The sequence below is a fragment of the Bradyrhizobium sp. USDA 3240 genome, from assembly GCF_054063295.1.
Window position 1 is genome coordinate 3,153,128 of record NZ_JBSSGD010000002.1, and the last position, 57,671, is coordinate 3,210,798.

Below are 57,671 nucleotides of genomic sequence, written 5' to 3' on the forward strand. Positions count from 1 at the left end.
GCGGCAAGCAGCCGATCCAGATCATCTCCGCCTATCGCGCCCCTGCCACCAACGCCATGCTCCGCCGCCGCTCCTCGGGCGTTGCGCGCCACAGCCAGCACATGCTGGGGCATGCGATGGACTTCTTCATTCCGGGCGTGCCGCTGGAGCAGATCCGCTACGCCGGCCTGCGGCTGCAGCGCGGCGGCGTCGGCTTCTATCCGACCTCGGGCTCGCCCTTCGTGCATCTCGACACCGGCGGCATTCGCCACTGGCCGCGGATGACCCGCGAGCAGTTGGTCCGGGTGTTCCCGGACGGCCGCACTGTCCATGTCCCGACCGACGGCACGCCGCTGAAGGGCTATGAACTCGCCAAGGCCGACATCGAGCGCCGCGGCAATGGCGACGATGCAGCGACCATCAGCAAGCCGACCTTGTTCGCGAAGCTGTTCGGTGGCGGCAAGTCGGGCGACGATGAAGACGAAGGCGCGGCCGCCGTGAACGACAAGCCCGCCGCCCCGACCGTGGTTGCGGCCGCAGCGCCCGCCAAATCCGCCGACCCCGTTCCGCTGCCGCGCGCCAAGCCGCAGCAATTCGCCGCCGCCATCCAGCTCGCCGCCGCCGACGCGCAGCTCGTCCCGATGCCGAAGGCGAAGCCGGCGGTGCAGGTGGTGCAGACCGCCGAGAACACAGCACCGCAATCGCCCGCCGACATCATCAATGCCCGCGGTTTCTGGGGTGACGACTCCGCGGCGCCGAAGCAGGCATCGGCGGCGCAGATCGCCGCGCTGAAGGCGCGTGAGGCGGTCGGCGGTTCCGATCCGCAGACCACCGCCAGCACGACGGACAACTTCAACAAAGCGCTCGCTTATGCGCCGGCTGCATCCTCACCGGTCGATCGCGCCAATATCGTCGCGGCGACCGCGCCGATCCCGCGCAATGTGCGCCCGCCACGCAATACGGCAGCGCCGGCCACCGAAATCAACACCGTCGTTGCGAAGGGCACCCCTGGCCAGGGCGTGATCACGACGTCGGCGCGGATCTCGGCCGCCAAGGGCAACGACATCTGGATGCGCGTCGTGATGCTGGCGCCGAGCGCGAGCAGCGGCATGCTGACCACGGTGCTTGGCGACACCGACATGAACATGATGCGGCAGCATTTCGTGAAACCGCAGGCCTCCGTCGCCATGACCTTCTCGGAAGATCCGATGATGGGCATGACCTGCGATCACTTCTCGGGCTCGGCCACCGCCCTCCTGACCACCCAGTCCTTCGTGCTGCGCACCGCCTCGCTGCGCTAGGCTTTCTGCCGACAACATCACTTCATCAGCGGTTCAAGCCGGCAGCCCCGCCTTGAGCAGGCCGGCCTCGTAGCGCGCCCGGTCGGGCTCGCGCTTGTAGTGCTGGGTTGCCAAATGCCCGGCGACCGAGAAGGCCGGCTCGCGCTTCAGCACCTCGGTTGCATGGGCTGAGGCCGCCACCGAATTGCCCATCTGCGCCAATGTCGCGGCAAGGAAGGCGTGATGGGTATGATCGGGCCGCGTGATCCGCGAGAACGCCTCGGCGGCGTCGGCGTATTTCTCGGCGCAATAGCAGGCGCGGCCGAGATGACTCCAGAACCGCTCCGGATGGAACGGATTGAGGCGCATCGCCCGCTTGATCCAGTCGATGCCCTCCTCCGGCCGCCCGAGCCAAGTCAGGAGCTCGCCCTGCTGCACGACGACGAGATCGTAGTTGGGGTTGAGCGCGAGCGCGCGCTCCTGGTGGAAGGCCGCCTTGTCGTGGTCGTCGCGGTTGAGGTTCAGCGCCGCGAGGATCCGGTGTACGTCGCTGTCATTGTCGTCGAGCTTGAGCGCGATCTCGAGCTCGGCCGCCACCTGCGCGAAGGTCGCATCGCGGTCGTCGCACCAACTGTAGACCCAGGTCTGGCCCAGCACGCAGGCCCGCCAGGCGTGCGCATGAGCGTAGTTGGGATCGAGCACGATGGCCCGCTCGAGCAAACGCTGCGCTTCCGCATTGTCGTCGCGCGCCGAGCGATGATGCAGCACCTTGGCGGCGAGCACGCACTCATAGGCCGCCATGTTGTCGGTCGGCTTGCGCTTGACGCGGTCATGGGCGGCCGCCTCGACGCGACCCGGCAAGGTCGACACGATCGCGCGCGTCATCTCGTCCTGGATCGCGAAGATGTCGGCAAGCTCGCGGTCGTAGCGTTCCGCCCAGACATGCCGGCCTCGGCATCGATCAGCTGCACGGTGACGCGGATCCGGCCACCTGCCTTGCGCACGCTGCCTTCCAGCACATAGTCGACCGCGAATTCCTTCGCGACGTCCTGCACCTTCACGGCCTTGCCCTTGTACACGAAGGTCGAGTTGCGTGAGATCACGAGCAGATCGTGGAACCGCGACAGCTCGGTGATGATGTCCTCGGTGAGCCCGTCGGCGAAGAATTCCTGCTCGGGATCGCCGCTCATATTGACGAGCGGCAACACGGCGATCGAGGGCTTTTTGGCGACGACAGGGGCGGCCGTCGCGCTCGGATGATCGGTAGCGGGCTTGGCGCCCGATTCGAGATGGATGCGGAAAACCCGGATCGGGCGCGCGATGTTCTTGACGGTCTGGTCGCCGAGATCCTCGAAGCTCAGATCCTCCAGACGATCGCCGACCTGATCGCGGACCGCGCCCGAAATGCAGATGCCGCCGGGCTCGGCCAGCACCTCCAGCCGGGACGCGACATTGACGCCGTCGCCGAAGATGTCGGCGCCGTCGACGATCACATCGCCGAGATTGATGCCGATGCGAAACTGCATCCACCGCGCCGGCGCGACGTCGGTGTTGCGCTTGGCCATCCGGCGCTGCACCTCGGCCGCGCACAGCACCGCATCGACGACGCTGTGGAATTCGACCAGCAGGCCATCGCCGGTGGTCTTGATGATGCGGCCGCGATTCTTGGTGATGGCCGGATCGATCAGTTCGATCCGATGGGTCTTGAGGCGCGCAAGGGTGCCCGTCTCGTCAGCCTCCATCAGGCGGCTAAAGCCGACCATGTCGGCGGCGAGGACCGCAGCGAGCCGACGCTCTGGTCCTGGCACGTCCATCTGAACGCTCTGCCCGGTTACCTCACCGGCAGTCTAGCAAATCCCGGGATATCACCCAAGCCTCGCCGAGAGGATTGGGCGAGTTACCTCGGGCGGGCCCTTGACGACGCCAGAGAGGCCCGCCTGCCGCCTCAGAGCATCCCGAGCGCCTGCATATAGGTCTCCAGGATGGTTTCCTGCTCCTGGCGCTCGTTGGCATCCTGCTTGCGCAGGCGCACTATGGTGCGCAGCGCCTTGACGTCGAAGCCGTTGCCCTTGGCCTCGGCATAGACGTCGCGGATATCGTCCGAGATGGTCTTCTTTTCCTCTTCCAGCCGCTCGATGCGCTCGATGATGGATTTGAGCTGGTCCTTGGCAAATCGCGTTGCGGGTTCATCCTGAACGGCGGCAGACGTGGTGGCCATCGCGTACTCCTGAAATGGCAATGAAATGTCGCGCGAATACGCGCCACGCGCACCGCTTGTTGCGGGCGACCCTCGATTTTGGAGCACGTCCCGTCAAGGAAACATCGCGCTCATCCACAGCGCGCCCACAGGAGATGCAAACGAGGATGGAACAACGTCATTCCGGGGCGTCCGAAGGACGAACCTCAGGTGCGCAATTGCGCACCGGGGAATCCCGAGATTCCGGGTTCGATGCTGTCGCATCGCCCCGGAATGACGTTTGCTTAGTGCCCGCTTTGGGCCTTCTTCATCGCCGCGAGCTGCTCCGGCGTCGCGCCGCCTTGATACTTCGCCTTCCACTCCTCATAGGGCATGCCGTAGACCGCCTCGCGGCTCTCGTCCTTGCTCACCGCAAGGCCCTTGGCGTCGGCCTCTTCCTTCATCCAGTTGGACAGGCAATTGCGGCAGAAGCCGGCAAGGTTCATCAGGTCGATGTTCTGCACATCGGTCCGGTTGCGCAGATGATCGACGAGGCGCCGGAACACCGCGGCCTCAAGTTCTGTTCTGGTTTTGTCGTCAATGCTCATGATCGTGATCCCGGTGTGATGCGCTCACCATATTGATATCAGGTGGGAATTGTCACAGATTTTGCCATATCGACGCGCAATACGGACCTAGCCGGCCACACTGGCCACGGTCCCACAGCGTGGGGACGGGCGCCCGCCCGTTGACAGTGCCAGCCGGGCACGCGAAATCGACAATGATTTGATATAGCTTCGCCGCATGAGCCCAACAGATTCTCTCGCCTCAGCTCCCCGCACCATCCGCCTGATCCTGGCCGGCATCCTGCCGGTGCTGGCGCTTGTCGCGGCATGCCTGTGGACGAGCCCGGCGGCCGCCGATTTCCGGCTCTGCAACAACACCTCGAGCCGGGTCGGGATCGCGCTCGGCTACAAGGATGCCGAGGGCTGGACCACGGAGGGCTGGTGGAATGTGTCGTCGCGGACCTGCGAGACCCTGCTGCGCGGCAATCTTGTGGCGCGCTACTACTACATCTACGCTCTCGACTACGATCGCGGCGGCGAATGGTCCGGTCAGGCCTTCATGTGCTCGCGCGACAAGGAATTCACCATCAAGGGCACCGAGAATTGCCTGGCGCGGGGCTTCGACCGCACCGGCTTCTTCGAGGTCGACACCGGCGAGCAGCGTGCATGGACCGTCCAGCTGACCGAAGCCAACGAACAACAGCCGCAGAAAGTACCGGGAATGCCGGGCGGCGTGGCCCCGGGAAGCCCCGGGGCGATGCCGGGCCTGCCCAACCCGCCGCCGGGCGCAGCGCCTCCGGGCGCGTCGGGTCTGCCGCCAGCCGCACCACCCGGAAACAAACAATGAGACGACTGCGCCGAATCAAGATCCTCGCAACGCTTGGCCCGGCCTCCTCAGACAGCGCGATGATCCGCAAGCTGTTCGAGGCGGGTGCCGACGTATTCCGCATCAACATGAGCCATACCCCGCATGACAAGATGCGGGAGCTGGTCAAGACCATCCGCAATGTCGAATCGGGCTACGGTCGGCCGATCGGCATCCTGGTCGACCTGCAAGGGCCGAAGCTGCGGGTCGGCGCCTTCGCGGAAGGGTCGACCCAGCTCAAGAACGGCCAGAGCTTCATTCTGGATTCCGACAAGACGCCGGGCGACAACAGCCGCGTCCAGCTTCCGCATCCGGAAATCCTCGCCGCGCTCCGGCCCGGCCACGCGCTGCTGCTCGACGACGGCAAGGTGCGGCTGATCGCCGAGGAAACCTCGACCGACCGCGCGGTCACGCGCGTCGTGATCGGCGGCAAGATGTCGGACCGCAAGGGCGTCAGCCTGCCCGACACCGATCTGCCGGTCTCCGCGATGACCCCAAAGGACCGCGCCGATCTCGAAGCCGCGCTGCCGGAGGGTATAGACTGGGTCGCGCTGTCTTTCGTGCAGCGTGCCGAGGACGTGATCGAGGCCAAGAAGATGATCCGCGGCCGCGCCGCCGTGATGGCCAAGATCGAGAAACCGCAGGCGATCGACCGCCTCGCCGACATCATCGAGGTGGCGGACGCGCTGATGGTGGCGCGCGGCGATCTCGGCGTCGAGCTGCCGCTGGAGCGGGTGCCGAGCCTGCAGAAGCAGATGATCCGGATGGCGCGGCGCGCCGGCCGGCCGGTGGTGGTCGCGACCCAGATGCTGGAATCGATGATCCAGTCACCGGTGCCGACGCGCGCCGAGGTCTCCGACGTCGCCACCGCCGTCTACGAGGGCGCCGACGCCATCATGCTGTCGGCGGAATCCGCCGCCGGCAAATTCCCCATCGAAGCGGTCTCGACCATGAACCGGATCGGCGAGGAGGTGGAGCGCGATCCGACCTATCGCAGCGTGATCAACGCACAGCGCGTCGATCCCGAGGCGACGGTGGGCGACGCCATTGCCGATGCCGCGCGGCAGATCGCCGAGACGCTCGATCTGTCGGCGATCATCTGCTGGACGTCGTCAGGCTCGACCGCAATCCGGGTGGCGCGCGAGCGCCCCAAGGTGCCGGTGGTCGCGATTACGCCGAACCTCGTGACCGGGCGCAAGCTGTCGGTGGTGTGGGGCGTGCATTGCGTGGTTGCCGAGGACGCCCACGATCTCGACGACATGGTTGAACGCGCCGGCTCGATCGCATTCAGGGACGGTTTTGCCAAGGCCGGCCAGCGCGTCATCATCGTTGCCGGCGTGCCGCTCCGCGCGCCCGGCACCACCAATATGCTGCGCATCGCCTCGGTCGGACCGAACGGCGACGCGCAGCTGTAGATTTTCGTCTCGCCAACCGCTCTAACCCCGCCGCGCCGGGCCACGCATCAGCGTGGCCCCAGTGCTGCGCTCCAGACCGTCAGCCCTGCAACGACGCCTCGAGCGTGATCTTGGTGTTGAGCAGCTTCGACACCGGGCATCCGGCCTTGGCCTTGCCCGCCAATTCCTGGAACGTTGCGTTATCTGCGCCGGGGATCTTTGCCGACAGCGTCAGGTGCACGGCGGTGATGGCAAAGCCGTCGGCGACCTTTTCCAGGGTCACGTCGGCCTTGGTCTCCATGTGCTCGGCCGTCAGCTTGGCTTCGCCCAGGATCAACGACAGGGCCATCGTGAAGCAGGCGGCATGCGCCGCGCCGATCAGCTCTTCGGGATTCGAGCCGGGCTTGCCCTCGAAGCGGCTGGCGAAGCCATAGGGGTAATCCGAGAGCGCGCCGCTCTTGGTCGAGATCGCGCCCTTGCCGTCCTTGATGCCGCCCTGCCATTTGGCCGAACCATGGGTCGTCGTCATGCGTTGCTCCGTGAGGTTGGTTGAACCCAGCCTCAACCTACAACGCCAATGCGACGGAAGTGTTCGCCGCGCAGCCGCGATCTCAGGCCCCGACCAGGGCCTTCGCCGGGGTCGTCGCCTGCACCACAAGACCACGGGCACGCGCGTCCATCACGCCGACCGCGCGCAGCGCGAGCAACGTCACGGTCTGCACCGCATCGCGCAGCTTGATCGGATCGTCGTGATTGGCCGGCGCGAGCGGCCCGACCAGCGCTTCATGCAGCGCACCGAGCAGGGCGGTGGCGGCCAGCGCCGTATCCTGCGCCGGCAGATGTCCGGCGCGCACGGCGGCGTCGATGCGCATGGCAAGCTCGCCGGAGATATCGCGGCGGCTGGCAAGGCGCGAGGCGGTGACGTCGACATCGACCGGCTCGGCCAGGATGCCCCAGGCCAGCTTGCGCTGCGACAGCACGTGGACCGCAATGGTCGTCACCGCGGCGGCCAGCGCCGATGAGGGTCCGGGCGCGGCCTCTGCGGCGCGCCGGATCGCGGACAGTTCGTCGCGCGAGACTTCCGTGATCAATTCAGAGATCAGCTCGGCCTTCGACGGGAAATAGCGATAGACGGTGCCTGCCGCGACGTTGGCCCGCACCGCGACGGGTGCGATCTGGACCGCGGCCATGCCGCCCGCCGCCGCCGCGTCCCGCGCAGCCGACAGGATGGCGCTGCGCCGGGCAGCCAGCCGTTTCACGACCTGATGAGTTCGCCGGTAGACCATGGCGTTCCGCCCCCACCGCATGCCCTGGCCGGCGCCCACCGGCAGAACACGCGTGTCTTCAATGTTTTGAACGGTTGATCCCGCAACCGTCTGAAGAAGTGAACAACTATTCAGACTGAATGACAAGCTGGAATTGTAAGGATTTTGCCACGGCCGCAGGTGCCACCTCTGATTGAATCGGCAGCGTTACGGGTGCCGGCAAGCGCCGACCACAGGGTTCGGTGGCCCACTGCTCGCGCGCGGCAGCTTGCGATCGGATCCGAGCATGATCGAGATGGTAAATCGCGCCTTAAGATGATTGCTCGGAATCGAGACATCCGATCTCGCGCAGACCCCCGACATCGCGGTCGCATTTACCCGAATTTATCGGAAGCCGTGGTCGAGTGCGCCGGACGTCACGCGTGGCGTTGCCTCGATATCCCGGGCCGAGCCAAGAAAGCGCATGTCACTCTCCATCACCAGCAGCGTGAGCAGCCGTAGCGCGGTGCGAGGACTGCTGCCGCTGTGCGCCGCCGTGGGCGCCTATCTGTTCTATCTCTCCGCCGGTGAGATCCTGCTGCGCGATTCCGACACGGAGTGGCAGATCAAGGTCGGACAATGGATCCTCGAACACGGCGCGATGCCGACATCAGACGTGTTCTCGTTCACCCGTTTCGGCGAGCCCTGGATTTCGAGCTCGTGGCTGTCGCAGGTGGCGTACGCCCTGGTGTACGGCGGCGATTGGGCCGGGCCGGTGATCCTGACGTCGGTCGCGATCGGCGCGACGGTCGCGATCTTCCTGCATCTGTTGAGCCCGTATTTCGATCCGGCGCGTGCACTCCTGATCGCGGCGCTGGCGCTGCTGCTGTCGACGATCCACTTTTTCGCACGACCGCATGTGCTGGCGTTGCCGGTGCTGCTGGCGTTCATCGGCGGCCTGATGGCGGCCGCGGATCGCCGCACTTATCCATCATGGTGGCTGCTGCCGCTGATGGCGCTGTGGGCCAACCTGCATGGCGGCTTCGTGCTCGGCCTGGCGCTGATCGGGCCGATCGGACTGGAGGCGGTGTGGAGCGCGGAGCCCGGCCGCCGCCGTCAGCTCATCGTGCGATGGGGATTGTTCGGCGTCGCTGCGCTGGCCGCAAGCTGCGTGACGCCCTATGGCTGGAATAGCCTGCTGGGCGCGACCAAGATCCTGAGCCTCGGCAAGCTGCTGTCAATGATCGGCGAATGGCTGCCCGCGGATTTCAGCAAGCCTAGCTTCTTCGAAGCCACGCTGCTCGGCCTGATCGGCGTTATCTGCTATCGCGGGCTGACGCTATCGGTGCCGCGCATCCTGCTGCTGCTCGGGCTGATCTGGATGGCGCTGAGTCATATCCGCAACATCGAGGTGTTCGCGTTCATCGCGCCGCTGGTGCTCGCCAAGCCGATCGCCGAACAATGGGGAATGGCAGGCGTCCGCGCCGCCCGCTTCGAGCAAGGACGCTCCCTCCCCGTCGTCACGATCGCGGCGACTATCGCGATGGTGATCGGAGCGTGGGTGACGACGACGACCTTCGTCGCGCGGCACGAGTTCAAATTCCTGCCGGCGTTCTCGCCCGTTGCCGCGGTCGACGTCCTCCAGCAACACAAGGCGCAGCGCGTGTTCAGCACCGCACCGTTCGGTGGCTACATGGTCATCCGCGACATGAAGGTGTTCATCGACGGCCGCGCCGAGCTCTATGGCGAGCAATTCGTGCTCGACTATTACGCTGCGCTCGATGCCCGCGACGTCGGCCAGTTGCTGGACCTGCTCGACAAATACCGGATCGACGCCACGCTGCTCAGTTCGGACTCCCCCGCCGGAAACGCACTGGACCACCTCAAGGGCTGGAAGCGGCTCTACAAGGACGACATCGCCGTCATCCATGTGCGGTCGGACGAGAGAGCCGGCGCGGTGCCGGCCGCCCCAAGTTCGAACTAGCCTGCTGCGCTGCTTCGTTGTCCAGAGCGGCAACGCCGCCTATCCCGTCATCCTGAGGTGCGAGCGGAGCGAGCCTCGAAGGATGCACGGCCCTGATCTCGCAGCCGGGCCGTCGATCCTTCGCGACGGCGCTGCGCGCCTCCTCAGGATGACGGGTCTAGTGCGGAGCGCGAGTACAGACGTGTATTCGATCTCAACCTAATTCCCCGTCTGGAGCTCGCCGAAGCGATCCCAGGTCTTGCCGTTGAAGCGCATCAGCTGCATCTGGTCGACCGGCACATGGTCGGCCGGCGAGGTGTTGACCTTGATGCCGGGCAGCAGCATCGGCAATTCCAGCTCCTTGATCGCGAACGCCTGCCGCAGGATGTTCTCGGTCGAGAGATCGTCGCCGCAGGCCTTCAGCACTGCCTCGAGCGCCATCGCGCTGTTGTAGGCGTTGACGTAGTTGGTGTCGTGCTGATCGCCTTCAGGCACGTATCTCGTCATGAAGTCGCGCCAGCCCTTCATGCCGGGATCGTCCTTCCAGGCCGGATCGTCCGGATCCTTCACATAGGCCGTGGAGATGATGCCGGTGCCGGCTTCGACGCCGGCCGGCTGCATCACGGTCGAAATCCACACCGCGGTGTTGGACAGGAACGTCATCGGCCGCCAACCGATCTCGAAGGCCTTGCGGATCGACTGCGCCGCGAATTTCGGCGTTGCAGCGATCACGAAGACGTCGGCATTGGTCGCCTTCAGCTTGACGATCTGGGAGTCGATGGTCGGGTCCGATATCTCGTAGGTAGCAACGGTGACGAGCGAATCGTATTTCTCGCCGAGCACGTCCTTGAGGCCCGCGAGATAGTCGCGGCCGTAATCGTCGTTCTGCGAGATGACGGCGAAACTCGCGTTCGGATTCTTCGCCAGCGCATAGCGCGCATAGAGCCGGGCCTCGTAGCGGAACGGCGCCTGCACGCCCATCGTCGCCTGCGGGAATTGCGCGATGTCGCCGAACTTCGAGGCGCCGGAGGCCAGGAACAGCTGCGGGACGTTCTTGCCCTGCAGGTACTTTGCGATCGCCGTGTTGTGCGCGGTGCCGATCGAGGAGAAGATCAGCGCGACCTCGTCGCTCTCGACGAGACGGCGCGTCTGCTCCACGGTCTTGGGCGGCGCGTAGGAATCGTCCAGCGAGATGAAGTTGATCTTGCGGCCGTTGATGCCGCCGCGCTCGTTCAGCATCCTGAAATAGCCGGCCTCGCCCTTGCCCAGTGCACCGAACGCCGACACCGGCCCGCTATAGGGCATGGTCTGGCCGATCCTGATTTCGGTTGCCGTGACGCCGCGCATCTCGGCGGCAAATGAAGCGGTGGGCAGCAGCAGGAATGAAATGGCGCCAAGCGCGCCGAATGCCTTGCGCATCGGCCTCCCCTCCCCTTTTTCTCGCCGCGGCGTCAGATGACGCGGCCGCGCCGTTTGTCGGCTTGGCCTTAAGGATGCCACGGCGCCCCGACGGAGGCCAAGCCCATTCGCCGCGGCGATCTCAGCGCTTGCCGCGCTCCTTGACCGGGATCACGAATTTCAGCCCCGACCACACCGCATCGACGGCGCAGACCTTGATGTCGACCAGGCCGAACGCGAGCCCCGCCGCGCGCACGACCTTGTCGTCAAGATCGGTCGCGACGCCTGAGCTCTTCTTCGGCCACGACACCCAGATCATGCCGTCGGGCGCGATCGCCCCGCGATAACGCTGCAGCTTGGCGGCGAGCCCTTTGGCCTCGGCGGCGAACAGATGCACGGCATCGAGCGGCGCCCGCGCGGTCTTCGCGATCCGCAGATCGGCAGGCAGTTCGCCGACGATGTCGCCATAGGGAACGGACAACCCGTCGACAAAAATACAAAAGCCCGGCTTGAGGCCGAGCTTTTGCACAATCGGTTTGCCGGAAGTGCCGGCCATGGCGGGCGAGGCTTACGCCTGCGGCTGCGGCTCCATGCCGGTGTCCGGATCGGGACGCGGGCGCGGCTTGCCGGCCGGCGGCACGGCGGAGGCGCGCGGCGTCGACGGCTCCAGCACCGACTCCCGGTTGGGCTTCTTGCCCTTCAGCAGATCGATGATCTCGTCGCCGGTCAGCGTCTCGAACTCGAGCAGGCCCTTGGCGAGCGCCTCGAGGTCTTGGCGCTTTTCGGTGAGGATCTTGGTCGCCTCGTTGTAGCCTTCCTCGACCAGACGCCGGATCTCGGAGTCGATCTTCTGGACCGTCGCCTCGGACGCATTCTGGGTGCGCGAGACCGACATGCCCAGGAACACCTCGTCCTGGTTCTCGCCATAGGACACGGTGCCGAGCTCTTCCGAGAGGCCCCAGCGCGTCACCATCATGCGTGCGAGGCGGGTCGCCTGCTCGATGTCGGAGGCGGCACCCGAGGTGACCTTCTCGCGGCCGAAGATCAGCTCTTCCGCGACACGGCCACCCATCATGATGGCCAGGCGCGAGGTCATCTGCTCGAGCGACATCGACAGCTTGTCGCGCTCCGGCAGCTGCATCACCATGCCCAGCGCACGGCCGCGCGGAATGATGGTCGCCTTGTGGATCGGATCGGTCGCGACGACGTTGAGGCCGACGATGGCGTGGCCGCCCTCGTGATAGGCCGTCAGCAACTTCTCTTCCTCGGTCATGACGAGCGACTTGCGCTCGGCGCCCATCATCACCTTGTCCTTGGCCTCTTCGAACTCGGCCTGCGTCACCATCCGCTTGTTGCGGCGGGCGGCGGTCAGCGCGGCTTCGTTGACGAGGTTCATCAGGTCGGCGCCGGAGAAGCCCGGGGTGCCGCGCGCGATAGTCTTGAGGTTGATATCCGGCGCCAGCGGGACCTTGCGGACGTGGACCTTGAGGATCTGCTCGCGGCCGACGACGTCCGGATTCGGCACCACGACCTGACGGTCGAAGCGGCCCGGACGCAGCAGCGCGGGATCGAGCACGTCGGGACGGTTGGTCGCCGCGATTAGGATCACGCCTTCATTGGCCTCGAAGCCATCCATCTCGACCAGCAACTGGTTCAGCGTCTGCTCGCGCTCGTCATTGCCGCCGCCGAGGCCGGCGCCGCGATGACGGCCGACAGCGTCGATTTCGTCGATGAAGATGATGCAGGGCGCGTTCTTCTTGGCCTGCTCGAACATGTCGCGGACACGGCTCGCGCCGACGCCGACGAACATTTCGACGAAGTCAGAACCGGAGATCGTGAAGAACGGCACGTTGGCCTCGCCCGCCACCGCGCGCGCAATCAGCGTCTTACCGGTGCCGGGAGGGCCGACCAGCAGCACGCCGCGCGGAATGCGTCCGCCGAGCCGCTGGAACTTGCCGGGGTCGCGGAGGAATTCGACGATCTCCTGCAGATCCTGCTTGGCCTCGTCGACGCCAGCGACGTCCTCGAAGGTGACGCGGCCATGCGCCTCGGTCAGCATCTTGGCGCGCGACTTGCCAAAGCCCATCGCCTTGCCGGCGCCGCCCTGCATCTGCCGCGACAAGAAGATCCAGACGCCGATCAGCGCGATGAACGGCAACCAGGAGACGAGCAGCGAGACGAACCACGGCACGTTGTCGCCGGGCGCCTTCGCGGTGATCTGCACCTTGGCGTCATAGAGGCGCTTCACGAGCGACGGGTCGCTCGGCGCGTAGGTCTGGAAGCTGGTGCCGTTGTTGAAGGTGCCGTGAATCTCGGGCCCCTGAATCACGACGTCGCGGACATGGCCCTGATCGACCTCAGTGAGAAGCTGCGAGAACGAGATGTCCGAGGACGACGAGCGCTGGCCAGGATTCTGGAAAAGCGTGAACAACGCCAGCAACAGCAGGACAATGATGACCCAGAGGGCGAAATTCCGCAGATTGGCGTTCATGGTCTTCCTTCGTGGTCGCGCGGATCGCGGCCTCTCTCTAATCCTTGGGCAGGCTCTGTGGGAATCCCCAGGGAATCCATCCCGTCGATGCCCTACAATCTAGGTGCCGCTGGGGTCGATGCCAAGGGAACCACGCACGACTATTTACCGCATCCTAGCCCGATTCCCGGTCAAAAAATGACGCAGAATCCGGTGTTTTTCCGGGGTGGTTAAGCCAGCTTGGCGGATTATGACAGCGCTTGAAACAATCGAACCCGGCTCAGCGGGAACGGGCCCGGCGAGGCGGCGCCGGGCTGATCCTGATGCGGCCGGAGGCGACGCTGATGACTGCTCCGGCAAGCGTCTGTTTCAGCTTGGATTCGCGCTTTCCCAAGGGCCGATTGACGACCTCGTCGACCGCGGCGAGCAGGGTTTCGACCTTGCCGAGTTCGGCCGGCCCCTCATGTCCGGTGCGGTCGATGGTGCGCTTGAGCAGACGGAGGCGGATCTCCTCCGGCATCATCGCGAACAGCGCCGCGTCGAAGCCCGCATCGAGGTTATCCTCGCTTTTCAACGCAAGATCGCGCTCGGCGCCGTCGACCAGCACCTCCAGCGCGGCGTTGGCGCGCGCGATCCGCGCGGCGAGCCGTGCCAGATTCCGCGCATCGCCGCCCTCCTCGGCGAGCAGCGGCATCAGCGCGCGCAGCCGCGGCCGCGTGAAGGACGGATCGCGGTTGGTCGGATCGTCGGCAAAGCTGATGCGCGCCTTCTTCAGCGTCGCGATCAGCTGCGCCTTCGAGATATCGAGCAACGGTCGCGTCAACATGACGCCGTCGCGCTCGGTCTCGCGCGCCATCGCCGAGAGCCCCGCAACGCCGCTGCCGCGCAGCATCCGCATCAACAGCGTCTCGGCCTGGTCGTCACGGGTGTGCGCGGTCAGGATATGCGTCGCGCCGTGCTTGCGCGCGGCTTGCGCGAGCAGGCCATAGCGCGCCGTACGCGCGGCTGCCGGCAGGCCGGCTTTGGGCTTGGTCCCGCTCCAGCGCAGCGTGTGATGTGGCAGCTCGAGGCTGCGCGCCAGCCGCTTGACGTCGCGCGCCTCGCGGGCCGCTTCAGGACGCAGGCCATGATCGACCGTGACCGCCACCAGCCGCGGTCCCTGCGCGAGCGCGCGGCGCCAGCGCGCGACCAGCCACATCAGCGCGACTGAATCGGGACCGCCGGACACCGCGAGCACGATCGCCGGCGCGCGCGCCAGGCCTGCGAACAGGCGCTTGGCGTCGCTTGCCGGGATGGCGGATTGGTCGTCGGGCATCACAGAACCAGCAGGTCGCGGCAAGGCCGGAAGCGGCCTCCCCTTGCTGGTTTAGCACTTCACGCGCTTCTGCTCGCGGTCAACCGCCGCTTTGACCCCGCCGGACGCGCGCGGGTACTTGCGCGAGATCTCGCCAAACGCGGCGCAGGCGGCTTCCTTTTCCTTCAGCGCCGCCAGCGACTGGCCGAGCCGCAGCAGCGCGTCGGGCGCCTTCACGGACTTGTCGAACTTGGTGGTCACACCGAGGAAGGTTTCCGCAGCATCGCGGTATTGCTGGCGCTGGAAATAGCTTTCGCCGAGCCAGTACTGCGAATCCGCCACCAAAGGATCGCTCGGATACTTGGTGGCGAAGTTCTTCATGGTCTCTTCGGCGAGCGCATAGTCCTTGCGCTGCATGTAGCCGATGCCGAGGTCGAACTCGTCCTTCGGCGTCGCCGACGGCGGCAATGTGGTCAGGGCCGCGCTCGCGCCGGGCGGGCGCTGCGGGCTGGTGTTGCCGAGCTCGAGCGGCTCGCCCGCTCCGCGGCCGCCGGGCGCGCCGACCGCCGCATCGCTCTGCATCGGCGTCTGGCCGCCGCCACCGAGCACACGCGGAGCGCCGGGGGCATTCGGATTCTGGGTCGGATCGAAGGCGTCGCCGCGGCCGCGGCGGCCTGGAGCTGCAGCCGGCGCCGGCTCCTGCACGATCGGCGCGGGCGCGGCGATCTGCTGCTGGTCATAGCCGCCCTGCGGCTGCCGGCCATATCCTTGCTGCGGCTGGGCGTAGCCGGGCTGAGCTTGCGGGTATCCCTGCTGCGCCGGCGGCACTGCCGCGGCACCGGGCTGGGCCACCGCAGGCTGGCCATTGGGGCCGGGCGGCTGGCCGCCGAGCTGGCGCAGGCGCTCCTCGAGCTGGCGGTTGCGGTACTGCAGCTCCTCGTTCTGCCCGGTCAGCTGCCGCAGCTGGTTCTCCAGCCGCTCGATCCGCATCTCGGCATCGGAATCGTCGGATTGGGCAAACGCTGGTGCGGAAACGGCGAACAGCGCCGCGATCGCCGCGGCGGAGGAAAGAAAATGAAGCCTGGATGACATTTTGCCCTGACGACGAGATCGACGTTAAAAGCGAGCGACATTGAAAGACGGAGTACGCCGGAATTGTGACTTGCAGTTCAAATCCGGGACAGCGTCGCTGATACCGGTTTAGTACGGACGGTGGAACAAGCAAGCGGCCAATTGCACGCAGCTTCGTTCATCTTGATGAAGCCGGGGTCAGGCTCTCACACGGCCAAAACAAAAACCGGCGCCCGAAGGCGCCGGTTTGGAAAACGAATCCAGGATCGCGTCAGGAGCTGGCGTTCAGCACGGTGACGGCACGGCGGTTCTGCGACCAGCAGGAGATGTCGTTACAGACCGCGACCGGGCGCTCCTTGCCGTAGGAGATGGTGCGCATGCGGCTCGGGTCGATGCCGCGCGAAGCGAGATAGGAGCGAACCGACTGGGCACGGCGCGCACCGAGCGCGATGTTGTATTCGCGCGTGCCGCGCTCGTCGGCATGACCTTCGATGGTGAAGGAATAACGGTTGTAGGTCTGCAGCCACTGCGCTTGCTTGTCGAGGGTCGCCGTCGCCTGCGGACTGAGATCGGTCTGATCGCTCTCAAAGAACACGCGGTCGCCGACATTGACCACGAAATCCTGCTGGCTGCCCGGGGTCGCGGCGCCTCCGATGGCGCCATTGGCGTCCAGCGGGTTCTTGTTGGCGCAGGCACCCATCGACAGCGCCACTGCCAGAACCGCAGCCAGCTTCATACCCTGGAGGATACGCATCTGATGTTTCATTCCCGGAGCCTCCACGCTCACGCTCTTCGTACTGTCCATTGGGTCTACAGGGCGATGGTTAAGCGAACGTTCCGTCAACCTTGACGAGACCTTGCTCGACCCGATCAAATGCCAGGCAATGGCGAAAAGCGCCCCCGATGGTTAATGGGTGGCAAATGTGGCGCGATGGTGAAGGGAAGGCAAGGTTCGCGGGAACCGGCCGCTTTTGCAGGACAATTTGGCCCGCACGCAACAGTCGATCGATGTCGGATTGATCAGAACGCCGGCTTGCTCAGGGATTCGGCACGATCGAGGCGCGCTCGAACGGCCGGACGATACCGTCGGGCTGCAACAGGCCTTCTCGCTCAAACAGCATCCGCCGTTCGAAGGCGCTCGAGCGCAGGAACGGATAGCGGGCGAGCACGCGTTCCCGCACGGTCGGCAGATGCGACGCCATTAACCCGACCGGCTTCACGAGCCCCGGGTAGAGCCGCGGCTCCGACCAGGTCTCATGCAGGAACACACGCCGGTAGAACGCCATGTGCTCGGGCCGGACCGGTGCCAGGCCGTAATCGGCGTTGAAATGCACGCCCGCGGTCGAGCCGAGGCGCACCGTGACATAGGGCAGTTCCGGATTGTTCCGCGCCTTGTCGGGGTCCGCAACGAAGCGTGTCGAATCGATGAAGACCAGACCCTGATCGAGTTTCGGCAGCAGCACATCGCCGAATACGTCGAGCGTCGGCGAGGAGCGCCACTCCGGTGTCGCCACGGTGATGCGGATCGAGCTGCAGAGCTCGCCTTGCAGATAGACGCCGAACACCCAGGCGTTCGGCGCATCGTCGAACTGATCGACGACGCGCTCGTCCGCCGAGGGCCGGATCGCGCCTTCGCGCAGATAGGCACGGTAACGCAACCGGTAGATTTCGTCTTTTTGTTCGGGGGTCTGAGCGAGACGGTAGTCGACTTGATCGAGAGGGTCCGCAAGCCTTCCTGTCGCGGGCTTGATGGCTTCGGCCGCGGACCTCATGTGGTAATCCCCTCAACAACCCAACAACTTCAACGCGCGTGCCAAAAGATTAACAGCTTCTTAATTTTCGTCAAAGCAATCGCGGCAATACAGTTAACTTCTGACCGCAAGGGGTGCAATTCGAATCGTGCAATCGAAAGGTTCCACAACTATCGATTGAGGATATTGCGCTGGATCAAGCGATTGAGCGCGAGGGAACCACGTGCAGTTGCTCGTCCGTGCGCCGGCCATGCGAGGCATTGAGCAGCTGGCGGATGCGGACGGCGGGAACCGGCCGGCTGAACAGGTATCCCTGCGCCTCGGTCACAGCGCCGTCGGCGCTGATAAGTTCGAGCTGCTCGTTGGTCTCGATGCCCTCGACCACGACCGACATGCCAAGGTCCGCGGACAGCCGCGCCACGCCGCGCAGCAAGGTCAGCGGCCGATCGCTGTCGATGCCTTCGAGGAAGGAGCGGTCGATCTTGACCTTCTGCAGCGGGAAATTGTGCAAATAGCTAAGCGACGAGTAGCCGGTGCCGAAATCATCCAGTGAGATGCGCACGCCGAGCGAGCGCAGTTGCGACAGCACGTCGTGGGTCAGCTCGGTGTTGTGCAGCAGCGAGGATTCGGTGATCTCGATCTCGAGGCGTTGGGCCGGCAGACCGGAGACCTCGAGCGCGTAGCGGACCTCGCTCAGCACGTCGCGCTGATGGAACTGCTGCGGCGAGAAATTGACCGCGACGCTCACAGCCTCCGGCCACTTCATGCATTCCATGCAGGCCTTGCGGAGGATCCAGCGGCCGAGATCGACGATAAGGCCCATGTCCTCGGCGACCGGAATGATGTCGACCGGGGAGACGGTGCCGCGCGCCGGATGGTTCCAGCGCAGCAGCGCCTCGCAGGTGCTCACCTTGCCGGACTTCAGGTTGATCAGCGGCTGGTAGAACAGCTCGAATTCCTCGTTGGCGAGCGCCTTGCGCAGATCGAGCTCGAGGATGCGGCGCGCCTCGACGGTCTGGGCCATCTCGTCGCGGAAGAAGCAGAAGGTGCCGCGGCCATCGGCCTTGGCACGGTAGAGCGCCATGTCGGCGTTCTTCAGCAGCGTGTCGGCGCCGACGCCGGGCGCGGTCATCGCGATGCCGACACTGGCGCCGATCTCGACCAGATGGTTGTCGATCTTGTAGCGCTCGCTGAGGCGGTCGACGATGCGCCGCGCCAGCGCGGCGGCGTCCTCGTGCGAGTGGATGTTCTGCTGGAACACGACGAACTCGTCGCCGCCGAACCGCGCCACGAAATCCTCCGGACGCAGCATCTCGCGCAGCCGTTCGGCGACCGCGCAGAGCAGCTGGTCGCCGCAGGGATGGCCGAGTGTATCGTTGACCTGCTTGAACTGGTCGAGGTCGACGAACAGCAATGCGGAGCGATGGTCGCCGTGCTGCATGGCGAGCAGCCGGCCGATCTCGTCGCGGAAATTGACGCGGTTGGGCAGCGCGGTCAGTTCGTCGTAGCGCGCGAGATGGCTGATCCTGGCCTCGGCGTCCTTGCGCTCGGTGATGTCCTCGACCAGCAAGACCGTGCCGCCGCCTGCCATCGGCTGGAACGTCCAGTCCAGCGAACGGTTCTGGGCCGGATCGGGGTCGCTGGTGACGATGTCGCCGCGCTGCGAGCTCTCGATCTCGTAGAGAATCTGTTGTGCGGCCGCGGCCGAGATCGCGCCGGACAGCACGCAGGCATTGCAGATGTCGGTCGCGCTGGCGCCGCGCTGCACGAAATCGTCGGACAGCTGCATCATCTCGATGAAGCGGTGGTTCATCACCGCAAGGCGTCCGTCGCTGCGGAACATGCACAGGCCGTGCGGCATGTTGTTCAGGGCGGTATCGAACTGGCCCGCCAGCGCCGCCTCGCGCTCCTTGGCGATCCAGGCGTTGACGTAGATGCGCTGCAGGCTGGAGGTGAGGTGCCGGATGGCGCTGAAGAACACCAGGCTGAGCAGCGCAAGGGCGATGTGATAGGGACCGCCGACATACATCAGCGCCGCGATCAGGGGGCCGATCGACATCAACAGATGCTGGTGGAAGATTTGCGGCCGGCCGAAGGTCCGCCCTACCCCCGCCGAGGTGTAGGCAACCACCGTGGTCACGCAAAGCATATGCGCGGCGGCATCGCTGGTCGTGAGCAGCACGGCTGCGCCCCATAGGCCGAGCGTGATGCCGTAGGCGAGACTGCCGATCCGGTAGCGCTTTTCCCACGTCACGGACTCTTCGACGGTGAGACCGGAACTGCGCTGCTGATAGCGGTACATCTGCAGCGCGCGCGCCAGACCCACCACGATGAACAGCGGCACACACAGCCAGGACAGCAGATTGCCAGTGACGAACGCAATCACGGCGCCCGCAATGGCGGGGCCGAAGGCGCCGAAGATCATGGGCGCGGGGTTCATGAACAGGGAATCGACCAGCGCCGCGGAGATCGTCGGCGACATCGACTGGTCCGGTTCTCCCGTCTGACTTGCAAACTGCATTGTGAGAGCGCGCGTCCTTTTCAGCTCGCACTCTTACTGATCGCAGGTGAAGTCTTTCTGAGGGAACATCGTTAGCGAGTCGTTGCCGCGATCCATTGATAGCCGAAATTCGGCATAAGTTTCAGTGCGCTAGGTAAGAAGCGCCGACCGCCCCAGGGTTCCCTGGAGCAGCTTTGCGCGAGCCTCACGACAACAGCGGGGACCAGGCGGGGTCGGAGGCAAAACCGGGGGTCGGCACCCGCAGTTCGTTGCGCCCGGAAACGTCGATGGTGAACAGCGACGGACCGCTGTTGCCGCCGGGATCGCGGAAGAACATCACGACGCGCCCGTTCGGCGCAAAGGTCGGGCCTTCATTGTGGAAGCCCGAGGTCAGGATGCGCTCGCCGGAGCCGTCCGGCTTCATGATGCCGATCGCGAACTGCCCGCCGCCCTGCTTGGTGAAGGCGATGTAGTCGCCGCGCGGCGACCACACCGGCGTTGAATAGGTGCCGTCGCCGAACGAGATGCGCTGGGCCGCGCCGCCGGTTGCCGGCATCACATAGATCTGCGGCTTGCCGCCGCGATCGGATTCGAAACAGAGCCGCGTGCCGTCCGGCGCGTAGGACGGCGAGGTGTCGATCGCCGGCGTGTCGGTCAGCCGCGTCATCGACTTCGAGCGCAGATCCATCACGAACAGGTTGGAGTTGCCGCCCTGCTGCAGACTCATGATGACGCGCTGGCCGTCGGGCGAGAAGCGCGGCGAGAACGACATGCCCGGGAAGTTGCCGACGATCTCGCGCTGGCCGGTCTCGATGTTGAGCAGATAGACGCGCGGGTCGCCCTGGCCGAACTCCATGTAGGTGATTTCCTGGGTCGACGGCGAGAAGCGCGGCGTCAGCACGAGATCCGAGCCGCGGGTCAGATAGCGCACATTGGCGCCGTCCTGGTCCATCAGCGCGAGGCGCTTGACGCGGCGATCCGCAGCGCCGCTCTCGTCGACGAACACGACGCGGGTATCGAAATAGCCCTTCTCGCCGGTCATGCGCTCGTAGATCTGGTCGGAAATGATGTGCGCGATCCGCCGCCAGTATTCGGCCGAGGTGTCGTACTGCTGGCCCGCGAGCTGCTGGCCGGTGTTGACATCCCAGAGCCGGAATTCGGCCTTCACGCGCCCGTTGCCCTGGCGCGTCATGCGGCCGGTCACCAGCGCCTGCGCGTTGATGCTCTTCCAATTGTTGAAGTTCGGCGCCGCGTCGATGTTGATCTGCTTCTCGAGATAGGCCGCCTGATCGATCGGCGCGAACAAGCCGCTGCGCTTCAGGTTGTTGGTGATCACCTGCGTGACGCCGACGCCGACCTCGGCGTCGCCGGGCGTTCCGGCGGCGAAGTTCGGGATCGCGATCGGCACCGGCGCGAATTCACCTTCCGGAATCGGAATTCGCTTCGGGCCAGCCTGCCCGAAAGCGCTCCGGCTTCCGGCAAGGGCGCCGAGGGCGGCAATTCCGGAGATCATCTGTCGACGGTCGAGGCGAAATTTCATGGTCCGCAAATCATTCGTGTTGGTCATTGTCGGTGACTTTTGCTTGCCGTTGGCCAGGCGACGCGGCTGTCCTCAGGTCTTCCGTTCTGTGAACACCGGCGCGAAATACTTCCATTCCTCGAAGAATGCCGCCGGCAGTCTGTACGGCTGGCATTCGATGATCGCCCGCAGCGCGCTCTCCTGATAGACGCGCAAATAGGGCGTTCCCGGCGTGCCCTCCGGCACCGGCGGCGCTTCGAGCTTGCCCTCACGGTTCAGCTTGATCTCGAAAACGGCCTCGGTCTGCTGCGCCTCGATGCCGCCATAGGGCTTCTTCCAGCAGCGCTCGACCTGCTGCTTGAACATCGCGCCCCAGGTCGCGGAGTTGTCGGCGGCCTTGCCCTTTGCCGTGCCGAGCGAGGCATTGGCGTTGAGCGTATCGCCGGTCGCCGAGGCACGCGTCGGATCGCGCTTGTCGAGCAGGGCTGCGATCTTGCTCTGGTCGAAGGTGCGCTCTTTCGGCTTCTGCTCCGGCGGTGGCTTGGCAGCCTGCTGGACCGGCTTCGGCGGCGGCTTCTTCTCTTCCTTCTTGATCGCTTCAGCGATCGGGTCGGGCTTCTCCGGATCGGGCTTCTTCTCGACCGGCTTCGGCTCTTCCTTTGGCTTATTCTCGGGCTTGTTCTCGACCTTCTTCGGCGGATCCGGCTTCTTGTCTTCCGGCTTCTCCACCTTCGGCGTCGGCGCCGGCGCGGTATCGGTCACGACAGGCGGTTTCTTGTCGTCAATCTTGCCGACGGCGTCATCCATCGGCTTGGCCTCGGCGACCTTCTCGACCAGCGGCTTGGGATTTTCCTTCTTGCCGTCCTTCAGGCCGGCCATGACATGGGAGAGCTGGTCGGGCGAGATCACGTCGACGGCAACAGTATCCTCTTCAGGCATCACGTACGCCCTGGTCGAAAACGACACGAGGCCCCACCCGATCACGAGGACGTGCAGGACAATCGATGCCGCCAGTGTCTTGTCGACCTTGACCTTCAAATCAGGCTCCCCGTGCCTTGCCGCACATTGGCCCTATCCACCTTCCGGGATGATGACGATATTCGCCTTGAATCCCGCGGCCCGGACCTCCCCGAGCAATTTCATCATATCCGTGTAACAGACATCCTTGTCGCCACGCAGATAGACCACCTTTTCGGCATCCGACCGGGCGTCCCCGATCGCCTTGATCTTGGCCGGAAAATCGGCGGCCGTGATCGGCGCGTCGCCGAGATAGAGCTCGACATTCGAGTTGCAGCCACCGCCGGTGCGCTTGACCGACAGCGTCAGTGGCGGCTGGTTCGACGAGATCGACTTGCCGCCACTCGCGACCGGCAGGTCGATGTCGATGTTCGACGTCATCAGCGGCGCCGCGACCATGAAGATGATCAGCAGCACCAGCATCACGTCGACCATCGGCGTGACGTTGATCTCTGCCATGACCGGCTTGCGCCCGCGGCGGCGTCTGCCGCTACCGCCGGACCCTGCCATGCTCATCGCCATGATCGTGCGCTCACAAGGGTGACCATCGTGACCATCATAAGTCTCAGCCCCGCTCGTCGATCTGACGCGACAGGATGGCGGAGAACTCGTCGGCGAACCCCTCCAGGCGCGCGGCCTGCCGGTTCACCTCCGAAGTGAACTTATTGTAGAAAATAGTCGCCGGAATTGCGGCAATCAGGCCGATTGCGGTGGCAAACAGCGCTTCCGCGATACCGGGCGCCACCACCGCCAGGGAGGTGTTTTTGGAGGCCGCGATCGACTGGAAGCTCGACATGATGCCCCAGACGGTGCCGAACAGGCCGACAAAGGGGCCGGCCGAGCCGACGGTGGCGAGCACCAGCAGCCGCCGTTCCAGCCGCTCGACTTCCCGGGCGATCGAGACGTTCATGACCTTTTCGATTCTAGCCTGCAGGCCGGCAAAGGACCGCGATTGGCTCTCGAAGGAGCGCTTCCACTCCCGCATCGCCGCCACGAAACAGGCCGCCATCGACTGGGTCGGCTTGGCTGAAAGGGCCCGGTAGAGTTCCTCGATCGACTGGCCGGACCAGAACGCCTGCTCGAACTTGTCCATCGCCCGCTTGGTGCGGGCGTAGAGCAGGATCTTGTCGATCGCGATCGCCCAGACCCACACCGAGCAGGACAAAAGTCCCAACATCACGCATTTGACGACCCAATGGGCCTGCCAAAACAGCGCGATCAGCGACACATCGCTCGATGCCAGTGGCAGCGTGGACTGAGCCACGTCGGCGGGGTTCATCGGCAATATCCTCTCAACGCAAGTGTCCTTAATCAGGCGGGCCGCCAATCGGCACCGATTCCACGGCCGCATCAGGCGCGGCGGAACTGCGCGAAAGCCTCTTGCATCTGTCGCATGGGGGGCCCGTCCAAAGCCGGGCCCTGCTTCCCCTGCCAACATGTCAAAACGAGGGCTTTTCACGCTTCATTCCGCCCCTAACCAAACGCTAATCATGGTTAAGGCGAGGTTACCAAAGGGAAATTTGGAGGCGGGAAATGCCGCCGCGGGAGGCGGTTAGCGGGTTCCGGAGATGAATTGGTTGCGCCGGATGGGGGGCCGTGCCTCCCCACGATCGCCCCGGTCAAGCAGGGGCGATGACAGTTGAGGATGGCTTGCGCCACTCCATCCCCCCGTCATTCCGGGGCAGCCCGAAGGGCTGAGCCCGGAATCCATTCATCCACAGGACGTGCGGCGCGATGGATTCCGGGCTCTCGCTTCGCTCGCCCCGGAATGACGATGGTGAAAGACTCAACTCAAATGCCTGACGATCGCAAGCCCGGCGAACAGGCCGGCGATCGAGAGCACCACCGAGCCCGCGACATACAGCGCGGCAAGGCCGAGCTCGCCGCGCTCATAGAGCAGCGCGGTGTCGAGCGAGAAGGCGGAGAAAGTGGTGTAGCCGCCGAGGATGCCGGTCATCAGGAACAGCCGCCAGGGCTGCGAGGCCTCGCCCTTGAAGGCGAGATAGCCGGCGATCAGGCCCATCACGGTCGAGCCCGTGATGTTGATGATGAAGGTGCCGTATGGAAACGCGGTGCCGATGCAGCGCGCGCAGGTGACGTTGATCAGGTGCCGCAACGTTGCGCCGAGACCGCCGCCGAAAAAGACGATGAGATAGCTTGCCGCGTTACCCACCAATGCCCCCGCTGGTGTGTGGAGAAGCTCAGTCCGCGCCCCTCAAAAGCTCACCCTCCCCTGGAGGGGGAGGGTCGGTTCGCATGGAGCGAAGCGGAATGCGAAACGGGGTGGGGTGATCTCTCAACACGGACAATGTCGCGCGTGGATAGACCGCCACCTCACCCCGCCGCTCATTTCATTCGCGTCGACCCTCCCCCTCCAGGGGAGGGTAAGAGGGTCGAGCCGAATTGCGATATGCGCTTAGCCGGCCTTGCCGAACAGCTCGTCGACGTAGTCCCAGTTGACGAGGCTGTCGACGAACGCCTTCAGATAGTCCGGACGGCGGTTGCGGTAGTCGATGTAGTAGGAGTGCTCCCAGACGTCGAGGCCGAGGATCGGCACCGCGCCATGGACCAGCGGGTTCTCGCCGTTCGGAGTCTTGGCGATCTCGAGCTTGCCGCCCTTGACCTGAAGCCAGGCCCAGCCGGAGCCGAACTGGCCGACGCCGGCGGCGGCGAAGTCGGTCTTGAACTTCTCGAAGCCGCCGAGGTCCTCGTTGATCTTCTTCTCCAGCCGGCCGGGCAGCTTGCTGCCGCCGCCATTCGGCTTCATCCACTTCCAGAAGTGGATGTGGTTGTAGTGCTGACCGGCATTGTTGAAGACGGCCGCGTTCTTGCCGAACGAGCCCTTCACGATCTCCTCGAGGGACTTGCCTTCGAATTCGGTCCCCTTGATCGCGTTGTTGCCGTTGGTGACATAGGCCTGGTGATGCTTGTCGTGGTGAAACTCCAGCGTTTCCTTGGACATGTAGGGCGCAAGGGCGTCGTGGGCATAGGGCAGATCGGGTAGCGTGAAGGTCATGGGGTAATGTCCAACAGAGGGTGGGAGACTACACTTAACGGGTCCCCCTTATAGAAGGTTCCACGGCGGAGAAACACCGCATTTTCGGATCGTGTATGACAGATCGGCGCAGCCGAAGACCGGACCAGGACCCAACGCGATGAGTATCGAAATCGACATTCTCAACGGAGATGCGTCGTGGCGGCGCGCCGAGCCGCTGCTCCGGGCGGTCTGGAGCCCGAATATCATGGAGAACAAGCAGTGGGCGGACATCAAATGGGCTCACGCGGATTTGCGCGTGTTTCTCGATGCGCCTGACGACGGCGGGCTCGCCTGCCACGTCGGTATCTACTTCCGGACCATCACCTGGAATGGCCACAAGGTGCATGTCGGCGGCATCGGCGGGGTCGCGACTCGCGAGGACTGCCGGCGGCGCGGCTATGCGTCGCTCGCGTTAGATGCCGCCGTCCAAACCATTCGTGCCAATGACGCGGTGAAGTTTGCAATCTTATTCTGTGAGCCGCACAATTTCGCATTCTACCAGGCGCGCGGCTGGCATCCCTTCGCCGGCGAGGTGACTTGCGAACAGCCTTCCGGGCAGATCCGCTTCGAGGCGATGGCGCCGTTCGTCAACGACATCGTCCGCGCGCCGCGCCAGGGCAAGATCGACCTATGCGGCCTGCCGTGGTGACCCCTGCGCGGGCGCGGGTGGCGAGCATCGGCCCGAACACGTAACATGTCGATCATCATTTATTGATTGCGAGCCTGGTTCACTGGCGTCGAATTGCAGTGCGCCCTCCCGCCTCCGAAGTGAGCCGCCGACGCATGACCATCGATGCCTCGATCGACGACATCAACTCCGCCGCTGCCACGCCTGCGGTGCCGGTCGATCATCTGCTGACGGCGCCGATCCTGCCGACGCTGCTCAAGCTCGCGGTCCCCAACACCATTGCGATGTTCGGCTCGACGCTGGTCGCGGTCGCCGAGACCTCCTATATCGGCCGGCTCGGCACCGAGCCGCTGGCCGGCATCGCGCTGGTGTTTCCGTTCGCGATGCTGACGCAGATGATGTCGGCCGGCGCGATGGGCGGCGGCGTCTCGTCGGCGATCAGCCGCGCGCTCGGCGCCGGTGATCGCGACCGCGCCGCCGACCTGGCGCTGCATGCGGCGATCATCGGTGGGTGCGCCGGATTGTTCTTCACCGTGATGATGCTGGGCTTCGGCCGCAACTTCTATGCGCTGCTCGGCGGACGCGGCGGCGTGCTCGAACAATCGATGCATTACTCTCAGGTGCTGTTCTCCGGCGCGATCTCGATCTGGCTGGTCAACACGCTCGCCTCCGTCGTACGCGGCACCGGCGACATGCGCGTGCCCTCGATGACGCTGATCACCGTGTCGATGATCCAGATCGCAGTCGGCGGCGTGTTCGGTCTCGGGCTGTTCGGCATGCCGAGCTTCGGCATGCGCGGCGTCGCCGCGGGCCAGCTCACGGCGTTCACATGTGGCGCGATCTTCCTCGCCTGGTATCTCGCCTCTGGCCGCAGCCGGCTGAAGCTCAACTTCGCCGCCTTCAGCTTTCAACGCGCGATGTTCTTCGACATCCTGAAAGTGGGCGCGATCTCTTGCCTGTCGCCGCTGCAAAGCGTGCTGACCATCCTGATCTTCACCAAGATCCTGGCGAGCTTCGGCACCGAGACCCTGGCCGGATACGGCATGGGCTCGCGGCTGGAATTCTTGCTGATCCCGATCGCCTTCGCGGTCGGCGTCGCCTCGGTGCCGATGGTCGGCATGGCAATCGGCGCCGGCCTCGTCACGCGGGCCCGCAAGGTGGCGTGGACCGCCGGCACCGTCGCCGGACTTGTCGTCGGATTGGTCGGATTCGTGGTCGCACTGAAGCCAACGCTGTGGATTGCGCTGTTCACCACCGATCCCGGCGTGACGGCCGCGGCCACGTCCTATTTCGCACTGGCCGGCCCGGGATTCGGCTTCTTCGGCGTCGGCGTCTGCCTGTATTTTTCCTCGCAAGGCGCGGCCAAGGTCGGCGGGCCGCTGCTGGCTGGCACCATCCGCCTGCTGCTGGTCGGCATCGGCGGCTGGTGGCTCGCTGCCGCGAGCGCCCCGGCGTGGACGCTGTTTGCGCTGGTCGGGGTTGCGATGGTGGCATTCGGCCTCGCCACCATCGTGTCGATCAAGCTGACCCGTTGGGGATAGACCCGGAGGGCCGGGGCTTACGTTGCGCTTTCGGTCGCGACAAGGCACCGCCACCCTTCCGAGCCTTGTCGGAGCATGGCGGCCTCGCAAAAAAGCTACAAAATTTTTCGGATCGCGCCCGCCTGATCGCGCGATTATTACATTGCAGAAATCTTTCGACTTGTTATGCAGGCCGACCTCTTGGGGAATACGTCATGGCCTGCAAATTCGGATTCGTGATCGCAATCATTGCGACGGCACTTGCCGTGCCTGCCGCGCATGCGCAAAGCGCGCCTGAGCCCTTCGGCGTCTGGCAGACCCAGGCCGGCGATGCCCGCGTCAAGGTCAGCAAATGCGGCGGCGGCATCTGCGGCGTGGTGGTGAGCCTGCGCGACCCGATCGATCCGATGACCGGCAAGCCGCAGGTCGACAACAAGAATCCCAATCCGTCGCTGGCCAACCGGCCGATCATCGGGCTGCCGCTGTTCTCCGGCATGCAGCCGGCTGCCGCGGGCAAATGGTCGGGCCAGATCTACAATGCGGACGATGGCGGCACCTATGCCAGCAGCATCTCGGTCACCGGCGAGAGCACGCTGCGCGTCGAAGGCTGCGTAGGCGCGCTATGCGGCGGCGAGACCTGGACGCGGGTCGGGCGGTAAACGCGAGGCGGGATTTTTCCTTCACCTCTCCCGCTTGCGGGGGACAGAGCAGAATCCGGATATTGCAACAACTCACCCCGCGCGTGTCTTCAGCACGGTGGCGGCGGAGGCGTAGCCGCCGCGGGCGCCGTCGATGAAGTGGACGTGGTCGGCGCGCATCACCGACGGCGTGAAGCAGGTCATCATCGCGGCATCCTGCTCGTGCAGGCCGTAGCGCACGATGCCCTGTGCGGCGGCGGCGACGAGGCGCTGCTCGAGCTCGGCGGCGAGCTCCGGCGTGCAATCCAGGATCATGCGCAGGCCGTCGTCGAACTTGCGGAAGTCGGAGTTCTCCACGAGCTGCCGCACATAGTTCTTCGGCACGAACTTGCCGACCGGGATATTGAACCGCATCAACGTATAGGCCCACAGCGTGAACGCGAGCACCGTGGCACGGCGCAGCGCGAGCGAGCCGCCACGCCGCGCACGCGCCTCGTATTCCATCCCCTGCGGCGGCCAGCGCAGCGGCGGGCCGCCTGGCGGCACCGGCCTCCCGGCGTCGGGGCTTTTTCTCGATCCGCACCACGAGGTCTTCGATCACCTTGCGGAAGGACGCGGGATCAGCGTCCTTCGCCGGGAGCACCAAGACCGAGAGGATGACGCCACGCACTGAGGGCATCACCTCGAAACGGCAGGACAGGCCGGACAGATCGGGCTGCGTGCCCTCAGGTGCCGGATCGACCGCAAACTCGCCGCGCTTCATCGCGGCGTCGGCGTAAGCAAGACCGCCGCCGGAGAACATCGCATAGGACAGATTGGCCGACGGCCCGAAGCGCGCGACGCGCACGTCGGCGCCCGCCGCGCGGATCGCGGACATCGGCACCAGCGCCACCCGCAGCACCAGATCGAGATCATCGCGCACCCAGCGCGCGGTCGCAGCCAGCGCCTCGCGCGCTCTGTCGAGATCGGCGGGCGCGACCGCGAAACTCGCGCCGTCGCCGCCGAACACGAACGGGAATTCGCGGCCGTCAAGCGCGTTGGTGACGGAAGCGACCACGGCGGCGCCGGCCATGTTGACCGCCTTGTAGCGCTGCGCCGCGATCGCCTTGGTCGACTCCACGATATCGGCGACGCCGACCGTCCAGTCATCGGGCAGCGGCGCATACAGCGCCGGATCCATCAGGCGCGCGAAGCCGCGAAACACCGGAATGCCGCCGTAGAATATCTCGCTGCCGCCAGCCATCGCAACGCCGTGTTGTTTCTGCCTGTTACGAAACTCTCTAGCAGATACGCAGCGGATTGGGATCGGGTTTTCCCTCGGAGCCCGCGCCCTCTGTCACCGTCACCCTGAGGAGCGCGCCTTGGCGCGCGTCTCGAAGGGTCGACGGCCACCAGCCGGGCCGATTCATCCTTCGAGACGCGCTTCGCGCTCCTCAGGATGTCGGAGCAGCGTATCCTGGATGGAGCGCAGCGAAATCCGGGGACCTCGCGCGCGGTAGAAGACCCGGATTGCGCTGCGCTCCATCCGGGCTACAGCATTCCGCCAGTGATTACGCCGCCTCGTCCGCTCGTCTCCACAGCGGAAACGGATCGCGGAGTTTTGCCCAGGCCTGCGGGTCCATGCCCGGCTTGCCCGCGACAAGGCAGAGATCGAGCCGGCGGCGAATATCGTCTTCGTTCATGCCGGAGCCGATGAAGACCAGCTCCTGCCGGCGATCGCCGTAGAGATCGTTCCAGCTCCGCTGCATCATCAGCCGCCAGTCCGGATGATCCGGCCAACGCTCGCGCGGGATCGCCGCCCACCACGAGCCGAGGCCTTCGGTCCGGACGATCGCGCCGGCCTGGCTCATCTCACCGCACCAGTCCGGACGCGTCGCGATCCAGAAATGGCCCTTGGCGCGGATCACGCCTTGCCAGCTCTCGCGCAGGAAGCCGTGAAACCGCACCGGATCGAACGGCCGCCCCGCGCGATAGACGAAGCTTGTGATGCCGTATTCCTCGGTCTCCGGCACGTGCTCGGCAAAGCCGTAGAGCTCCTTGTGCCAGAGCGGATGCTGCTGCGCGCGTTCATGGTCGAAGCGGCCGGTGTCGAGCACGCGGTCGAACTGCACATTTGCAAAGTTCGCCTCGACGAGGTCAGCGTCGGGATTGAGCGCACGCACGATGGTGCGGGCAGCTTCGCACTGTGCCAGCGTCGCGGCATCGACCTTGTTCAACACGACGACGTCGGCGAACTCGATCTGCTCGACCAGCAAATCGACCAGCGTGCGTTTGTCGCCGTCGAGCGCCTCGCCGCGCTGGTTGAGGAAGTCGGTCGAGGCATAGTCCTTCAGGAGATTGGCGGCGTCGACCACCGTGACCATGGTGTCGAGGCGCGCAACATCGGAGAGGCTGTTGCCGTCCTCGTCGCGAAACTCGAAGGTCGCGGCGACCGGCAGCGGTTCGGAGATGCCGGTCGATTCGATCAGCAGATAATCGAAGCGGCCACTCTCGGCGAGCGCGCGCACCTCTTTCAGCAGATCGTCGCGCAGGGTGCAGCAAATGCAGCCATTGCTCATCTCGACCAGTTTTTCGTCAGTCCGGGATAGGTTCGCACCGCCATCGCGGACGAGGTCGGCGTCGATGTTCACCTCGCTCATGTCGTTCACAATCACCGCAACCTTCAGGCCGTGGCGGTTGTTCAGGACGTGGTTCAGCAAAGTGGTCTTTCCAGCCCCGAGGAAGCCGGACAAGATGGTGACGGGGAGTTTTTGCATCGAGATCAAACAGTTGCTTGAGGGATGGGCGGCGGGACATGCGGCATTCGGTTTTATGTAATGTTATAACATAACATCAAGAGCCATGGTGCTTGTCAAGCCGTCACGTGCGCCGAACGCAACCAGCGCCTGCCGTTCGGCGGTGATGCCAAACAAGCCGGCGATTGTGTCCTGCTTCACGCGCCTGTCTCATCCAGGGTTGTAGTTTGGACGAGACACCCGCCCGAACCGAAAGGACCGCGCCGTGACCCTCGTCTACGGATTCGTGAGGACCAAGATCACCTCCGAACCCAAAATGAAGGCGTCCCACCACGGGCACGAGACGCAGTACCACCTGCACTGCAATCTCGATGTCGATGGCGGCCAATGGGACGTCGCGATCAATGTCGGCACCAACGACGCGGACGACCTGCTGAAATACAAGCTGGTGTTCGATTTCCGCCATCCGGTGATCCAGACTCTGGCGGCGGCCGACAACGGCTCGCGCGAGCTGACCGGACAGAAGGCGCTGCCCGCGCTGGACTTCATGCGCAGCGACCTGCTCGCCAACACCGGCAAGTGGCGTGACAGCGACGTGATGGACGGCTCCGAGGATGTCGAGCCGGCGGCGTCACTGGCGCGGCTGTTGTCGCGCGCGCATCAGCAGGGTCGTGATGTCTACATCTTCGGCCGCTTCTACGAGCAGGGCAACGGCCTGCACGACGTCCATCTCAACCAGAGCTCGACCAAGGGCTTCATCCATCGCCCGGGTGACGATTCCAACGACCACAACGATATCTGGCAGGACGGCGCCGTGATGGTCGATCTCGGCGAGCCGGAATGGGCCGCATATTTCGCGGCCTTCAATCAGCAGCTGGTGCCGACCGATGAGCTCGGCAATCCAAACCCCGACGCCGCCACGATCGGCTGAGCAGCGTTCGAAGCCAGGCGGCATGGCCGGCGCTGACGCCGGCCATCACGGTTATCTTGCGAGGCCGCGCAGCACGAGCTGGTTCATCCGGCTGGCAAACGCGGCGGGATCGTCGGGCATCTCGCCGTCGAGGATCTGCGCCTGCTCGAACAGCAACAGCGACAGATCCTTCGCCTGCGCGGTGTCGGTCGCAAGCGCTGCGACCAGCGGATGACGCAAATTGATCTCGAGGATCGGCTTGGTGATCTCACCGCGGTTCTGCTGAGCGAGCAGCCGCTCCAGCGCGCGGTCGCGCGCGTCGCCGCCGGCGACCAGGCACGACGCGCTCGCGGTCAGCCGCTGCGAGGCGCGGACATCCGAGACGCGCTCGCCGAGCGCATCCTTGATCACGGCGATCGTGGTCGCGGCATCGGCAGCAGGCTCGTCCTTCTTGTCCTGCTTGTCGTCGACGAGCGGGATCAGGCCGAAATCGACGTCGCCCTGGCTCAGCGACTTCAGCGGCTTGCCGCCGAACTCGAGCGACGCCGAGGTCCAGAACGCGTCGACCGGATCGGTGAGCAGCAACACCTCGATGCCGCGGGCGCGCGCCGATTCCAGCTTCGGGTTCGACTTCAGCCGCTCGACACTGTCGCCGACCAGATAATAGATCTCGGTCTGGTTCGGCTTGAAGTCGTCGACAATCTGCTTCAGCGAGCGCTTCTCGCCCGACGTCGTGGTGAAGCGCGCCAGCGCCAACAGCTTCTCGCGGCGCTCGAAGTCTTCCCACAGGCCTTCCTTGATGACCGGGCCGAACGCGTCCCAGATCTTTGTGAAGGTCTCCGGCTCTTTCTCGCCGAGCGTTTCCAGCTCGCCGATCACGCGGCTGGTGACGGCCTTGCGGATCTGCGCGAGCTGCGGATTGTTCTGCAGCATCTCGCGCGAGATGTTGAGCGGCAGGTCCTCGCTGTCGATCACGCCGCGGATGAAGCGGAGGTAAGCCGGCAGCAGCTCGGCGTCGTCGGCGATGAAGACGCGGCGGACATAGAGCTTCACCCTGCCCTTGCGCTCGACCTGGAACAGGTCGAACGGCTTCTCGGACGGCGCGAACAGCAGCACGGCGTAGGACTGCCGGCCCTCGGCGCGGTAGTGCAGCGTCATCGCCGGCTCGTCGAACGCACCCGCGATCTGCTTGTAGGCCTGCGCGTAGTCTTCCGGTGTCAGTTCGGATTTGGAGCGCTGCCACAGCGCGCTCGCCGAATTGATCTGGCGCGGCTCGCCCTCCTCCGGCACCAGCAGGATCGGAAACTGGATGTTGTCGGAATATTCGCGGACGATGCGCTCGATCTCGTAAGCCTCGAGATATTTGGCGGCCTCCGGTTTCAGATGCAGCACGATCTCGGTGCCGCGCGCGACGCGCTGGGCAGCCTCCTCGCTCGCCGGTGCGATCTCGAAGCCGCTGCCGCCTTCCGACGTCCATACCCAGACCTCGTCCGAGCCGGCGCGACGGCTGGTGACGACGATCTTCTCGGCGACCATGAAGGCGGCATAGAAGCCGACGCCGAACTGGCCGATCAGATTGGCGCCGTCCTTGGCCTCCGTCAGCTTCGACAGGAACGATTTGGTGCCGGAGCGCGCGATGGTGCCGAGATTGTCGATCAGCTCGGCCCGCTCCATGCCGATGCCGGTATCGACCACGGACAGCGTGTTGGCCGCCTTGTTCGGGACGATCCTGATCTCCGGCGGCGTGCCCTCGGTGATCAGGCCGGGATTGGCGATCGCCTCATAGCGCAACTTGTCGCAGGCATCCGACGCGTTCGAGATCAGCTCGCGCAGGAAGATATCGGTCTCGGAATAGACCGAATGCACCATCAGGTGCAGCAATTCGGCAACCTCGGCCTGAAATGGCTGGGATTCGGCGGCAGCAGTTGTGGTCATGCAGAAACTCGGACAAACGGTAAGGGGCGGGAAAGCCCTGATATAGCGTGATCGCGCCGCCTGGCAAGACGAGCGGGGGGAACCCGTCAGTCCGAGATCGCCGCGAGATAGCGTTCGACCGAGCGGTCGAACGCCGCCCTGGCATCGGTTGCGATGTTCTTGCCCCACCAGGCGCCGTAGATCCGATCATACGCCAGCGGCGCGACCACACGCGCGATGCGGCGGACCGCTGTGGCATTGAGCGGGATGTAGTTCGGGTAGGAATACATGAAGCTGACCGAGCGGCGGTCCATCGCCACCATCGCGATGTCGCCGGTCAGGAGCGCACCGCGCCCGTCGGCGCCCTTGCGCCAATGCAGCATGGTGGCGCCGGCGAAATGCCCGCCGCCGCGCACCAGGAGGATGTCGTCGGAGATGCGATGGCTGTCGCCTTGCCACGGCACGATCGACGCGTAAGGCCGGGTCACCCATTGCGCGTCGTCACCGTGCAGATAGACCGGCGCGTCGTCGAACGCCGCGCTCCAGTCGGCGACCGCGCCATAATAATGCGGATGCGAGATCGCGATCGCCTTCAATCCGCCGAGCGACCTGACATGCGCGATCGCCTCGGGCGTAGCCAGCGGCACACAGTCCCACATCACGCAGCCGCCGCGATCCGGCACAAGCAGCGCGCGCTGCCCGATCGCGAAGGACGGCTCGAGCGCCAATCCAACCAGGCCGAGATCGTCGCGCCAGACCAGCCTGTGCCGTTGCGCCAGTTCCTCGCGCGTCAGCCAGACCTGTCCCTTCCAGTTCACATATTGCCGCTCGTCCTCGCAGATCGGGCAGGAAGACGGCGCGGCCGCGGTTTCAGGAAATTGCGCGCCGCATTGTTCGCAGGTCCAGAGAGGCATTGAGAGCACACGCGTTGGAATGAAGCCAGATTCCTGATCTACGTCAGCAGTGAGGCGCGTTCAATGCCGGCGCCCCAGTTCCCTCTGCATCTCCGCCGGCGCGGCGCCGAACTTGCGGCGGAACGCGCGGTGAAAATAGGACAGGTCGTTGAAGCCGACCGTATAGGCGATGTCGCTGACCTTGCGGCCGGCGCTCTGCGCGTGCAGCAGCAGCCGGCGCGCCAGCAGCAGGCGCTGCTCGAGGACATATTCCGAGAACGTGGTCCCCTCGGAGGCGAACAGGCGCTGCGCCTGGCGTGTGCTCAGCGCATTCGCCCTTGCTATGGCCTCGATCGTGAGCCTGCCGTTGTCGAGGTTCTTCAGGACATCGGCCTTCATCAGATCGAGCCGCGCCTTCGCCACGCCATCGCGCGCGGCGAGCTCCTTCTGCTCGGCACTGCTGCCGAGCACGAGGCCGACCAGATCGGCCAGATGATGCGCCGCCGCCTGCTGGCCCGGCACATCGAGATCGCCGGCAAGCTCGGTGCAGAGCGCAGAGTAGCGCTCCATCATCGAACTCAAGGCCAGATCGCGGCCGAGCGCCCGCGCCAGCTGCGTTTCCGCCATGGGGGCGACCTGGAGCAAAAGGCGCCGCGGAAACCGCGTCGTCGTGAAGCTGCCGGACTGGGTGAGATCTGCCGTGCCGACGATGTTCATTTCGGTGAGGCACATCTGGCCGCGCTTGAGCTCGATCGCCGCGCTGCCTTGTGTGACCTGCACCGTACCGCGTGTCGCTGATATCAGCACCAAATCGTCGCAGCCGTCGCTCAGAAGCGCGCGGGTGCGGGCGAAGCGGGCCGAGCCGCCGCGGGGTGTCGCGATCGCGACCGTATGCAGCAGCGTGAACTCGTTGTGACAATCGATGCTGACGTCGTCGGTCGGTCCGACGTCGAGCCGGCAGAAGCCGCGGCAAATGCCCTCGCGCCAGGCCTCATAGGCCGGCCCCTTCGCCAGCCCGCGATGGAAGATCGAGAACCGGTTGGGCACCTGTGTCTCGGACATGATCCGTGCTCCGAAAGCGCGATCGATCGAAACGAGTCGACGAACGATCACGTTCCTTCCCGGCGTGCGCATGTCGTTCCTGTCCCTACGCTTGGCGCGACGGTCCACGACTCCGGCGGGGAGCCTGATACCACTCCGCCGATTGACGGTAAAGCTATTCACGAGATGCAACCCTATGATGCGTAGTGCGAAGGCCGGGAATAAAACGGCGCAGCAGTTTCGTGACGCCGCCCTGCCATGTCTCGACGATGCCTATGCGTTCGCGCAGGTGCTGATGCGAACCGAGGCGGACGCCGAACAGGCCGTGCAGGACTGCTATCTGCGCGCACAGCGCCAGTACGACGGCTTTCGTGGCACCGCCATCAGGCCGTGGCTGCTCGCAATCCTCAAAACCGTCTGCCAGGAGAAGCCGCCTCGCCGCGGCTCGGCCCCAGATGCCGGCGCGAGCGGGACGCTTAAGCGGCGTGGCTCCCCGACTATCCGGCAACTCGTCGACGAGCTGCCCGCACCGCTCGGCGAGGTCATCGCACTGCGCGAATATCTCGATCTCACCTACAAGGAGATCGCCGAGGTCGCCGGCGTTCCCGTCGCCACCGTGATGTCGCGTATCGCGGAAGCCCGCGCATTGCTGCTCGCGGCGCGGCGAGCAGCGCAAGCGCACCAGGAACCAGCCGCTGCGAGGCCCGCGGGCGGCACGACAAAACCTACGATCTACCGCGCGAACGCCTGTTGAACCGCCGAGGACTCCGTCACGCCGTTGGCGATCAGGAGCTGAAGCAGCAAGCGTGCCTTCTGCGGATTGAGATCGAGCGAGACTGCAAAGCCGAGCTTGTCGTCCTCGACCTCGACGTTGCGATTGACATAGCCCGAGCCGACCCGAGTGGAACGCACCACGATGACACCCTGCTTCGCCGCAGCCGCCAGCGCGTCGATCGCGCCCTTCGATGAATTGCCGTCACCGACGCCGGCCAGCACGATGCCCTTGGCGCCGCGCTTGACCGCATCCTCGACCTCCGCGGCATCCATGTTGGCGTGCGAATAGACGATGTCGACCCGCGGCAAGGGCGGCGCATCCGGCAGCTTCAGCCCGGCACGTTTGGCTGGTGCGGCCGGCTGCAGGTAGCGGAGCGAGCCGGTGTCGACATAACCGACCGGACCGGCATCGGGCGAGCGGAACGTCTCGACGCTGGTGGTATTGGTCTTCTGCACCCAGCGCGCGGCATGGATGGTGTCGTCAAGCACCACCAGCACGCCGCGGCCGCGGGATTCCGGCGCCGATGCGACCCGCATCGCCTCGTAGAGATTGGCCGGGCCATCGGCGCCGATCGCGGTCGAGGGCCGCATCGATCCGACCAGCACGACTGGCATGTCGGTGTCCAGCACGCTTTGCAGGAAGAACGCCGTCTCCTCCATCGTGTCGGTGCCGTGCGTGATGACAATGCCGTCGACCTCCTTGTTGTCGATCGCGGTACGGATGCGCTCGACGAGGTCGAACCAGACCTTGTCGTTCATGTCCTGCGAGCCGATCGACGAGATCTGCTCGGCCGAGATCTGGGCGAGCTTGTCGATGCCCGGAATGGCCGCGATCAGGTTCGCTGCGCTGACCTTGCCCGAATCATAAGCATTGCCGGCGCGTGCATTGGCCTGGCCCGCGATGGTTCCGCCGGTGCCGAGCACGAGCACGCGGGCCAGCGCGGTCCCGGCGGGGGACTGCTGAGCAATGGCCGGCGACGCAAGCCCGACGACGAGGGCTGCGGCTAGGCCGACGATGGTGCGTGCGGAACGAGCCGATCGGAACAAGTGCAGCGTCATTTCTTCCCCCAGCGACAGATTTCCTGCTTACAACTCGTGGTTTTATCGCGCAAGAAATGGACAAACTTGCGGCGGAAACCATCGGGGACAGAATTCCGACCTTCCCGGCCGCTCTCACCCGGTACCCTGCTCACACCGCCTCGCTCGCCGGCGCTCCTGCAAAATGTTGACACCGCAGGAATGGCGTCGCACATTTTTCGAAGATTATTCGAAATATGGGGCCCGCCATGCATTTCGAGCTTCCCGACGATCTCCGCGCTCTGCAAGGCCGGATCCGCGAATTCGTGCGCAGCGAGCTCAAGCCCCACGATGCCGCGATCGAGGCAACGGGCGAGGTGCCGGAGAGCGCAATGGCCGGCCTGCGCAGGATGGGATTGTTCGGCACCAACACGCCGAAGCAATTCGGCGGGCTCGGCCTTTCGATGCTCGGCAGCTGCCTTGCGATTGAGGAGCTCGCGAAGGCGCACACGGCGTTCTACTATCTGAGCGGGGTGAACGTTCACATCGGATCAAAGGCGATCGAGTTCTTCGCGCAGCCTTCGATTCGCGACCGGTATCTCCCCGAGCTCACCAGCGGACGCATGATCGGCGCCTTCGCGCTGACCGAGCCGAACGCCGGATCGGATGCCGCCCGCATCCAGACCAGGGCGCGGCGGGACGGCGATCATTACGTGCTCGACGGCCGCAAGACCTACATCACCAATGCGCCGGTCGCCGGCGTCTTCACGGTGTTCGCCACGCTCGACCCGTCCGCAGGCGCGAAGGGCATCGCGGCGTTTGTCGTGGACGCGAAGACGCCGGGCCTCGCCATCGGCCGGCTGGTCGAGATGGCCGCCGGCCGCGGCTCCGCGCATGCCGAGGTGATCTTCGAGGACTGCCGCATTCCCTGCGAGAACCTGCTCGGCCAGGAGGGCGAAGGATTTGCCATCGCGATGCGGTGCCTGGATGCCGGGCGCACGCATTGGGGCGCCTATTGCGTCGGCGCAGCGAGCCAGCTGCTGGACTACGCGCTCGATCATGTCTCGGAGCGCGAGACGTTCGGACGCAAGCTGCGCGACCATCAGGGCATCGAGTGGCAGATCGCCGACATGGCGAGCGCGCTGCATGCCGCACGCCTGGTCGCGTATGAGGCGGCCTGGCGTTACGACCAGGGCGACGCCGCCGCCCGCACCGCCGCGGCGGCACTGTCCAAATATACCGGCGCCGACATGGTGCAGCGGGTGGCCGACATGACCATGCAGCTGTTCGGTGGTGCCGGTTATTCCAGGGACCTGCCGATCGAACGCATCTGGCGGGAAACGCGGGTGGTCCGCATTCTGGATGGCACATCCGAGATCATGCGGCAGATCATCGCCCGCAACGCGTTCCGCAATCATGAACGGCGGAACGCGCCAATCTGACAACAGCCTCTTCCACTTTATGTTGCAATAGTTCTTGGTGATCCACTTCCGCTGTCTTAGTGTTTTTGCGGGATGGGAGAAGGAAGTGGCTTCGGGGTCGACGCTCAAGCTCAAGCAACAACGCAGCCGCGATCGGCGCGAGCAGATCCTCTCGGCGGCGACCAAGCTGTTCGGTCAGAGGGGCATCGACGGCACCTCGCTCACCGAGGTCGCTGCGGTGGCGAAAGTACCGCTCTCCAGCATCTACGATTATTTCGAGGACAAGCGCGCGCTGGTGCTGGATGTGCCCGAGGGCAATTTCGAGGCGCTGTATCAGCAGACCGAGCCGCTGCTGGTGAAGGGCGGCGACCCCGTCGAGCAGCTTCGCATCATCTTCCTGACCAACTTCCAGTACATCAAGGACAACCCGAGCTGGGGCCGCGTGTTCTTCCTGGAGATATGGCCGAGCGTCCTTGCCGCCGAGCCGCGGGTCAAGAAGGCGGTCGACAAATACGCGCTGCGCTACGTGCAGCTGATCAAGCAGGCGATTCGCGCCGGCACCTATCGCCGCAATCTCGATCCTTACACCGCGATGTCGCTGATGATGGGCGGCATGTGCCACTTGACCGCGGTCTGGCTGCTCTATGGCCGCAAATACGATCTGGTGAAGAAGGGCAAGACGCTGTTCACCACGCTGCACAACGGCTTCGTTCAGCGTTAGCTGCGCCGGTGCGCAGCCCCGGCTTTGGCGGCGCGAATGATTTGATCCAAATGCAGCGCTGTTTGGCCTGCCGTTGAGACGATCCGTTCCCAGAAAACCAATACACAACCGTCGAAATCCTGTTCTAGTATGATGCCATGGGCGACCAGCGGTTGGACGCGCGGGCACTGGGGATGGGAGCGAACCGATGGACGCCAAGGCTGTTCTGCCGCCGCGTGGCCGCGACTATCGCCTCGACCTGCTGCGCGGCTTCGCCAACTGGGCGATCTATCTCGATCACATCCCGAACAACGCGGTGAACTGGATCACGCAGAAGAATTTCGGCTTCAGCGATGCGGCCGATCTGTTCGTCTTCATCTCCGGCTACACCGCGTCCTTTGTCTATGCGCGGATGATGCTGGAGCGCGGCACCGTGATCGGCGCCACCCGGCTGATCAAGCGGGCCTGGCAGATCTATGTCGCGCATGTCCTGCTGTTCGTGATCTACATCGCCGAGATCGGCTATCTCTCCCAGCGCTATCACGACCCCAATCTGCAGAATGAATTCAACGTCGCAGGCTTCATGCAGAACCCGGCTGAGACGCTCTATCAGGGCCTGATCCTGGCGTTCAAGCCGGTCAACATGGACGTGCTGCCGCTCTACATCGCGCTGATGCTGGTCTATCCGCTGGTGCTGTGGGCGATGCTGCGCAAGCTCAATCTGACGCTGCTGGCCTCGTTCCTGCTCTATCTCGCCGCACGGCATTTCGACTGGAATCTGCCGGCCTATCCAGGCGGCTCATGGTACTTCAACCCGTTCTGCTGGCAGTTCCTGTTCGTGTTCGGCGGCTGGTTCGCACTCGGCGGCGCCAGCGAATCGATCACATTCATCCGCTCGCGCGCCTTCCTGTGGCTCGGCGGCGCCTACCTGTTGTTCGCGCTGGTCATGACGCTGGCGGGCCGCTTTCCGGAACTGGGTCAGGCGATGCCGCCCTGGCTCTATGACGCCTTCAACCCGAACGACAAGACCAACCTCGCGCCCTATCGCGTGCTGCACTTTGTGGTGCTGGCCTTCTTCGTCACGCGCTTCCTGCCGCGCGAGTGGGCCGGATATGAATGGCCGATATTCCAGCCGATCATCAAATGCGGCCAGCAGTCGCTCGAGGTGTTCTGCTCGGGCGTCTTCCTTGCCGTGGTCGCGCATGTGGTGCTGGTCGAGGTCTCCGGCAGCCTCTGGATGCAGATCGTTGTCAGCGCGATCGGCATCGTGCTGATGACCGTGCTCGCCTATTATCGCTCCTGGTCGAAGAAGGTCGACAAGGCGCCGAAGCCGCCTGTGGCTGCGCAAGCGCCGGCGGCCGCGAAGCCGGCGGAATAGGCGCGTCATCCATGTCGCGTGCCTTCTATCACGATCATCCCGAAATCCTGCAGCTCGAAGCCGAGGTGCGCGACGCCAGGCCCGGCGCCGTCCTCGTCGAGCGCTCGCCGTTCTTTCCCGGAGGAGGCGGGCAGCTTCCGGACCAGGGTGTCCTGAGATGGTCCGGCGGCGTGCTGCCCATCACCGGACTTGAGCGCGACGAACGCGGCCTGTGGCATCTGTTTGCCGGCGAAGCTGTGCCCTCCGGCAACGTGACGCTCGAGGTCGAGCCGGCATTTCGCGCGTCGATGTGCGAGCTGCACACGCTCGCCCACGTCGTCAACGCGCTGGTCTATACCCAGTTCGGCGGCGCGCTCCTGACCGGGGCACAACTCAATGCCGACGGCACCTTCCGGGTCGATTTCGATCTGCCCGGCGCCGACAATGAGGCCCTGCGGGCGCTTGAGGCGCCGCTCAACGACATCATCCGACAGGACCTTCCGGTGAGCGCCGCCTTCATGGCGCATACCGAAGCAGAAGCCACACCCGGATTGTTTCGCAGCAAGGCCGTCGCTCCGCCGGTCGGGGAGGATGGCCTTGTCCGGATCGTCGAGATCCTCGGTCTCGACCGGCAAGCCTGCGGCGGCACCCATCTGGCGTCGACGGGGCGCGCGCGACCCGCACGGATCGTCAAGATCGACAACAAGGGCCGCCAGAACCGCAGGATCAAGGTTGCGGTCTGACCGGCTCTCGCAAACCGCCTGCGCTTGCTATTTCGCAAGCGGCTTGCCGGCCGTCTCCGGCGCCAGGGCGATCAGCGGCAGGCCGATCAGATAGATCAGCGACAGCATCGAAATCGCCAGCGGAAAACTTCCGGTGCGCGCGGCGAGCGCGCCGATCAGCGTCGGGCCGGCAGCGCCGAGCACGCGGCCCATGCTGAAGGCGAAGCCGGAGCCCGAGCCGCGTAGCGCGGATGGAAACATCTCCGGCAGCCAGATCGTGAACAAGCCAAACACGCCATTGGTGAAGAAGCCGAGCACCGGCAGCAGAGCCATGAACAGCACCAGGCTGTCGAGCCATTCGATCGCGACTTCATAGCAGACCACAACGGAAATCAGTCCGCCGATGAAGAACAGCACCGCGGTGCGCCGCCGGCTGCCGAGCCAGGTGGTGAGCGATGGCACGAGGAAGCAACCAATCAGCGTGCCGACATTGGTGATCAGCCCGGCCACCGCGCCCATCTCCTGCGCATGCGCCGGCGTCGCTCCCGCCGCGACCAGCTTGGTCGAAATCACGGTGGGCGCCCAGAAGTTCGACGACCACAGGCCGAAGATGATGCAGGCCATCATCAGCGCCGCCGCCCAGGTGGTGCGCGCCTGATCCCCGGTGAACAACGCCGCGACCGACCGCCGCTCGCGCGACGCGTTGCCCTCGGGTTCGGGAATGTTGCTGCGCAGATACGCAATCAGCAGCGCCGGCAGGATGCCGAGCAGGAACATGCCGCGCCAGCCGAGCGTGCCGCCGATCAGGAGTGTCACGGCGGCGGCGAGGAACAGTCCGGTCGGCGTGGCCGTATGCAGCCAGCCAGCGAGTCGGACCCGCGTATTCTCCGGCACGGATTCCTGCAGCAGCGGCGTGCCCGCGGCCCATTCGCCGCCGATGCCGAAGCCGGCAACGAAGCGAAACAAAGCGAACATCACGATACCGGTCGCAAGCCCGCACAGCGCCGTGAACAGCGAGTAGACCAGCACCGTCCAGCACATGATCCTGACGCGCCCGTAACGGTCCGCGGCCCAGCCCCAGACCATCGAGCAGGCCCAGCCCAGCATGAAGATCGAGAACAGCAGGCCGCCATAGATGCCGATGTTGGCCTTGCTCGGCTCGATGCCGCTGGCGGGCAACAGTTCGCTCAGCGCGCTGACCAGGATGTAGCCGTACATCGAGGAATCGAAGCCATCGAGCATCCAGCCGAACCAGGTCGCCCAAAACACCTTTCGCGGCGACACCGCACCACTCGCCGCGACTGACGGCGCAACGGCATCAACGATGCTCTCAGTCATGTTTCCTCGCACGTTTCTTTTGTGCTGCGGACTATGACGAGGTTTGCGCGACGAGACACCTCCGCCAAACGGGACGGAGGTATCCGGCATCAGAATGGCGGCACCATTCGGGGACAGTGCCTTCTCGCCAAATTCGAACGGCGGCTGGAATTTCTCAAGCGGTAATCCCGAAAGTCGGGAAGGGCTTGTCATCTTGCAAGAGGGACTTTCGAGCCAGCCGCGCGCGAGTTTTCATCCGGCCTCGTAAACCTGACGGCCCTCGAACCATGTCGAAAGCACCCTGGTCTGCGATAGAAGCTCCGGCGCGGTCGCGAACAGGTCGCGATCGACCAGGATGAAATCTGCCGACTTTCCGGCTTCGATCGATCCGGTGAGATCGGACAAGCCCATCGCCTGCGCCGCGTTGACGGTGTAGATGCGCAGCACCGTCTCGAGATCGAGGGCCTGCTCCGGCCAAAGCGCGCCATCATATCCGCCCCGCGGATTGCGGCGCGTGATCATCCCTTCGATCCCGAGCCAGGGGTCCGGATTGGCCACAACCGGCCAGTCCGATCCGGCCGCCATCAACGCGCCGGCGGCGTGGAGATCGCGAAGCGGCCAATAACAGTCGGCGCGATCCTCCGGCATCGCCGCGCGGATGGCTTCCTGGATCGGGCCGGGATACCAGATGATCGGCGACAGGTCGGCTGCGACGTCGAGCGCGCGGAAGCGCGGGATATCGGCGGGGGCAACGAAGCCCGCATGGGCGATCTGATGCGTAGCACCAGCGCCGTTTCCGGGTCCGTTGAAGCTACGCACGACGTCGATGGCGTCGAGCGTATCGCGAACCGCGGCATCGCCGGTGCAATGCACCTTGACCCGCATCCGATGTTTCTCGGCCTTTGCGATCCACCGCACCAGATCGGGAATCGAGATCAAGGGATCGCCGCAAAAGCAGCAGCCTTGCAAGCGCGTGGCGCGGTATGGCGTGAGCATGGCGGCGGTACGCGTCGTCGGCACTCCGTCCATGAACAGCTTGATGAAATCGGGACGGACGTGGCGGGTGCGATAGGCCTCGCGGCGCACGATCAGCGCGTCGCCGACGAGATCGGCACCCGACAGCGTCCGCTGCGCGGGCAGCGAGGCGACGCACCAGCCGTTGAGCTCATTCGCACGATCGAGCGCGGCCAACGCTTCCAGGAACGGGAGCGTCGTGGTCGCATCCTGAAAGGCGGTGACGCCGAAGCCATTGAGAATCTCAACCGCGCGGCGGCACGAAGCCTTGTTGCGCTCCGCAAGATCCGGGATGCTTCGCTCGACCGCCTGCTCGGCGAGCCCCGAGGCTCGCTCCAGCAACAGCCCGGTCGCGGCCCCGGTCGCCACATCGCGCAGGATTTGACCGTCCTGGGGATCGGGCCTGCCGGCGTCGATCCCGATCAGCTCCAACGCACGAGAATTGACCCACCGGTTGTGCTGGCTGTCGTCGCGCAGCATCACCGGATGCGCCCCGGAAACCGCATCGAGTGCCGCCAGCGAACTTGCACGGCCGATCACCTCGACCAGTTGACTTCCCCAGATGCCGCCAAAGACCCACTCGCCCGGTTTCGTCGTCGCGCATCGCGCGCGCACAGCTTCGAGCACCGCATCGAACGACATCGTCGGCAAGAGTTTCAATTCATAGAGGTCGGCCTGCCCGCCACGGAGATGGTGGTTGTGCACGTCGACGATACCGGGCAACAGCATGCTGCCGCCAAGGTCCACCATCCTGGTTCCGGGACCGGCCAGACCTTTGATGTCGAGATCGTGACCGACGGCAACGATGGTGCCGCCGGCCACCGCAATCGCCTCGGCGCGGCTCGCAGCGGCATCCGCCGTGAACACGTTTCCATTATGGAAGATCAATTCCGGCCGCATCATCGTGCTTGACTCTCAGTGCGCCGACAGGGCTCGCGGCTGCCGCGAGAAAATAGTGAGGCACAGCGCGTAAGCCGCGATTGCGGCGGTCTGCAGCCAGTAAGGTAGTGTGGACCCGCCGTCGAGAACGACGTGCAGCGCGTCGGAAAGATTGACGGCGCAGAGACCGAGAACCGTGACCCAGATCGCGACCAAGGCGAAGACGACCTCACCCGAACGCGCGGCGGAGACAAACAGGCAGATATAGGCCACCACTGCGAACGAGATGATCTTGTCCTGATAGGCGTAGTAGGGTGTATCGTAGTAGACAAAGAGGATCGGCACCTTGATCCCGAAGAAGTGCGCGACCGCCATGCAGCAGAAATAGGCTACGCCGGCCCAAAGAAGCAGACTGAGAATTCGACCGCTCATCGAGTCACCCCATAAAGGACCCTGCAAGATATTCCTGTCGGCGAGCTGGTTACATCGCTCGCGTCGTTTCACGGTCCCACATCAATCATGGACCAGCCAGACACATTAATTTCTGACCGAGGAAACCATGGCCTACCATCGCAAGCGCCCCGCCCAGGATCCCTGCCCCGTCGAGACGGTCCTCAAGATCGTCTCGGGAAAGTGGAAGGTTCGGGTGCTTCATCTCCTTTCGCTAGACGAACTCAGCTTCGGCGAATTGCGCAACTCGATCGTGGGCGTTCGCCAGCAAGTCTTGTCCAGCCTGCTGCGGGACCTGATCGCCGACGGCGCGGTCCGGCAGCGCAAGATTTCGTCTGAACGGTCGATCTACGCACTGACGGAGCGAGGATTCGATCTTGTTGCGCTGCTGACCCCGCTGGCCGAGTGGGGAAACAATTTGCTCGCCGAACAGGGCGTTACGTGGCGACCGCCCGAGCCGCGGCGAAGCGCTCAGCGCGGCGGCGGTGACGAGACCTACCGGACATCGGGGCACCCGTCCGCGCAGAGCGCGCAACGATAATTGCGTTCGACCGGTTTGCTTACCGATTGCCGCGCCGGCTGACGTAGAACACGCTGTAGTGGCTCGATCAATCGTCATCGCGTCAGACGAGCATCGCGCTTGTCCAGGTCCCGGTCGCGCCTGGGGATCATGCCGCGGTTCGCTCGACGGGGCGCGATCGGCTTGTTAAGCCGCGTCCCGCAAGGACAATTTGAGTCGGGACATGACCGTAGCGATCGAGATGGGACAAACGACGGCCGGCGCTTCGGCGGCCATCGACCTCGAGGAGCTATTGGCCACGCGCCTCCTGGTGCAGGGCAATTCGGGTTCCGGCAAATCCCATCTGCTGCGCCGGCTGCTGGAACAGAGCGCGCCATGGGTGCAGCAGACCATCATCGATCCCGAGGGTGACTTCGTGACCTTGGCCGAGCGATTCGGCCACCTCGTCATCGATGCCGAGGACCATACCGAGCGCAGCCTGCAGGTCGCCGGCGAGCGCGTGCGCATCCATCGCGTCTCGACCGTGCTCAATCTCGAGGGGCTCGACGCCGAGAACCAGATGCGGCGCGCCGCGGCCTTCCTCGGCGGCATGTTCGAAGTTGCCCGCGACCACTGGTATCCGATGCTGGTGGTGGTGGACGAGGCGCAGTTGTTCGCGCCAGCGATCGCGGGCGAAGTTTCCGACGAGGCGCGCAAGCTCTCGCTCGGCGCGATGACCAACCTGATGTGCCGCGGCCGCAAGCGCGGGCTTGCCGGGATCATCGCGACCCAGCGGCTGGCCAAGCTCGCCAAGAATGTCGCGGCCGAGGCGTCCAACTTCCTGATGGGCCGGACCTTCCTCGATATCGACATGGCGCGCGCCGCCGACCTGCTCGGCATGGAGCGGCGGCAGGCGGAAGCGTTCCGCGACCTGGAGCGCGGACAATTCATGGCGCTGGGACCCGCGCTCTCCCGCCGCCCGCTGGGCTTGCGCATCGGTCCGACCGACACGCAACCGCGCAACGCGGCACCGCGGCTGATGCCGCTGCCTGAAGCGGCGCTTGAGGATGCACGCGCCATTATCCTCGCGGCCCCGCCGCCCGAAACAACGGCCAGACCGCCGCGCCGCGCGCCGTCGCCCGACCTGCTCAGCCAGTTGATGGCCGCCAAGCCAACAGCACCGGAGCAAGATCCCGAAGCCGCGGAACCGCCACTCAGCGCCGAGCAGCTGGCCGAACGGCGTGAGCGGCTGGATCGCATCCTGCGCGCGATCCTCGCCGAGCCCGACGCCGGCTTCCGCGCCATCGGCGTGCTCTATCAGGAGTTCGTGGTCCGCTGCCGGATTGAGGGTCTCGGTGCCGTCGTGCCCGAGCTGACCGATTTCCGCCGCATGCTGACGCGCGCCCGCGCGGGGCTCGGCGCCGAGATGGCGGAGGACGACGCGTGGCAGGATGTCTCGCTGCGTGCCGCGATCCTGCCCGAGGACATGCAGGGCGTCTTCATGATGATCGCCCGCGCCGCGAAGGAAGGCTGGCCCTGCCCGAGCGATGCCGCGATCGCCCGCGCCTATGGCACGCACTCGCTGCGCCGCGCCCGGCATTTGCTGACCTACATCGAGGAGCAGGGCCTGATCGTCTGCCAGCTTGACGGTGCCGGCCGGCGGATCGTGACACTCGTCGAGCTCGCCTGGGCCACGGCCGCAGCCGACCCGAATGCCGACGAAGTGCCGGCGGAAGCAGCCTGCAACAGCTCGACTCCGTAATCAGTCGCTGGGCAACGAAGCGTTCGGTCTTGCATGGAATCCCAGAAGCGTCGCAAGACACCAAAAAGGCCCGCCGGGAGGCGGGCCTTTTTGTTTCTGCTGGTTGAGGGATCTGGTTGCGGTGGGCCCGCGACAGGCCCCCCACAGCCCCTCATCTTCAGGCCTCACGCATGCTGTGGCTGCGCAAGCTGGCTGACCTGCGTCGCCGGCGGATCGACAACCAGGATCCCGCCATGGCCATCACTCGAGGTCGTGAAGGTCGAGGCCATGTAGTTGCCGAGAAGCGCAATACTCGCCGTAACAGTGCCGTCCGTCACCGTGAGCGTTCCGTTCGTACTGGTTCCGCTGAAGGTCGGCGTGTGAACGCTCGCGAAATTGATGTTCGCGAAATCGATCGCATCCGAACCGGTCATCCCGGCGACGGTCCCGCTAAAGCTCGCGGAATTGTCGAGCTTCAGCGTCCCCGTCGACCCTTGGAACGTCACGCCGGCATTCGACCCCCCGGTCAATTCCAGGGTGCCGCCCGGCACGATGTTGGCGCTGCTCGGGCTCTCTCCTGTCACATTGAACGACTGCCAGGCGCCCCATGCGGTGCCGTCATTCGCCCGGATCCAGAGTTGGTCGGTGCCCGAGCCGGCCTGATAGGTCGTCTGGGAAAGCTGCGCCGCAGTGATGTCGATCTCGGTATTCGCAGACTGGTTGACTCCGTTGACGTTCCAGCGCCCGTTGGTGTTGGAATCCCACAGCGCATATTTCGTGATGGCATCGCCGTCGGCGTCCGTCGCAGTGACGAGGTTCGCGGCAGCAAAGGTCTGCCCCGAGACCGTCACGACGTTGGAGACCGAGACGGTCGGCGCCTGGTTGGTTGCGGTGGCCGTGAACGACTTCCACGTACTCCACTCGCTGCCGTCATTGGCCCGCACGAAGAGCGTATCCGACGGCGAGCCGCCGGGGCCGAACACGTAGCTCACCTGCGAGAGATTCGCCGCCGAGACATCGATCTCGGCGTTGGCCGCCTGGGCGACGCCGTTCACCACCCAGTGGCCATTTCCACCGGTGTCCCAGAACGCATACTGGGTGATCGGATCGCTCTCGGCATCCGAGGTTGAGAACAGGGTCGAGGCCGCCACCGAATGGCCGTGAATGCCGCTGACGTTCGATGCCGTCACGACCGGAGCCGTGTCCGGACCCGGCGTTGCCGTGAATGCGGTCCAGGCGCCCCACTCGCTGCCGTCATTGGCTCGCACATAGAGCGTGTCGAGCGTCGAGTTGCCGGGACCGAACACGTAGCTCACCTGCGACAGGTTCGCCGCGGACACATCGATCTCGGCGTTGGCCGCCTGGGCGACACCATTCACCACCCAGTGGCCATTGCCGCCGGTGTCCCAGAACGCGTACTGGGTGATCGGATCGCTCTCGGCATCCGAGGTCGAGAACAGGCTCGAGGCGAGAGTCGACGTCTCACCGTGGACCGCGGCCACGTTCGCCGCCGTCACGACCGGAGCCGTGTCGGGGCCCGGTGTTGCCGTGAATGCGGTCCAGGTGCTCCACTTCGATCCGTCGTTCGCCCGCACGTAGAGCGTGTCGGGCGTCGAGTTGCCGGGACCGAACACGTAGCTCACCTGCGACAGGTTCGCCGCGGACACATCGATCTCGACGTTTGCCGCCTGGGCGACACCATTCACCACCCAGTGACCGTTGCCGCCGGTGTCCCAGAACGCGTACTGGGTGATCGGATCGCTCTCGGCATCCGAGGTCGAGAACAGGCTCGAGGCGAGAGCCGACGCCTCGCCGTGAACCGCAGCCACGTTCGCGGCCGTAACGACCGGAGCAGTATCGTCCCCCGGAGTTGCCGTGAACGCTGCCCAACTGCTCCACTTCGATCCGTCATTCGCCCGCACGTAGAGCGTATCGGGCGTCGAGCCGCCCGGTCCGAACACGTAGCTGACCTGCGAAAGATTCGCCGCGGCAACATCGATCTCGACGTTTGCCGCCTGGGCGACGCCATTCACCACCCAGTGGCCATTGCCGCCCGTGTCCCAGAACCCATACTGGGTCATCGGATCGCTGTCGGCATCCGAGGTCGAGAACAGGCTCGAGGCGAGAGCCGACGTCTGCCCATGGGCCGCTGTGACGTTCGCCGCAGTCACGACCGGAGCAGTATCACCCCCCGGCCCTGCCGTGAACGATGTCCAGTTACTCCACAGGCTGCCGTCGTTTGCCCGCACGAAAAGCGTATCAGCCGTCGAGCCGCCGGGACCGAATACGTAGCTCACCTGCGACAGGTTCGCCGCGGCAACATCGATCTCGGTGTTGGCCGCCTGCGCGATACCATTCACTACCCAGTGGCCACTTCCGCCGGTGTCCCAGAACGCATACTGGGTGATCGGATCGCTCTCGGCATCCGACGTCGAGAACAGGCTCAAGGCGAGAGCCGACGTCTGCCCATGGGCGGCCGTCACGTTCGCGGCCGTAACGACCGGAGCAGTATCGACCCCCGGTGTTGCCGTGAACGACTTCCAGGCCCCCCACAGGCTGCCATCGTTGGCCCGCACGTAGAGCGTATCGGGCATCGAGCCGCCGGGCCCGAACACGTAGCTCACCTGCGACAGGTTCGCCGCGGCAACATCGATCTCGACATTGGCGGCCTGGGCGACACCATTCACCACCCAGTGGCCATTGCCGCCGGTGTCCCAGAACGCGTACTGGGTGATCGGATCGCTCTCGGCATCCGAGGTCGAGAACAGGCTCGACGCAAGCGCCGACGTCTGCCCATGGGCCGCTGTGACGTTCGCGGCCGTAACGACCGGAGCGGTATCGGTCCCCGGTGTTGCCGTGAACGACTTCCAGGCCCCCCACAGGCTGCCGTCATTCGCCCGCACGTAGAGCGTATCGGCCATCGAGCCGCCGGGGCCGAATACGTAGCTCACCTGCGACAGGTTCGCCGCCGCAACATCGATCTCGACATTGGCGGCCTGGGCGACACCATTCACCACCCAGTGGCCGTTGCCGCCGGTGTCCCAGAAAGCGTACTGGGTGATCGGATCGCTCTCGGCGTCCGAGGTCGAGAACAGGCTCGAGGCGAGAGCCGACGTCTGCCCATGGGCGGCGGTCACGTTCGCGGCCGTAACGACCGGAGCGGTATCGGCCCCCGATGTTGCCGTGAACGACTGCCAGGCTCCCCACAATGTTCCGTCGTTCGCCTTGATGAACAGCGTATCGGGGGCTGACCCTGTCGGCCCGAACACGTAGCTCACCTGCGACAGGTTCGCCGCCGGAACATCGATCTCGACGTTGGCTGCCTGGGCGACGCCATTCACCACCCAGTGGCCGCTGCCGCCGGTGTCCCAGAACGCGTACTGGGTCATCGTGTCGGGATCCGGATCGCTCACCGTGAACAGGCTGGATGCGGCAATCGACGTCTGGCCGTGCGCCGCAGTCACGTTAGCTGCGTTCACGGTTGGCGCGGTGTCGACAAATGCCTTTGCAGTAAACTGGGTCCAGCCGCTCCAAGCCGTGCCGTCATTGGCTCGTACGAAGAGGGTATCAGTCGAACCGCTCGGACCGAACACGTAGCTCATCTGCGACAGGTTAGCCGCCCCAATATCGATCTCGGCGTTGGTCGCCTGCGTGACGCCGTTGAGGACCCAGTGTCCGTTACCTTGGGTGTCCCAGAACGCGTATTGGGTGATGGGATCGCCATCGGCGTCCGTGACCGAGAACAGGCTGGAAGCGAGCGCAGAGCTCTCGCCAAAGATTGCCGTTACATTGGGCGCTGACGTGACCGGTGCGACGTCGGCACGCGTCGTGACCAGCGTGCCGGTGCCGCCATCGGTGCCGACGCTGAACCGGACGCCAGGGGTTGGATCAAGCTGCAGATCAAAGGAGGAAGCCCCCTCGGTGACATGCAGGATGTTGCCCGCGAGCAAGGACGCCGATCCGCCGGATACGAAATTGAGGCCAGCCAAATCGATGCTGTCGCCCAGCACCAGACCGCTGATGGTGGTGCCGGCCAAAGATGTGCCGTCGACCTTGAGCTGCCCGCCGGAACCGTTGAATGCGATGCCGCTCGCGAGGCTTCCCGCCTGCAATTCGACCACGCCGCCGGAGATCGTCACCACCCCTGCGGAGCCGCCGGAAGATACAATCTCACTACCACCAGCGAACACGAAGACGTTGCTCGTCGTCGTGCCTGCTAGATTGAACGCGCCACCACTCGACACCGCAATGTCGTGCGCCGTGCCTCCGGCGGCAACGTTGAACACGCCGCCACTGGAAACGGTCAGGTGATCCAGCGCGCCGCCCGAAAGGACGTTGACCGTGCCGCCGGAGACGGCCGTCCCGGAGCCCACGGCGCCGTTGACAACACCACCTGAGACGACGTTCTCAACACCACCGGCATAAACGCCCACGCGGCTGAGCACGGTGCCCGACACATTGAATATGCCGCCGCTGGAGACGCCGACGAAAGCCGCCGTGCCGCCGACCAGAACGTTCAATACGCCGCCTGCGCTGACTCCGGTGCCTGAACTGACGGCTCCGGTGATCAGTCCACCGGACAGCACGTTCTCGACACCGCCGCTAGTGACGCTGGCATTGCTCAGCACGGTGCCGGCAACATTGAAGATGCCGCCGCTCGACACGCCGACAAAGGCCGCCGTGCCGCCGGCCGACAGGTTCAACGTACCGCCCGAAATTCCAGTCCCGGATCCGCTCGCGCCGGAGATCGATCCTCCGGACAAGACGTTCTCTACGCCGCCGGCGTAGACACCGGTATTGCTCAGCACATTGCCTGCGACATTGAAGATGCCGCCGCTCGACACACCGACGTGCACAGCTGAACCACCGGCCAGGACGTTCACGACGCCGCCGGCGAAAATGACGGTCGCAGCACTCGATGCCCCGGAGATGAACCCGCCGGACAGCACGTTCTCCACGCCGCCGCTCGAGACCAGCGTGTTGCTTGTGATCGTACCCGCAACATTCAGGGTGCCGCTCGACACCGTAAGGTCGTGGGCCGTGCCACCGGCCGAGACATTCAGAGTACCGCTCGAAACTGTCAGATGATCCAGCGCACCGCCCGCAAGAACGTTGACGGTGCCGCCGGATATGCCCGTCCCGAGGCCGGGGGCACCGGTGACCACACCACCCGAGAGAACATTCTCAACGCCGCCGTCAAAGACGCCGACATTGCCGAGTACGGTGCCAGCCACGTTGAACGTGCCGCCACTCGACACACCGACGAAAGTAGCCGAACCACCGGCAAGAAGATTCAAAGTGCCGATAACTCCGTTCCCCGCGGAGAAGGATCCCGAGATCAGTCCACCGGACAGCACGTTCTCGACACCGCCGCTCGACACCGCTATGTTGTGCACCATGCCGCCGGCGGAAACATTCAGCGTTCCGCTCGACACCGTCAGGTGATCCAGCGCGCCGCCGCCAAATACGTTGACCGTGCCGCCGGATACGCCGGTCCCGGAACCGGTGACGCCGGTGACAACACCACCCGAGAGAACGTTTTCAACGCCGCCATCATAGACAGCGACATTGCTGAGCACGGTGCCCGACACGTTGAACGTGCCGCCGCTCGAAACACCGACATAGGCCGCCGAGCCACCGGCCAGAACGTTGAGGGTACCGATAACACCGGTCCCCGAACTGATGGCGCCGGTGATCAGACCGCCGGACTGCACGTTCTCAACACCGCCGGCAAACACCATGCCGTTGCTGAGCACGGTGCCCGCGACATTGAACGTGCCGCCGCTCGACACGCCGACAAAAACTGCTGAGCCCCCGGCCAGAAGGTTTACCGTACCGCCGGCAATGCCCGTCCCCGAGCCACTGGCCCCGCTGATCAGACCACCGGACACCACCGTCTCGACGCCGCCCGCCAGGACGCCTGTATTGCTGGTCAAGGTGCCGCCGACGCTGAGCACGCCGCCGCTCGAAACAGTAATGTGGTCGGCGGTGGCGCCGGCTTCGACGATGACCCGCCCGGAATCGCCAACACTCGTCGCCGAGCCGCCGGCGAGAATGTCGAGCAGACCGCCGCCCGAAACCTGCACGCCCGACGCGAGGCCACCCGATGAAACGGTCTCAACGCCGCCGCTGAGCACGAATTGATTGGTGACGATACCGCTGTCGTTCAGCGCACCGCTGGCATAGACGAACATCGCCGTCGCAGTAGCGCCCGACTGCACGTTCACCGTGCCGCCGGAGATCGCGGTGCCGAAGCCTCCGGACACACCCTGCACCACGCCGCCCGACAGCACGTTCTCGACGCCGCCGCTATACACGCTGACAGAGCTCAGCACCGTACCGGCGACGTTGAAGACGCCACCGGCCGAGACGCCGACATAGGCCGCCGTGCCGCCGGCCGAAAGGTTCAACGTACCGCCCGAAACGCCGGTCCCGGATCCGCTCGCTCCGGAGATCGACCCGCCCGACAGGATGTTCTCGACGCCACCGGCGTAGACGGCCGCGTTGCTCAGCACACTGCCGGCAACGTTGAACGTGCCGCCGCTAGAAACACCAACGTGGACGGCGGACCCGCCGGCTTGAAGGTTCAGTATGCCGCCGGCCGAAACGCCGGTCCCGGAGTTTGTTGCCCCCGAAATGAAACCGCCCGCCAGTACGTTTTCGACACCGCCGCTACGGACCCCGATCATGCTGAGCGTCGTGCCGGCTACGTTGAAGACGCCGCCGCTCGAAACCGACAGGTATGAAGCAGAGCCGCCGGCGAGAACATTGACGGTGCCGCCGGAAATGCCGGTGCCCGAGCCGACGGCTCCGGAGATGAATCCGCCGGCCTCGATGTTCTCGACGCCCCCGGTGAACACCGCAGTGAAACTGTTGACGGTCCCCGCCACGTTGAGCGTGCCGCCACTCGAGACGGCGAAGCGATCGCCCGCGCCGCCGGCGCCGACGACGGCACTGCCGCCGCTGGAAATCGTGGTCCCAACCGCGTAGCCGCCGGCATCGACCAGGAGCTGGCCGCCGCCACTGAGCGTCGTCTGGGTTGCCGAGCCTCCGCTGAGGACCTCGAGCGTGTTGGCTCCCGTTTCGGTCAGTCCTGAGCTGGTAACACCCGAGCTTACAAAAGTGGTGCTCATGGCAGCGCGCCCCCCAAAAAAATGGTCAGTTCTTGAAATAGGCTAGAGCTTGAATCCAGGAATCGTCCTGATCACCGACTTCACATGGTCCACGGTGATCAGCTTTGTGCACTCGAACTGACGCGGCGTTCCCTTGTGGCGGGGACACCAGAAAAAGTCTTTGTGGTCGAATCGAACCGCCGGATCGTTCCAGCAGCTGTTGCAGGCGTGATAGTTGATCACGCGATACGGCGTAGCAAATTCATTTGTCGGATGCGTGAAGCCCGCGATCATCACGACCGGAGTGCCGACCGCCCAGGCCAGCCAGGCAAGGCCGCTGGAAAGGCCGATGAAAAAGTCCGCGTGCTGAAGCAGATTCGCCCGCTCCTGAATCGGGCGATCACCGGTCCAGTCCTCCGCGCCGTTCGGAATGTGATTCCATACCAGCTCGTGGCCGTGCGTCGGCTTCTGATCGATACAGATCACGCGATAGCCGGCCTGCTTGAGGAAGCTGATCAGCTCGCGCCAGCCGTTTGGGTTATTCCAGTACTTGCACTGCGTCGTGCTCTGAACCGCGATGCAAACATAAGGCTCGGGGATGGGCCTTGGATCATCGGCCAGCGAGATGCGCGGCGCCACCTCGGTCGGATCGACGCCGAGGATGTATCCGGCGGTCCGGTGCAGCCCCACAAAGCGGAAGTCACACGGCTGGTAGACGAAATTCTTGTCGTCGAAAAACAATCCGACGCTGTAGGTGGCGTAGTATCGGTCGGTTTGAATTTCCTCATGCGTGACGAAGTTGATCTCCGGATACGCATCGCGAAACAGCGGAATCAGCTTCTCCGCCATCGCACAGGTCAGCCTGCAATTGTGAGCTTGCCTGAACTTTTCCACATAGGGAAACCAGCCGATCGTATCGCCCAGGGTACCGACCGGAAGCTGTATCAGGACGTGACGATCCGTCGCGTTGTACTCATGCGAGAAAATGACATCCTCGCCCTGCAAGACCTCGATACGGAAACGAATGTAGTAGCGCTTTGAGCTGTTGACGCGTCCGCCCACGAACTGCGTCTCGAAAAGAACATTGCCGGTCTCGGCGTCCCAAAGACGCACGCGCCAAGGACCTTCGGCTTCGGGACAAACGACCCGGGCGCCGTCGTTGAAGTCGAAGCGCAGGCCCTTCGGACCGACTTGAGTGGGAAGTTCTGCCGCGGCCGGATAGGCCCGCTTGGGTGTTTCGGCATCCGGCGCAACGGCTTCCGACTTGGCGGGTACGGCGCTGGTCGACCGATCAACGATGACTTTGGGTTGGTCGGCCACTTGGTCAATCGGACGCTTCAGCCCGATCGCCGGCGCGACGGCAATCGCATTCACGAATATCCCCTGCCCTGAAAATATAAAGAAAGCCAAAAATACCGGCAGACGGTAAGCGAGATTGACAATCGCGTCAACGGACGAAAACCTTAGCGCACACTTCTCTCGCGGCCGCTCCGGAGCCGCAAAAAACAAAGAAACACAAGCGATGAGTCGCAATCCCAGCAAGGTCCCGTTTGTGATCGCAGCGTCGGCGCATGGCCCGCTGATCGTCAACCGGCTGGACTACCACACCGCGGGCGAACACACCTTTGGAGTCGGGATTCAGATTCTCGAGCACGGCGCGTTCGACGTCACCGAAATCGAGCTCACGAAGGGTCTTCTTGCACTGCGAAGAACCTACCGGGGGGACGGCGTGGTCGCCATCGACTGCGGGGCGAACATCGGCGTTCACACCATCGAATGGTCCAAGCACATGACCGGCTGGGGCTCGGTCGTTGCCATCGAGGCGCAGGAGCGGGTCTACTACGCGCTGGCCGGCAACATCGCCATCAACAACTGTTTCAACGCGCGGGCGATGCACGCGGTGATTTCGTCGGAAACCGGCAAGACCTGGGTGCCGACCTTAAGCCATCAGGAGCCCGCCAGCTTCGGAAGTCTGGAGGTGACGCAACGCCCCGGGACGGAGCAGATAGGCCAGAAGATCGATTATTCCCATGCCAGCGGCACTGAAACGACGATGATCACCTTGGACTCCCTGAATCTGAGCCGTTGCGATCTGATCAAGATCGACGTCGAAGGGATGGAGCTGAAGGTGCTGGAGGGGGCCAGCGCCACGATCCGGCAGCATCACCCCGTGATTCATGCGGAATTCATCAAGACCGACAAGGCCGCACTCGTTCGCAAGCTGGCCGATCATGGATACCGGACCTACGACGCAGGGCAAAACTGCCTCGCGATCCATGAATCCGACCCGAGCCTGAGCCACGTGGAATCGCGAACCACGTCATGACGGCCTGACCGCCGGATTCCTTCACCGCTCCCGGAGCGCATCCTGCCGGTAGCGCACGATCGGCGACAACAAATAGCTCATGATGCTGCGGGCGCCCGTCCTGATTTGGACGGTTACGGTCATTCCCGGCGAAAGATTGATCTCCTTCTCGTCAACGACCATCTTGGTCCGGTCGATCGAGACATGCGCGACATAGACAGGTCCCGTCCCCTTGGGCTCGCTGCTTTCTTCCGGCGCGCCGCCATTGGGCTCGCGGGCTGAATCCCGCGACCGGTCGCGGGAGACGGAATCGGGCGAGACGCTGACGATCTTGCCGTGCAGCAGGCCGTAGCGCGTGAAGTTGAAGGTATCGACCTTGATTTCGGCGTCCTGGCCGGGGTGCACGAAGCCGATATCGCGATTTGAAACCATCGCTTCGATTTCAAACAGATTGTCGCTGGGTACGACGACCGCAAGCGTCTGGGCGGCGGTTGCGACGCCGCCGACCGTGTGCACGGCCAGCTGCTGCACCACGCCATCGATGGGGGCGGCAAGTTTTT

The 57,671-nt window shown here is 64.8% G+C and carries 45 protein-coding genes and 2 pseudogenes (2 of these 47 running past the window's edge); 16 read left to right on the forward strand and 31 right to left on the reverse strand.

Annotated elements, in window-relative coordinates; all coding sequences use genetic code 11:
• Positions 1 to 1,280 carry the 3' portion of a DUF882 domain-containing protein gene (locus tag ACVIGA_RS15750; RefSeq protein WP_456667067.1) on the forward strand. It extends 319 nt beyond the left edge of the window, so only the last 1,280 of its 1,599 coding nucleotides appear in the window; the start codon falls outside the window, past its left edge; the stop codon is at positions 1,278 to 1,280.
• A gap of 33 nt (positions 1,281 to 1,313) precedes the next feature.
• On the opposite strand, the pseudogene ACVIGA_RS15755 reads toward ACVIGA_RS15750, so the two are convergent.
• From ACVIGA_RS15755 to ACVIGA_RS15765, 3 genes and pseudogenes are all read right to left on the reverse strand, one after another.
• Positions 1,314 to 3,073, reverse strand: a pseudogene (locus ACVIGA_RS15755) (adenylate/guanylate cyclase domain-containing protein).
• Between the two features lie 131 nt (positions 3,074 to 3,204).
• Complete coding sequence (locus ACVIGA_RS15760; protein WP_029085502.1) at positions 3,205 to 3,477, reverse strand: DUF2312 domain-containing protein; 273 nt, start codon at positions 3,475 to 3,477, stop codon at positions 3,205 to 3,207.
• A gap of 263 nt (positions 3,478 to 3,740) precedes the next feature.
• Positions 3,741 to 4,043, reverse strand: coding sequence for a DUF1244 domain-containing protein (locus ACVIGA_RS15765; protein ID WP_176533687.1), 303 nt, complete (start codon positions 4,041 to 4,043; stop codon positions 3,741 to 3,743).
• A gap of 196 nt (positions 4,044 to 4,239) precedes the next feature.
• On the opposite strand from ACVIGA_RS15765, the gene ACVIGA_RS15770 reads away from it, so the two are divergent.
• Together ACVIGA_RS15770 and pyk are read left to right on the forward strand one after the other, a co-directional pair.
• Entirely contained in the window at positions 4,240 to 4,848 is a 609-nt protein-coding gene (locus ACVIGA_RS15770) for a DUF1036 domain-containing protein (RefSeq protein WP_092123478.1), read from the forward strand.
• Positions 4,845 to 6,281 carry a pyruvate kinase gene (pyk, locus tag ACVIGA_RS15775; RefSeq protein WP_456667068.1) on the forward strand — a complete coding sequence of 479 codons (1,437 nt, stop codon included), beginning with the start codon at positions 4,845 to 4,847 and terminating at the stop codon, positions 6,279 to 6,281. The genes ACVIGA_RS15770 and pyk overlap by 4 nt, the downstream gene beginning before the upstream one ends.
• Before the next feature lie 79 nt (positions 6,282 to 6,360).
• On the opposite strand, the gene ACVIGA_RS15780 is transcribed toward pyk, so the two are convergent.
• Positions 6,361 to 6,789 (reverse strand): OsmC family protein, encoded by a 429-nt coding sequence (locus ACVIGA_RS15780; RefSeq protein WP_456667069.1) that lies wholly within the window; start codon positions 6,787 to 6,789, stop codon positions 6,361 to 6,363.
• 82 nt (positions 6,790 to 6,871) lie between these two features.
• Positions 6,872 to 7,546 (reverse strand): TetR/AcrR family transcriptional regulator, encoded by a 675-nt coding sequence (locus ACVIGA_RS15785; protein WP_456667070.1) that lies wholly within the window; start codon positions 7,544 to 7,546, stop codon positions 6,872 to 6,874.
• A 442-nt stretch (positions 7,547 to 7,988) separates the two neighbouring features.
• Here ACVIGA_RS15785 and ACVIGA_RS15790 point away from each other — a divergent pair, with 442 nt between their 5' ends.
• The gene (locus ACVIGA_RS15790; protein ID WP_456667071.1) at positions 7,989 to 9,488 is read left to right on the forward strand and encodes a hypothetical protein; all 1,500 of its coding nucleotides are present in this window, start codon (positions 7,989 to 7,991) and stop codon (positions 9,486 to 9,488) included.
• A 198-nt stretch (positions 9,489 to 9,686) separates the two neighbouring features.
• Here ACVIGA_RS15790 and ACVIGA_RS15795 read toward each other — a convergent pair whose 3' ends face one another.
• The 14 genes from ACVIGA_RS15795 to ACVIGA_RS15860 all read right to left on the reverse strand — a co-directional run bounded on the left by ACVIGA_RS15795 (position 9,687) and on the right by ACVIGA_RS15860 (position 25,503).
• Positions 9,687 to 10,886, reverse strand: a complete 1,200-nt coding sequence (locus tag ACVIGA_RS15795; protein ID WP_456667072.1) for an ABC transporter substrate-binding protein — start codon at positions 10,884 to 10,886, stop codon at positions 9,687 to 9,689.
• A 121-nt stretch (positions 10,887 to 11,007) separates the two neighbouring features.
• Positions 11,008 to 11,421 (reverse strand): DUF3052 domain-containing protein, encoded by a 414-nt coding sequence (locus ACVIGA_RS15800; protein ID WP_456667073.1) that lies wholly within the window; start codon positions 11,419 to 11,421, stop codon positions 11,008 to 11,010.
• 12 nt (positions 11,422 to 11,433) lie between these two features.
• Positions 11,434 to 13,356, reverse strand: a complete 1,923-nt coding sequence (ftsH, locus tag ACVIGA_RS15805; protein WP_092123466.1) for an ATP-dependent zinc metalloprotease FtsH — start codon at positions 13,354 to 13,356, stop codon at positions 11,434 to 11,436.
• Positions 13,357 to 13,615: 259 nt separating this feature from the next.
• On the reverse strand, positions 13,616 to 14,650 hold the full coding sequence (gene tilS / locus ACVIGA_RS15810) for a tRNA lysidine(34) synthetase TilS (protein ID WP_456667074.1): 1,035 nt from the start codon (positions 14,648 to 14,650) through the stop codon (positions 13,616 to 13,618).
• Between the two features lie 51 nt (positions 14,651 to 14,701).
• Positions 14,702 to 15,721 (reverse strand): tol-pal system protein YbgF, encoded by a 1,020-nt coding sequence (ybgF, locus tag ACVIGA_RS15815; protein WP_456667075.1) that lies wholly within the window; start codon positions 15,719 to 15,721, stop codon positions 14,702 to 14,704.
• Positions 15,722 to 15,971: 250 nt separating this feature from the next.
• The gene (gene pal / locus ACVIGA_RS15820) at positions 15,972 to 16,466 is read right to left on the reverse strand and encodes a peptidoglycan-associated lipoprotein Pal (protein WP_223975909.1); all 495 of its coding nucleotides are present in this window, start codon (positions 16,464 to 16,466) and stop codon (positions 15,972 to 15,974) included.
• Between the two features lie 271 nt (positions 16,467 to 16,737).
• Entirely contained in the window at positions 16,738 to 17,472 is a 735-nt protein-coding gene (locus tag ACVIGA_RS15825; protein ID WP_223975907.1) for an N-acyl amino acid synthase FeeM domain-containing protein, read from the reverse strand.
• 175 nt (positions 17,473 to 17,647) lie between these two features.
• A complete protein-coding gene (locus tag ACVIGA_RS15830) occupies positions 17,648 to 19,972 on the reverse strand; it encodes a putative bifunctional diguanylate cyclase/phosphodiesterase (protein ID WP_456667076.1) in 2,325 nt (774 codons plus the stop codon).
• A gap of 184 nt (positions 19,973 to 20,156) precedes the next feature.
• Positions 20,157 to 21,491, reverse strand: a complete 1,335-nt coding sequence (tolB, locus tag ACVIGA_RS15835; RefSeq protein WP_223975900.1) for a Tol-Pal system beta propeller repeat protein TolB — start codon at positions 21,489 to 21,491, stop codon at positions 20,157 to 20,159.
• Between the two features lie 72 nt (positions 21,492 to 21,563).
• Positions 21,564 to 22,508 (reverse strand): protein TolA, encoded by a 945-nt coding sequence (locus ACVIGA_RS15840; protein ID WP_456667077.1) that lies wholly within the window; start codon positions 22,506 to 22,508, stop codon positions 21,564 to 21,566.
• 33 nt (positions 22,509 to 22,541) lie between these two features.
• A complete protein-coding gene (locus tag ACVIGA_RS15845; protein WP_092123450.1) occupies positions 22,542 to 23,009 on the reverse strand; it encodes a biopolymer transporter ExbD in 468 nt (155 codons plus the stop codon).
• Positions 23,010 to 23,052: 43 nt separating this feature from the next.
• Positions 23,053 to 23,766 (reverse strand): protein TolQ, encoded by a 714-nt coding sequence (gene tolQ, locus ACVIGA_RS15850; RefSeq protein ID WP_016846954.1) that lies wholly within the window; start codon positions 23,764 to 23,766, stop codon positions 23,053 to 23,055.
• A 507-nt stretch (positions 23,767 to 24,273) separates the two neighbouring features.
• Positions 24,274 to 24,660 carry a fluoride efflux transporter CrcB gene (gene crcB / locus ACVIGA_RS15855; RefSeq protein ID WP_456667078.1) on the reverse strand — a complete coding sequence of 129 codons (387 nt, stop codon included), beginning with the start codon at positions 24,658 to 24,660 and terminating at the stop codon, positions 24,274 to 24,276.
• Between the two features lie 243 nt (positions 24,661 to 24,903).
• A complete protein-coding gene (locus ACVIGA_RS15860) occupies positions 24,904 to 25,503 on the reverse strand; it encodes a superoxide dismutase (RefSeq protein WP_456667079.1) in 600 nt (199 codons plus the stop codon).
• 139 nt (positions 25,504 to 25,642) lie between these two features.
• Between ACVIGA_RS15860 and ACVIGA_RS15865 the strand changes: the two genes are divergently transcribed.
• The 3 genes from ACVIGA_RS15865 (at position 25,643) to ACVIGA_RS15875 (ending at position 28,331) form a co-directional block, all read left to right on the forward strand.
• Positions 25,643 to 26,173, forward strand: a complete 531-nt coding sequence (locus tag ACVIGA_RS15865) for a GNAT family N-acetyltransferase (RefSeq protein ID WP_456667080.1) — start codon at positions 25,643 to 25,645, stop codon at positions 26,171 to 26,173.
• Between the two features lie 134 nt (positions 26,174 to 26,307).
• On the forward strand, positions 26,308 to 27,693 hold the full coding sequence (locus ACVIGA_RS15870; protein WP_456667081.1) for an MATE family efflux transporter: 1,386 nt from the start codon (positions 26,308 to 26,310) through the stop codon (positions 27,691 to 27,693).
• A 194-nt stretch (positions 27,694 to 27,887) separates the two neighbouring features.
• Entirely contained in the window at positions 27,888 to 28,331 is a 444-nt protein-coding gene (locus ACVIGA_RS15875; RefSeq protein ID WP_456667082.1) for a DUF2147 domain-containing protein, read from the forward strand.
• Positions 28,332 to 28,403: 72 nt separating this feature from the next.
• On the opposite strand, the pseudogene ACVIGA_RS15880 reads toward ACVIGA_RS15875, so the two are convergent.
• Both ACVIGA_RS15880 and zigA read right to left on the reverse strand, forming a co-directional pair.
• Positions 28,404 to 29,553: pseudogene (locus ACVIGA_RS15880) on the reverse strand (DUF3095 domain-containing protein).
• 307 nt (positions 29,554 to 29,860) lie between these two features.
• The gene (gene zigA, locus ACVIGA_RS15885; RefSeq protein ID WP_456667083.1) at positions 29,861 to 31,066 is read right to left on the reverse strand and encodes a zinc metallochaperone GTPase ZigA; all 1,206 of its coding nucleotides are present in this window, start codon (positions 31,064 to 31,066) and stop codon (positions 29,861 to 29,863) included.
• A gap of 244 nt (positions 31,067 to 31,310) precedes the next feature.
• On the opposite strand from zigA, the gene ACVIGA_RS15890 reads away from it, so the two are divergent.
• On the forward strand, positions 31,311 to 31,976 hold the full coding sequence (locus ACVIGA_RS15890) for a DUF2278 family protein (RefSeq protein ID WP_456667084.1): 666 nt from the start codon (positions 31,311 to 31,313) through the stop codon (positions 31,974 to 31,976).
• Positions 31,977 to 32,027: 51 nt separating this feature from the next.
• Here the strand turns inward: ACVIGA_RS15890 and htpG are convergent, their stop codons facing one another.
• From htpG to ACVIGA_RS15905, 3 genes are all read right to left on the reverse strand, one after another.
• On the reverse strand, positions 32,028 to 33,890 hold the full coding sequence (gene htpG, locus ACVIGA_RS15895) for a molecular chaperone HtpG (protein WP_456667085.1): 1,863 nt from the start codon (positions 33,888 to 33,890) through the stop codon (positions 32,028 to 32,030).
• Between the two features lie 86 nt (positions 33,891 to 33,976).
• Positions 33,977 to 34,783, reverse strand: coding sequence for an MBL fold metallo-hydrolase (locus tag ACVIGA_RS15900; RefSeq protein WP_456667086.1), 807 nt, complete (start codon positions 34,781 to 34,783; stop codon positions 33,977 to 33,979).
• Between the two features lie 60 nt (positions 34,784 to 34,843).
• Positions 34,844 to 35,824 (reverse strand): helix-turn-helix domain-containing protein, encoded by a 981-nt coding sequence (locus ACVIGA_RS15905; protein ID WP_456667087.1) that lies wholly within the window; start codon positions 35,822 to 35,824, stop codon positions 34,844 to 34,846.
• 175 nt (positions 35,825 to 35,999) lie between these two features.
• On the opposite strand from ACVIGA_RS15905, the gene ACVIGA_RS15910 reads away from it, so the two are divergent.
• Complete coding sequence (locus tag ACVIGA_RS15910) at positions 36,000 to 36,557, forward strand: sigma factor-like helix-turn-helix DNA-binding protein (RefSeq protein WP_456667088.1); 558 nt, start codon at positions 36,000 to 36,002, stop codon at positions 36,555 to 36,557.
• On the opposite strand, the gene ACVIGA_RS15915 is transcribed toward ACVIGA_RS15910, so the two are convergent.
• Entirely contained in the window at positions 36,536 to 37,636 is a 1,101-nt protein-coding gene (locus ACVIGA_RS15915) for an asparaginase (protein WP_456667089.1), read from the reverse strand. The genes ACVIGA_RS15910 and ACVIGA_RS15915 overlap by 22 nt on opposite strands.
• Before the next feature lie 227 nt (positions 37,637 to 37,863).
• On the opposite strand from ACVIGA_RS15915, the gene ACVIGA_RS15920 reads away from it, so the two are divergent.
• From ACVIGA_RS15920 to ACVIGA_RS15935, 4 genes are all read left to right on the forward strand, one after another.
• Positions 37,864 to 39,036, forward strand: coding sequence for an acyl-CoA dehydrogenase family protein (locus ACVIGA_RS15920; protein ID WP_456667090.1), 1,173 nt, complete (start codon positions 37,864 to 37,866; stop codon positions 39,034 to 39,036).
• A gap of 85 nt (positions 39,037 to 39,121) precedes the next feature.
• Positions 39,122 to 39,736: a TetR/AcrR family transcriptional regulator gene (locus tag ACVIGA_RS15925; protein WP_456667091.1), complete on the forward strand. Its 615-nt coding sequence runs from the start codon at positions 39,122 to 39,124 to the stop codon at positions 39,734 to 39,736.
• Positions 39,737 to 39,923: 187 nt separating this feature from the next.
• Positions 39,924 to 41,093 carry an OpgC domain-containing protein gene (locus tag ACVIGA_RS15930; protein WP_456667092.1) on the forward strand — a complete coding sequence of 390 codons (1,170 nt, stop codon included), beginning with the start codon at positions 39,924 to 39,926 and terminating at the stop codon, positions 41,091 to 41,093.
• 11 nt (positions 41,094 to 41,104) lie between these two features.
• Entirely contained in the window at positions 41,105 to 41,815 is a 711-nt protein-coding gene (locus ACVIGA_RS15935; protein ID WP_456667093.1) for an alanyl-tRNA editing protein, read from the forward strand.
• Between the two features lie 27 nt (positions 41,816 to 41,842).
• On the opposite strand, the gene ACVIGA_RS15940 is transcribed toward ACVIGA_RS15935, so the two are convergent.
• From ACVIGA_RS15940 to ACVIGA_RS15950, 3 genes are all read right to left on the reverse strand, one after another.
• Positions 41,843 to 43,132: an MFS transporter gene (locus tag ACVIGA_RS15940; RefSeq protein WP_456667094.1), complete on the reverse strand. Its 1,290-nt coding sequence runs from the start codon at positions 43,130 to 43,132 to the stop codon at positions 41,843 to 41,845.
• A gap of 231 nt (positions 43,133 to 43,363) precedes the next feature.
• On the reverse strand, positions 43,364 to 45,028 hold the full coding sequence (locus ACVIGA_RS15945; RefSeq protein ID WP_456667095.1) for an amidohydrolase: 1,665 nt from the start codon (positions 45,026 to 45,028) through the stop codon (positions 43,364 to 43,366).
• Positions 45,029 to 45,040: 12 nt separating this feature from the next.
• On the reverse strand, positions 45,041 to 45,436 hold the full coding sequence (locus tag ACVIGA_RS15950) for a hypothetical protein (RefSeq protein WP_456667096.1): 396 nt from the start codon (positions 45,434 to 45,436) through the stop codon (positions 45,041 to 45,043).
• Positions 45,437 to 45,563: 127 nt separating this feature from the next.
• Here ACVIGA_RS15950 and ACVIGA_RS15955 point away from each other — a divergent pair, with 127 nt between their 5' ends.
• A complete protein-coding gene (locus tag ACVIGA_RS15955; RefSeq protein ID WP_456667097.1) occupies positions 45,564 to 45,995 on the forward strand; it encodes a winged helix-turn-helix transcriptional regulator in 432 nt (143 codons plus the stop codon).
• Between the two features lie 202 nt (positions 45,996 to 46,197).
• Positions 46,198 to 47,715 (forward strand): helicase HerA domain-containing protein, encoded by a 1,518-nt coding sequence (locus ACVIGA_RS15960; RefSeq protein ID WP_456667098.1) that lies wholly within the window; start codon positions 46,198 to 46,200, stop codon positions 47,713 to 47,715.
• 164 nt (positions 47,716 to 47,879) lie between these two features.
• Here ACVIGA_RS15960 and ACVIGA_RS15965 read toward each other — a convergent pair whose 3' ends face one another.
• On the reverse strand, positions 47,880 to 54,827 hold the full coding sequence (locus ACVIGA_RS15965) for a beta strand repeat-containing protein (RefSeq protein WP_456667099.1): 6,948 nt from the start codon (positions 54,825 to 54,827) through the stop codon (positions 47,880 to 47,882).
• Between the two features lie 42 nt (positions 54,828 to 54,869).
• Positions 54,870 to 56,180 (reverse strand): autotransporter strand-loop-strand O-heptosyltransferase, encoded by a 1,311-nt coding sequence (locus ACVIGA_RS15970; protein ID WP_456667100.1) that lies wholly within the window; start codon positions 56,178 to 56,180, stop codon positions 54,870 to 54,872.
• Positions 56,181 to 56,328: 148 nt separating this feature from the next.
• On the opposite strand from ACVIGA_RS15970, the gene ACVIGA_RS15975 reads away from it, so the two are divergent.
• The gene (locus tag ACVIGA_RS15975; protein WP_456667101.1) at positions 56,329 to 57,132 is read left to right on the forward strand and encodes an FkbM family methyltransferase; all 804 of its coding nucleotides are present in this window, start codon (positions 56,329 to 56,331) and stop codon (positions 57,130 to 57,132) included.
• Positions 57,133 to 57,153: 21 nt separating this feature from the next.
• Here ACVIGA_RS15975 and ACVIGA_RS15980 read toward each other — a convergent pair whose 3' ends face one another.
• Positions 57,154 to 57,671, reverse strand: the end of a protein-coding gene (locus ACVIGA_RS15980) for an HlyD family type I secretion periplasmic adaptor subunit (RefSeq protein ID WP_456667102.1). Its footprint extends 895 nt past the window's final position; the window shows 518 of its 1,413 coding nt (coding positions 896-1,413); the start codon falls outside the window, past its right edge; the stop codon is at positions 57,154 to 57,156.

Bases quoted from the DNA above. Each gene is read 5' to 3' on its own strand.
- tilS (WP_456667074.1), bottom strand. From the start codon at position 14,650: ATGCCCGACGACCAATCCGCCATCCCGGCAAGCGACGCCAAGCGCCTG.
- ACVIGA_RS15875 (WP_456667082.1), top strand. From the start codon at position 27,888: ATGGCCTGCAAATTCGGATTCGTGATCGCAATCATTGCGACGGCACTT.
- ACVIGA_RS15830 (WP_456667076.1), bottom strand. From the start codon at position 19,972: ATGCAGTTTGCAAGTCAGACGGGAGAACCGGACCAGTCGATGTCGCCG.
- ACVIGA_RS15905 (WP_456667087.1), bottom strand. From the start codon at position 35,824: ATGTCCGAGACACAGGTGCCCAACCGGTTCTCGATCTTCCATCGCGGG.
- ACVIGA_RS15800 (WP_456667073.1), bottom strand. From the start codon at position 11,421: ATGGCCGGCACTTCCGGCAAACCGATTGTGCAAAAGCTCGGCCTCAAG.
- zigA (WP_456667083.1), bottom strand. From the start codon at position 31,066: ATGCAAAAACTCCCCGTCACCATCTTGTCCGGCTTCCTCGGGGCTGGA.
- ACVIGA_RS15795 (WP_456667072.1), bottom strand. From the start codon at position 10,886: ATGCGCAAGGCATTCGGCGCGCTTGGCGCCATTTCATTCCTGCTGCTG.
- ACVIGA_RS15785 (WP_456667070.1), bottom strand. From the start codon at position 7,546: ATGGTCTACCGGCGAACTCATCAGGTCGTGAAACGGCTGGCTGCCCGG.
- ACVIGA_RS15920 (WP_456667090.1), top strand. From the start codon at position 37,864: ATGCATTTCGAGCTTCCCGACGATCTCCGCGCTCTGCAAGGCCGGATC.
- ACVIGA_RS15865 (WP_456667080.1), top strand. From the start codon at position 25,643: ATGAGTATCGAAATCGACATTCTCAACGGAGATGCGTCGTGGCGGCGC.
- tolQ (WP_016846954.1), bottom strand. From the start codon at position 23,766: ATGAACCCCGCCGACGTGGCTCAGTCCACGCTGCCACTGGCATCGAGC.
- ACVIGA_RS15825 (WP_223975907.1), bottom strand. From the start codon at position 17,472: ATGAGGTCCGCGGCCGAAGCCATCAAGCCCGCGACAGGAAGGCTTGCG.
- ACVIGA_RS15955 (WP_456667097.1), top strand. From the start codon at position 45,564: ATGGCCTACCATCGCAAGCGCCCCGCCCAGGATCCCTGCCCCGTCGAG.
- ACVIGA_RS15965 (WP_456667099.1), bottom strand. From the start codon at position 54,827: ATGAGCACCACTTTTGTAAGCTCGGGTGTTACCAGCTCAGGACTGACC.
- ACVIGA_RS15845 (WP_092123450.1), bottom strand. From the start codon at position 23,009: ATGGCGATGAGCATGGCAGGGTCCGGCGGTAGCGGCAGACGCCGCCGC.
- ACVIGA_RS15935 (WP_456667093.1), top strand. From the start codon at position 41,105: ATGTCGCGTGCCTTCTATCACGATCATCCCGAAATCCTGCAGCTCGAA.
- ACVIGA_RS15950 (WP_456667096.1), bottom strand. From the start codon at position 45,436: ATGAGCGGTCGAATTCTCAGTCTGCTTCTTTGGGCCGGCGTAGCCTAT.
- pyk (WP_456667068.1), top strand. From the start codon at position 4,845: ATGAGACGACTGCGCCGAATCAAGATCCTCGCAACGCTTGGCCCGGCC.
- ACVIGA_RS15860 (WP_456667079.1), bottom strand. From the start codon at position 25,503: ATGACCTTCACGCTACCCGATCTGCCCTATGCCCACGACGCCCTTGCG.
- ftsH (WP_092123466.1), bottom strand. From the start codon at position 13,356: ATGAACGCCAATCTGCGGAATTTCGCCCTCTGGGTCATCATTGTCCTG.
- ACVIGA_RS15940 (WP_456667094.1), bottom strand. From the start codon at position 43,132: ATGACTGAGAGCATCGTTGATGCCGTTGCGCCGTCAGTCGCGGCGAGT.
- htpG (WP_456667085.1), bottom strand. From the start codon at position 33,890: ATGACCACAACTGCTGCCGCCGAATCCCAGCCATTTCAGGCCGAGGTT.
- pal (WP_223975909.1), bottom strand. From the start codon at position 16,466: ATGAAACATCAGATGCGTATCCTCCAGGGTATGAAGCTGGCTGCGGTT.
- ACVIGA_RS15780 (WP_456667069.1), bottom strand. From the start codon at position 6,789: ATGACGACGACCCATGGTTCGGCCAAATGGCAGGGCGGCATCAAGGAC.
- ACVIGA_RS15945 (WP_456667095.1), bottom strand. From the start codon at position 45,028: ATGATGCGGCCGGAATTGATCTTCCATAATGGAAACGTGTTCACGGCG.
- tolB (WP_223975900.1), bottom strand. From the start codon at position 21,491: ATGAAATTTCGCCTCGACCGTCGACAGATGATCTCCGGAATTGCCGCC.
- ACVIGA_RS15960 (WP_456667098.1), top strand. From the start codon at position 46,198: ATGACCGTAGCGATCGAGATGGGACAAACGACGGCCGGCGCTTCGGCG.
- ACVIGA_RS15765 (WP_176533687.1), bottom strand. From the start codon at position 4,043: ATGAGCATTGACGACAAAACCAGAACAGAACTTGAGGCCGCGGTGTTC.
- ACVIGA_RS15975 (WP_456667101.1), top strand. From the start codon at position 56,329: ATGAGTCGCAATCCCAGCAAGGTCCCGTTTGTGATCGCAGCGTCGGCG.
- ACVIGA_RS15770 (WP_092123478.1), top strand. From the start codon at position 4,240: ATGAGCCCAACAGATTCTCTCGCCTCAGCTCCCCGCACCATCCGCCTG.
- ybgF (WP_456667075.1), bottom strand. From the start codon at position 15,721: ATGTCATCCAGGCTTCATTTTCTTTCCTCCGCCGCGGCGATCGCGGCG.
- ACVIGA_RS15915 (WP_456667089.1), bottom strand. From the start codon at position 37,636: ATGACGCTGCACTTGTTCCGATCGGCTCGTTCCGCACGCACCATCGTC.
- ACVIGA_RS15930 (WP_456667092.1), top strand. From the start codon at position 39,924: ATGGACGCCAAGGCTGTTCTGCCGCCGCGTGGCCGCGACTATCGCCTC.
- ACVIGA_RS15760 (WP_029085502.1), bottom strand. From the start codon at position 3,477: ATGGCCACCACGTCTGCCGCCGTTCAGGATGAACCCGCAACGCGATTT.
- ACVIGA_RS15790 (WP_456667071.1), top strand. From the start codon at position 7,989: ATGTCACTCTCCATCACCAGCAGCGTGAGCAGCCGTAGCGCGGTGCGA.
- ACVIGA_RS15910 (WP_456667088.1), top strand. From the start codon at position 36,000: ATGATGCGTAGTGCGAAGGCCGGGAATAAAACGGCGCAGCAGTTTCGT.
- ACVIGA_RS15870 (WP_456667081.1), top strand. From the start codon at position 26,308: ATGACCATCGATGCCTCGATCGACGACATCAACTCCGCCGCTGCCACG.
- ACVIGA_RS15900 (WP_456667086.1), bottom strand. From the start codon at position 34,783: ATGCCTCTCTGGACCTGCGAACAATGCGGCGCGCAATTTCCTGAAACC.